The 57,671-nt window shown below is 39.4% G+C and carries 35 protein-coding genes and 1 tRNA gene (1 of these 36 running past the window's edge); 25 read left to right on the top strand and 11 right to left on the bottom strand.

Translation table 11 applies throughout. The features are described from left to right. The 5 genes from DUT70_RS18590 to DUT70_RS18570 all read left to right on the top strand — a co-directional run. On the top strand, positions 1-385 hold the final stretch of the coding sequence (locus DUT70_RS18590) for a LuxR C-terminal-related transcriptional regulator (protein ID WP_205529838.1). Its footprint begins 392 nt before the window's first position; 385 of the gene's 777 nt are visible here — the last part of the coding sequence; its start codon lies beyond the left edge, outside the window; its stop codon occupies positions 383-385. Between the two features lie 220 nt (positions 386-605). Beyond that, positions 606-1,331, top strand: coding sequence for a neutral zinc metallopeptidase (locus tag DUT70_RS18585; RefSeq protein WP_205529837.1), 726 nt, complete (start codon positions 606-608; stop codon positions 1,329-1,331). 86 nt (positions 1,332-1,417) lie between these two features. Then, complete coding sequence (locus DUT70_RS18580) at positions 1,418-2,221, top strand: N-acetylmuramoyl-L-alanine amidase (RefSeq protein ID WP_113648877.1); 804 nt, start codon at positions 1,418-1,420, stop codon at positions 2,219-2,221. 207 nt (positions 2,222-2,428) lie between these two features. Further along, positions 2,429-2,968, top strand: coding sequence for a phage tail protein (locus DUT70_RS18575; protein ID WP_113648876.1), 540 nt, complete (start codon positions 2,429-2,431; stop codon positions 2,966-2,968). A gap of 400 nt (positions 2,969-3,368) precedes the next feature. Then, positions 3,369-4,112: a hypothetical protein gene (locus DUT70_RS18570; RefSeq protein WP_113648875.1), complete on the top strand. Its 744-nt coding sequence runs from the start codon at positions 3,369-3,371 to the stop codon at positions 4,110-4,112. Between the two features lie 33 nt (positions 4,113-4,145). On the opposite strand, the gene DUT70_RS18565 is transcribed toward DUT70_RS18570, so the two are convergent. The 3 genes from DUT70_RS18565 to DUT70_RS18555 form a co-directional block, all read right to left on the bottom strand. Further along, positions 4,146-4,721, bottom strand: coding sequence for a ribosomal eL19 family protein (locus DUT70_RS18565; protein ID WP_113648874.1), 576 nt, complete (start codon positions 4,719-4,721; stop codon positions 4,146-4,148). A 340-nt stretch (positions 4,722-5,061) separates the two neighbouring features. Continuing rightward, positions 5,062-7,500, bottom strand: a complete 2,439-nt coding sequence (locus DUT70_RS18560) for an AsmA family protein (RefSeq protein WP_113648873.1) — start codon at positions 7,498-7,500, stop codon at positions 5,062-5,064. A gap of 482 nt (positions 7,501-7,982) precedes the next feature. Further along, positions 7,983-8,468 (bottom strand): ABC transporter ATPase, encoded by a 486-nt coding sequence (locus DUT70_RS18555; protein WP_113648872.1) that lies wholly within the window; start codon positions 8,466-8,468, stop codon positions 7,983-7,985. Between the two features lie 51 nt (positions 8,469-8,519). Between DUT70_RS18555 and DUT70_RS18550 the strand changes: the two genes are divergently transcribed. Continuing rightward, positions 8,520-9,002 carry a hypothetical protein gene (locus DUT70_RS18550; protein WP_113648871.1) on the top strand — a complete coding sequence of 161 codons (483 nt, stop codon included), beginning with the start codon at positions 8,520-8,522 and terminating at the stop codon, positions 9,000-9,002. Between the two features lie 316 nt (positions 9,003-9,318). On the opposite strand, the gene DUT70_RS18545 is transcribed toward DUT70_RS18550, so the two are convergent. Further along, entirely contained in the window at positions 9,319-10,107 is a 789-nt protein-coding gene (locus DUT70_RS18545) for a (Fe-S)-binding protein (protein ID WP_113648870.1), read from the bottom strand. Positions 10,108-10,241: 134 nt separating this feature from the next. Continuing rightward, positions 10,242-11,537 carry a 4Fe-4S dicluster domain-containing protein gene (locus DUT70_RS18540; RefSeq protein WP_113648869.1) on the bottom strand — a complete coding sequence of 432 codons (1,296 nt, stop codon included), beginning with the start codon at positions 11,535-11,537 and terminating at the stop codon, positions 10,242-10,244. Between the two features lie 232 nt (positions 11,538-11,769). Here DUT70_RS18540 and DUT70_RS18535 point away from each other — a divergent pair. The 3 genes from DUT70_RS18535 (at position 11,770) to DUT70_RS18525 (ending at position 17,690) form a co-directional block, all read left to right on the top strand. Continuing rightward, positions 11,770-11,842 (top strand) — tRNA-Phe (locus tag DUT70_RS18535). A 362-nt stretch (positions 11,843-12,204) separates the two neighbouring features. Further along, positions 12,205-15,336 carry a glycoside hydrolase family 2 TIM barrel-domain containing protein gene (locus tag DUT70_RS18530; protein WP_113648868.1) on the top strand — a complete coding sequence of 1,044 codons (3,132 nt, stop codon included), beginning with the start codon at positions 12,205-12,207 and terminating at the stop codon, positions 15,334-15,336. A 23-nt stretch (positions 15,337-15,359) separates the two neighbouring features. Next, positions 15,360-17,690: a beta-galactosidase gene (locus DUT70_RS18525; protein WP_113648867.1), complete on the top strand. Its 2,331-nt coding sequence runs from the start codon at positions 15,360-15,362 to the stop codon at positions 17,688-17,690. Between the two features lie 213 nt (positions 17,691-17,903). Here DUT70_RS18525 and DUT70_RS18520 read toward each other — a convergent pair whose 3' ends face one another. From DUT70_RS18520 to DUT70_RS18500, 5 genes are all read right to left on the bottom strand, one after another. Further along, a complete protein-coding gene (locus tag DUT70_RS18520) occupies positions 17,904-19,919 on the bottom strand; it encodes a DUF2264 domain-containing protein (protein WP_113648866.1) in 2,016 nt (671 codons plus the stop codon). A 61-nt stretch (positions 19,920-19,980) separates the two neighbouring features. After that, positions 19,981-21,681 carry a sodium:solute symporter family transporter gene (locus DUT70_RS18515; RefSeq protein WP_113648865.1) on the bottom strand — a complete coding sequence of 567 codons (1,701 nt, stop codon included), beginning with the start codon at positions 21,679-21,681 and terminating at the stop codon, positions 19,981-19,983. Positions 21,682-21,692: 11 nt separating this feature from the next. Further along, a complete protein-coding gene (gene araA / locus DUT70_RS18510; protein WP_113648864.1) occupies positions 21,693-23,195 on the bottom strand; it encodes an L-arabinose isomerase in 1,503 nt (500 codons plus the stop codon). 32 nt (positions 23,196-23,227) lie between these two features. After that, a complete protein-coding gene (locus DUT70_RS18505; protein WP_113648863.1) occupies positions 23,228-23,929 on the bottom strand; it encodes an L-ribulose-5-phosphate 4-epimerase in 702 nt (233 codons plus the stop codon). Beyond that, positions 23,907-25,610 carry a ribulokinase gene (locus DUT70_RS18500; protein WP_113648862.1) on the bottom strand — a complete coding sequence of 568 codons (1,704 nt, stop codon included), beginning with the start codon at positions 25,608-25,610 and terminating at the stop codon, positions 23,907-23,909. Before DUT70_RS18500 ends, DUT70_RS18505 begins: the two co-directional genes overlap by 23 nt. Positions 25,611-26,117: 507 nt before the next feature. On the opposite strand from DUT70_RS18500, the gene DUT70_RS18495 reads away from it, so the two are divergent. The 3 genes from DUT70_RS18495 (at position 26,118) to DUT70_RS18485 (ending at position 36,065) form a co-directional block, all read left to right on the top strand. Then, the gene (locus DUT70_RS18495) at positions 26,118-29,384 is read left to right on the top strand and encodes a SusC/RagA family TonB-linked outer membrane protein (RefSeq protein WP_113648861.1); all 3,267 of its coding nucleotides are present in this window, start codon (positions 26,118-26,120) and stop codon (positions 29,382-29,384) included. Positions 29,385-29,394: 10 nt separating this feature from the next. Beyond that, complete coding sequence (locus DUT70_RS18490; RefSeq protein ID WP_240432191.1) at positions 29,395-31,407, top strand: RagB/SusD family nutrient uptake outer membrane protein; 2,013 nt, start codon at positions 29,395-29,397, stop codon at positions 31,405-31,407. Positions 31,408-31,631: 224 nt separating this feature from the next. Next, positions 31,632-36,065, top strand: coding sequence for a glycosyl hydrolase (locus tag DUT70_RS18485; RefSeq protein ID WP_113648859.1), 4,434 nt, complete (start codon positions 31,632-31,634; stop codon positions 36,063-36,065). Positions 36,066-36,186: 121 nt separating this feature from the next. Here DUT70_RS18485 and DUT70_RS18480 read toward each other — a convergent pair whose 3' ends face one another. Continuing rightward, a complete protein-coding gene (locus DUT70_RS18480) occupies positions 36,187-36,903 on the bottom strand; it encodes an NUDIX hydrolase (protein WP_113648858.1) in 717 nt (238 codons plus the stop codon). Positions 36,904-37,085: 182 nt separating this feature from the next. On the opposite strand from DUT70_RS18480, the gene DUT70_RS18475 reads away from it, so the two are divergent. The 13 genes from DUT70_RS18475 to DUT70_RS18415 all read left to right on the top strand — a co-directional run bounded on the left by DUT70_RS18475 (position 37,086) and on the right by DUT70_RS18415 (position 57,524). After that, positions 37,086-38,255 carry an aldose epimerase family protein gene (locus tag DUT70_RS18475; RefSeq protein ID WP_113648857.1) on the top strand — a complete coding sequence of 390 codons (1,170 nt, stop codon included), beginning with the start codon at positions 37,086-37,088 and terminating at the stop codon, positions 38,253-38,255. A gap of 183 nt (positions 38,256-38,438) precedes the next feature. Then, positions 38,439-40,409, top strand: coding sequence for an alpha-L-arabinofuranosidase C-terminal domain-containing protein (locus DUT70_RS18470; protein ID WP_113649072.1), 1,971 nt, complete (start codon positions 38,439-38,441; stop codon positions 40,407-40,409). A 20-nt stretch (positions 40,410-40,429) separates the two neighbouring features. Then, on the top strand, positions 40,430-42,589 hold the full coding sequence (locus DUT70_RS18465) for a family 43 glycosylhydrolase (protein WP_113648856.1): 2,160 nt from the start codon (positions 40,430-40,432) through the stop codon (positions 42,587-42,589). A 29-nt stretch (positions 42,590-42,618) separates the two neighbouring features. Beyond that, positions 42,619-43,743 carry a glycoside hydrolase family 88/105 protein gene (locus tag DUT70_RS18460; RefSeq protein WP_113648855.1) on the top strand — a complete coding sequence of 375 codons (1,125 nt, stop codon included), beginning with the start codon at positions 42,619-42,621 and terminating at the stop codon, positions 43,741-43,743. Positions 43,744-43,752: 9 nt separating this feature from the next. Then, complete coding sequence (locus DUT70_RS18455) at positions 43,753-45,003, top strand: DUF2264 domain-containing protein (RefSeq protein ID WP_205529836.1); 1,251 nt, start codon at positions 43,753-43,755, stop codon at positions 45,001-45,003. A gap of 20 nt (positions 45,004-45,023) precedes the next feature. After that, a complete protein-coding gene (locus tag DUT70_RS18450; protein WP_113649070.1) occupies positions 45,024-46,568 on the top strand; it encodes an alpha-N-arabinofuranosidase in 1,545 nt (514 codons plus the stop codon). A 1-nt stretch (position 46,569) separates the two neighbouring features. After that, positions 46,570-47,877: a BNR repeat-containing protein gene (locus DUT70_RS18445; RefSeq protein WP_113648854.1), complete on the top strand. Its 1,308-nt coding sequence runs from the start codon at positions 46,570-46,572 to the stop codon at positions 47,875-47,877. 163 nt (positions 47,878-48,040) lie between these two features. Continuing rightward, a complete protein-coding gene (locus DUT70_RS18440; RefSeq protein ID WP_113648853.1) occupies positions 48,041-49,246 on the top strand; it encodes a DUF4861 family protein in 1,206 nt (401 codons plus the stop codon). Between the two features lie 22 nt (positions 49,247-49,268). Continuing rightward, on the top strand, positions 49,269-50,120 hold the full coding sequence (locus DUT70_RS18435) for a glycoside hydrolase family 16 protein (protein WP_113648852.1): 852 nt from the start codon (positions 49,269-49,271) through the stop codon (positions 50,118-50,120). A 15-nt stretch (positions 50,121-50,135) separates the two neighbouring features. After that, complete coding sequence (locus DUT70_RS18430) at positions 50,136-52,151, top strand: glycoside hydrolase family 127 protein (RefSeq protein WP_113648851.1); 2,016 nt, start codon at positions 50,136-50,138, stop codon at positions 52,149-52,151. 24 nt (positions 52,152-52,175) lie between these two features. Next, on the top strand, positions 52,176-54,140 hold the full coding sequence (locus tag DUT70_RS18425) for a glycoside hydrolase family 97 protein (RefSeq protein WP_113648850.1): 1,965 nt from the start codon (positions 52,176-52,178) through the stop codon (positions 54,138-54,140). A gap of 48 nt (positions 54,141-54,188) precedes the next feature. Further along, positions 54,189-55,319 (top strand): glycoside hydrolase family 43 protein, encoded by a 1,131-nt coding sequence (locus tag DUT70_RS18420; protein WP_113648849.1) that lies wholly within the window; start codon positions 54,189-54,191, stop codon positions 55,317-55,319. A gap of 264 nt (positions 55,320-55,583) precedes the next feature. Further along, positions 55,584-57,524 (top strand): family 43 glycosylhydrolase, encoded by a 1,941-nt coding sequence (locus DUT70_RS18415; RefSeq protein WP_113648848.1) that lies wholly within the window; start codon positions 55,584-55,586, stop codon positions 57,522-57,524. Positions 57,525-57,671 lie beyond the last annotated feature (147 nt).

Genomic DNA, 57,671 nt, shown 5'->3' with positions numbered 1-57,671 from the left:
CGAAGAATATGCACGTATACTCATCCAGTATGTGCTTCTAAATGATGCAGATAACCTTTGTCACAGTTTCCATATCCATACCGATATTACCCATCTAAAGCCAGACGGCATACCCACTTTTTCCATTATCGGTATTGATGGTGAGCCTTCCTATTGCAACATTCAACAAGTACAGGTTTTTACAAAATCTAACGACCTTTTCACCAAAAGAGAATGGGATATACTCAAGTGCATTACCGAAGGCAAAAGCAGTAAACAAATTGCCGATCAACTTTTCATCAGCATCCATACCGTAAACTGCCACCGAAAAAACATATTGGCAAAGGCTAAGGTAAAAACACCAATGGAACTGTTAAACAAAACCATCAGAGAAGGTTGGATGTAGCTGTAAAATACCTAGTACTAGGTATTCTTTCTTGTTAGTGAGCTGTTTACATTTGGTGTATACGATCAAATAGAGAAACGCTTCTGTTCCCCCAATTATAATAGAGTAAGCTGATTTATTCAATAAAGAAGCATAGTACCTACAAGCATTCTAGCTCGTTCCCGAAGAATACTCGATTCGCCTTTGCAATAACTGAATATTAACAATAATTGATTTAAAAATGGAAAATAAACTACGTATGAGAAAAATGGACATATTTTTTGCCTGCATAGCTGTAGTGCTATTATTGGGATGTAAAAAGGAAAAGAATGTAGTGCAAGAAACTGGGGGCTATTGTTTTGCCTCTAATTTTGGAGGTTTGGGTCAATTATTTAAATCGTCAGGTAACCAACAGCTTGATTATTGGCACTACGGAGAGTACAACAATTTAGTCCAACGATTTGGAGTAATACCCGATATATATTTTTATGACGATGGCAATTCACCAAATGCATACTTTACGCCTCAAATTTCTAACAATCAATATCCAGATGGTCAAGTCGCAATAGGTCTTAATTGGATTAAAAAAGAATTTGCCAACTCGCCCACAAATAGTGGAGTTAGTATAGCCATAATTATGGCACACGAATTTGCGCATTGTGTTGATGCTAAATATAAAGTATATAACACGCATTCGTACCGAAACGAGCTATTTGCTGATTTTTTAGCTGGATGCTACTTACATCTGAAAAGTATGATAATTGGCGAACAGTATGTAAACGAGGTAGCGAATTCATTTTATGCTATAGGAGATTACGCTTTTAATGACCCAAGACATCATGGGACACCAGCACAAAGAGTAAGTTGTCTTATGGAAGGCTATAAATTTTCTAAAAGCAAAGTAGGGGTTGGTTACCAACTACCAGAAGCAATTTCAAATGCTAGAAATTATGTTGCAAGATTTTAGAGTTATAGAAAAACTGGCGTACTCAAATATACTATTAACACTTTGTATAATTATTCTTATTAGTTAACCAAATAAATAAAAGTACCATGAAAATCGAAACATTAGTAAAAAAAGCCCAAGCGTCCATGAACCAAAAAGGAGCTACGCTTACCGTAGATGGTAAATGGGGCCCAAAATCAGAAGCTGCCGCAGAAAATTTCGAGTTTAAGGTTGAAGCAATTCCAGACAATCTTATCATTCCAAAAGAAATTTCTAAAACAGAAGAATCACTTTCAGGCATTACCGAACCCATCTTTGTCACCGTTAAAGGCAGTAAATTTAAAGATCGAGGTAGTTACAAAACACCATCTGGAAAATTCAAGGGCTTAACCGTACACTACACAGTGAGCAACCGATCAGCTGCCACAGCCAAAAGTATGATCCAATATCTAGAAAGCCAAGGCTTCGGTTGTATGGTAATGGACGAAAATGGTGTCATTTACATCCCCGAAAATTTTGATGTATTTAAAACTTGGGGCTACCATTCAGGCGTAAGCGAGTGGAAAGGCATCACCAATGTATCAGACCATTTTGCGGGCATGGAAATTTGCTGCTGGGGCAAAGGTTCAAGTGTTGGGCCATTTCGCGACGTAACCACCGCACAAGGCTACATTGTAGCGGGCAAGTATCAACAATATACCGAAGCACAAGAAAAAGCCCTCATCAACTTCATTTTATGGGCCAAAACTAAAAACCCCGAATTTGATCTGGACTACGTGGCAGGGCATGATGAATTGAGAAAAGAAGCAGGAAAACTTGGTGACAAACAAGACCCAGGAGGCAGTTTAAGTACTACAATGCCATCATTCAGACAGCTGCTTAAAGCCAAAGCAACAGCTTTAGGAATTTAGAAAATTAACGAATGCAGACTTACGAAGTTTTCAAACGGCGAAGCCCTCAACCTCACCACTAAAAGCAATAAATCATTAAAGTTAAACTTCGTAAGTCTGATAGTTGTGTACAATTATGGACGACCGCAACTGAAATAACAAACAAGGTTCATACGGGAAAGCCGAAAACCGCATTTTGAAAGAGTAGGCAAAATAAATTTAAATATCATGGCAAAAGACAATCTACCAATTGGCACTATTATGCCCTATGCTGGTGAAACAGTATCATTAAATAATAATAATTGGAAAATTTGTGATGGGGATAGTGTTTACAAATCTCAATATCCAATTCTATGGGGTGTGTTGGGGAATAGATGGGGCAAACATGAAATTATAGGAACTGATGTCAAATTTTCACTACCTGATTTGAGAGGTGTTTTTCTACGTGGTGTTAATGCGGACAGAGTAGATGGTTTTAAAGATCCCGATGTTTCATTGAGAATAGCAGTAACTGATGACAAGAAAAATGAAACGGGAAGTTTTCAAACTTCGGATGTAGGACACCACCAACATTACATTAATCAAGGTTTAGAAGCAAATCATGACGACGGAAGGCATTATGACAATGTTGGACCTATAACTCATGATCCTGCTGCACCATACAAAAGCATTTCTGGTTTAGTTATTTCTACTGCCCAAAACCCTCACAATGAAACGAGACCTTCAAATGCTTATGTTCACTACATAATTAAAGTAAAAGACGAATAACTGCACACAACAAGGGTTTAGCGAAAGTGGGGCAACAGTACTAAATTGAATATTTGTGCTTCTTAAACCCCCACCTTCGCCAAGCCCCAAACCGTTACACCACCGTTCCATTTCGTCATCTCGACTGTAATGGAGAGATCTTTGGACTTTGCAATATATGCCTAAAATATATCTTAGCTGCTTTGCAGTCTCGGCTGTGCTCTAAATGATGAACAGAAATCAATAATACTTCAACCATAAGCTACCTCAATTTAAACCTGTAGCTTGTGCAATTATCCTAATCATAAAAATAACTACTACTAGTTATTTTTTCCGCTCCATAACCCATGTAAATTTATCTCGATAGTTAAAGGCGGTCAAACCTCAGCTACCGCTAATCTTTTACCTAAAAACAAAAAAAATGGCATCTAATTCTGACAAAGGACACGCCAAGAACGTGGCGAACTTTGAAAACCTAATCGAATTCTGTACTCGTTATGGTCAAGCTTACAATCCATCAAGAGAAGAACTTAAATTAACCAATCTACAAACACTATTGGCCGAAGCAAGAATAGAAATAAGCAATTGTAGTCAACAAAAAATCAGTAATGATAACGCCACAGATGCCCGTGCGCAAGTGTTTGCTGGACTTAAATCTTTGGGCACAAGAATTGTAAATGCGTTGGCTGCTTCTGGTGTAGATATTAATGTCATTGAAAATGCCAGATCGATCAATCGTAAATTGCAAGGAATTAGAGCAAGTCGGAAGAAAGCAAATGACAATACTTCTAAAGATGGAGATGTTGTACCTGCTAAAACCATTTCTAGCTCCCAACAAAGTGCAGATAATCAAATAGAACACTTTAGGACGCTCGTTAACTTAGTGGCTTCTCATCAACTGTTCCAACCAAATGAACCAGAACTAAAATTAACAGCTTTAGAAGCAACTCTTCAACGATTAACAGTAGCCAATTCGGCGGTCATAGGTACTTACAGCCTTTGGAGCACAGCAAGGTTAAAAAGAGATCATTTGCTGTATAATGATAACAATGGTTTGACTGTGATTGCACAGGCAGTTAAAACCTATGTTAAATCCATATTCGGTGCCACTTCTCCAGAATTTAGGCAAATTAGCAGCATAGAATTTAAAAAGGTTGAGTATTAATCGTTGTTGGTTTTCTTTTTAACTAAAAATTGGCTACTGCCATAGTGAAATAGCTAACTGCGTAGGTACCATTGGCACCTGCGTTGATAAAATAAGTAACTGCGCCGGTAAAATAGCTAACTGCATCGGTACCATTGGCACCTGCTTTGGTAAAATAAGTAACTGCACCGGTACAATAGCTAACTGCATCGGTACCATTGGCACCTGCGTTGGTAAAATAAGTAACTGCGCCGGTACAATAGCTAACTGCGCCGGTACCATTGGCACCTGCGTTGATAAAATAGGTAACTGCGCCGGTACAATAGCTAACTGCGTCGGTACCATTGGCACCCGCTTTGGTAAAATAGGTAACTGCGCCGGTACAATAGCTAACTGCGTCGGTACCATTGGCACCCGCTTTGGTAAAATAGGTAACTGCGCCGGTACAATAGCTAACTGCGTCGGTACCATTGGCACCTGCGTTGGTAAAATAGGTAACTGCGCCGGTATAATAGCTAACTGCGTCGGTACAATTAACACCTGCGGTGGTAATACGAGTAACTGCGTGCTAATATGAAAACAAAACAGACTTACGAAGTTTTTAAACGTCGAAGCCCTCAACTTTACCATTTAAAACAACAATTAATCGAAGTTAAACTTCGTAAGTCTGCTATTAGCATTACCGTTCCTCTCTGTCATCTCGACTGTAATGGAGAGATCTTTGGATCAATGCTTTCAATAGATAATTTCAACTTATGATTAGTGTTATCACCATCAGTTAACCTTCATAAATGTCATGAAATTGTGTTACCCTTCTACTTTAAAAGATTTCTCCACAAGGTCGAAATGACGAACCGACATTAACCCATGGTTGATGTAATCACCATATCACACGTCAGGCCTTTTAAGAAGGCTCATGAAGTTTCAAAAAACAACAATAAGTAAACTTCGTAAGTCTTCCACAAACCCACTACTTTTCCCTATCCTTTTTCTTATTCCATCTAATTTTAATTTCGCCACCCTCATCAACCGCTTTCAAATGCAGTACAATACCCTTCATGCGGGCAAGCTCACGCTCCTCCTTGTCCACAATATCAGCGCTCTTTTTAGGGTCCCTCAACGGAATATCCAACGCAATGTTAGTGCCGCTGTTGAAACCATAAACCCCTTTCACATCAAAATTAAGTGCGGTAGAGTTTACCTTCATAGGGCTAATATCTACTTTATCGCCACGCAAGGTAAGCGTACCGTTCAATTTCTCCAGTTGCACATTGGAGAGGTTTCGGCTCCTGAAAATAAATCTGCCAACATTTTCCAAAGGCTCAAAGCCTACTAGCGCCGCTTTATCCAAAGTAAAATTAACCTTGCCAAACATCGATTTAGGAACCATATTACCTTTAGCAGTTACCGTACCCGAAGCATTTACATTAGCAGAAAGAAAGCCTTTTAAATTTTTGTTGGTTACCGACTGCTGCCCAAAATTATCAAAAGCATAAAAAAACTCTTTTACGCTGACCTTTGCAATATTGGCATTAAACTTTACTTTGTTTACCGCACCCATTTGTTCTATCTTCCCGTTTACGTTCACCTGTCCGCCAGCATGCTGTATGCCAATTTTGTTGAAATAGATCCCATTGCCAATTAAAGAAATATCAGCATTAACCTGATTGGCCACAAACTTTTGGTACACCGCACGATTTACTTTCAGTTTAAGATGCATTTTCGACATCTCCAAGGCGGTACTTAATTGCTCCGAAGCCTCTTTAATCGCATTTTTAGCTGATGCTTTCCTTTTCTTCGCTTTGCGGGGCCCTAACAAAGGCATAAACTCGGTAAGGTACAAATGAGGACTACTTAAGTTGACATTGACCTCTATCTTTTCAGGATCCGTATAATAAAAATTGAGAAAATTTTCGATAGAACAATTCATGTTCAAAATACTGCGCCCCAATTGAAACCTACTATTGGTGATGTTTAAATCCTTTTGGTTGAAATTAAGATCAAGCGAACTATTTATCAACTTTAGGTTACGTGGCAAATACGTAATATCTGCATTTTTAATTTGTACCTTCCCATGTATTACAGGTTTGGTAAATAGGAAATTGTCAATATCTGCTTGGCAAAACAATCGCAAATCAGCAGTACCCTTTTCAAACTTAAAACTTTCTTCCTCAAAAGAGCTGTTCAACTTTTGTAGCTCAAACGATGAAGTCACTAAACCTTGCGCCAAAGGCTTTTCCAAATTAGAAACCGTAAAAGTATCTATCTTAATAGGAGCGTTGTAATAATTGGCCTTCAATTCATAAAAGCGGATAATAGAATTCGCATCGCCAATAGGTCTGTTAGTCGTATCTCGGTTAGAGAAAAAACCAATAAAAGAACAATCCGTTAAATCGCCTGAGGGAATAGAAACCTTATTATTCTTCACCGTCATCTTCACATTAATTAAGGGATCTTTATGTGATTTATCCCCATCATCAATAATACTTCCCGTAACATCTATCGGTTTTTCTATCCCAAACTTTAAAAGCTTCGAAGAAATATTGGGCGCCAACAAATTGGCAATATTAGGAAACAAGATGTTATCGGCCTTAATGGCAATAGAAAAAGCAGATTTGTTTTCGGCAATGTTAATATTAGCCCCAATATGGAAAATATCCTCACCAATTTTGAGCGGCTTCTGATCAATAATAATCACCTCGCCCTCATCATCATAGTGCGCACGCATATTTCCCGAAAGACTTTTGTTTTTCAAAAAACTGCCCTTTCTGGTATTAAAAGCAAAACTTCTTACTTGGGTTTTCAGCTTAAAGTCTCCATCCCAACGGTTAGCAGGATATTTGATTTTACCTTTAAGTTCATCCACAAAAAAGCTAAAAAGCTTAAAACGCTTTTGGTTGTCTATCACCAAATCAACCTTGTTTAAGTCGATGATTCGTATTTGCAAAGAACTAGAGCCATCATCATTCTCTGCTGCTTTTTTCTGATCCTTCGTACGAAACATACTCGTATTGCTGTACCCATTCGAGTCTGTATAAAGATAGATGTTGGCATTGTTGATGGCCACTTTGCGGATATTGATGGTACCAACCAGTAAAGACAGGGCATTAAGTGTCACATCGATATCCTTGGCTTTTAAAAGATCGTGCTTATGTACATGCCAAAGACTATCTTGCAATGAAACATTTTTTAGCGATACAGAAATACCTGGAAAACCTTTTAATAGCGTGGTTTCCATGTGCGACACCTGTACCTTTCCATTTACTTTAGTATTAACTTGGTCAAGTATTTTGGCAAGAATAGCTTTATTGTTTTTATTGATATAGTAGGCAGCACCCACCCAAATCAAAACGAGTAAGAGCAACAGGCCACCTATTACTTTCAGGGATATTTTGAGCCAACGCTTCATAAATAGTATTTGTTACAAGATAACAAATATTTATGGCAGTTGTTTTTTGATTAGTCGCTAGTGATTAGTGGTTAGGAGCTAGTAAGCAATTAGCACAGGCACTACTCCTCTGTCATTTCGGCTGTAGTGGAGACCGCGAAGTAGCTACGAAGTAAATCTCTAAAAATAACATAATCTAGTTATATATGCTTTAAAAGTAGGTAGTTAGAGAGGTTTTTATTAAAATTACCCTCTCTGCCTGTGGGCATCTCTCCCTAAAAGGGAGAGAGAAGGGGTTGGGAAGGTTTGTACAAACTTTGAATTTTTGCAGTAATGATGATTAAGCACTGCCAATCCTCTCTTCTTTTCAAGGAGAGAGTTAGAGAGAGGTTTGGAACTGTTTAATGGCTTTTAAGATTTAAAGATCTCTCCGCTGCGGCCGAGATGACGAAATCGCAATGTCTCTGCTCATATTCTACTAGCTCCTAACCCCTAGTTCCTAACTAACCATTCAACTGCTCCGCAAAAATATTTTTGTGCCAACTATCTTGCAAAGGCACTTCCCATTTCTGCTCAAAATCTTCCAAGGTTTGCACCAAGTTATTAAACACAATCGTCTCCAAACCAATCTTTTTAATGCTAATTAAGGTTTCAAAATCCTCTTTGGTCGCCACATGAACATCGTCGCCTATCTTATAGGCCATATTAAAACGGTCGAAAAGATCTAGCCCAAACTTGCTTTCAATCTCTTTAATTACCCGCACCGAAGAATCAATAGAACAACCCGTAGCATTGGCTACCTCCTGATCCACCGTAAGTACAATAAAATAATGGTGAAATACTTCGGCCCTTGCCTTTAGCTGATGACCGTGTGCTGTCCATTGCTCAACAAAATCATTTAAAATATTTTGTATTTCCGCTGTTTCCTGATCGGTAAATCTTCGGTTGCTTTGGTAGATCCAAACTTTAGATTGTGGAGAAAAAATCATAACTCAAAAATATCAAAATAATTAACTTACCTACTTTAAAACGGAACTCTCATGCAAAAGTTTACATTGGACTTAAAAAAGTCCGTTTTCTTTTTGTTTGGCCTCGCTTTTTTGTTGTTCTCTGGCTTTTCGGCTGCAGAGGATACCCGTGCGTATATCCACCAGTGGTTAAATAAATATTATAATAAAGATGGACAACCAGAAGCGCTAAAACGCTATGAATTGAACGTTACTAACACTGGTTTTTGCAGATATAGGAAGGTTTATGTAAGTGGCAAGGAAGAGTTTTTTGCCTTTAACCTATCCAGGTTCAAATCTATGGATTACTATGGCAACACCACTAGCGGCGAGCTTTGGTTGCGCACCAAAAATGATGACGTAATTGTGCAGACACGCAATGATAGGCAAGGGGCAGTCGACTCCATGTCTACCTATTTGATTATTCCCATAAAAAATATTGACGAAGAGCAACTGAACGAACTAGCGAGTAGGTTAAGGCAGTTGGTTCAAAAAGACTTAGTGGCGAATAAGTAGCATTGAATGTTGTGAGTTGCGTTATTGGTAATCGTAAAACTCCGTAAGTCTGAAAACCTGGGTTTGATTTATGCTGCTAGTTTATAATTGTTAAACTGTTTTGATGTATGCTGACCCTGAAATAAATTTACTGCGTAGCTTTCCGTCTTGCTACAGGTCATGGTGACGCTAAATCAACGCTCCGTCATACTGAATTTATTTCAGTATCAGAGTTTTACAGATTGCCAATAAATAACAATTGAATTTAGGTCGTGAGTCTTATAAAGCTGGTTAAAATATTAAAGATCTTTTTTCAAGAGTTCTAGAAAAAAACAGTCTACAATCCGTTAGCTCTAGCCGTAATCTCGGCAATATCCAATACCTTTACCTCTTGCTCTTTGTCTTTCAATTTCACACCATCGTTCAACATGGTCATACAAAAAGGGCAGCCAGCGGCAATAAATTGTGGTTCGGTAGCTAAAGCTTCCTCAATACGCTCAATGTTCACATCTTTATTTCCCTTTTCAGGTTCCTTAAACATTTGAGCACCGCCAGCACCACAACAAAGACCATTGGCCTTGCAGCGTTTCATTTCTACCAATTGGGCATCCAAAACCTCTAGCGCTTTTCGTGGAGCCTCGTAAACACCGTTTCCACGCCCTAAATAGCAGGGGTCATGATAAGTTATTTTCTTTCCTTTGAAACTTTCGCCACCTTCGGCCTTCAACTTACCTTCGTTAATAAGGTCTTGTATCAGTTGCGAGTGGTGAATCACTTCATAAGTGCCGCCCAACCCTGGATATTCGTTTTTAATGGTGTTAAAACAATGTGGACAGCCAGTTACAATTTTTTTAATGTTATAAGCATTAAGCACCTCAATATTGGTCATGGCCTGCATTTGGAACAAAAACTCGTTTCCAGCCCTTTTAGCAGGATCGCCAGTACAACTTTCTTCGGTTCCTAAAACTGCATATTTTAGTCCAACATGATGTAGGATTTTACAGATATCGCGGGTAATTTTCTGTGCCCTTTCGTCGTAACTGCCAGCACATCCTACCCAAAACAATATTTCTGGTTCTTCTCCTGCAGCCATTAACTCGGCCATGGTTGGTACTTTGAATTCCATTTTTTTAGTATTTCGTAGTTAGTAATTAGTATTTAGACAACCGTCGACTTACCATTTACCATACTTAGTCTTCATTTAATTTAAGTCTTTTCGGACTTCTTCGTCCTTAATCCTAGTTCCTAGTTCCTTGCTCCTTAATCCCCTTCGGCCCAATTAAACCTGTCGGCAGGTGAGTATTTCCAAGGAGCGCCATTGTTTTCTACGTTGCCCAACATGGCATTAATACTTGCTGGTGCAACAGACTCTTCCATCACGGCATAACGTCTTAATTCTACAATAATGCCTAGCGGGTCAATATTTACTGGACAAGCTTCTGTACAGGCATTACAGCTGGTGCAGGCCCAAATTTCTTCTCTGGAAATATAATCATCCAACAATGATTTGCCATCTTGATGATCTGCCCCATGTTTGTCGATGTTTTTACCTACTTCCTCCATGCGGTCGCGGGTGTCCATCATAATTTTACGTGGCGAAAGCAGTTTGCCAGTCATATTTGCTGGACATACCGAAGTGCATCGACCACACTCGGTACAAGTATAAGCGTTGAGTAAATTTACCCAAGTAAGATCTTGAATGTCTTTAGCACCAAATTTTCCTGGAGCAGTTTCGGCAGGCACAAACGAAGGATCAAGCATCGCCTTCACCTCGTTAGTAACACTATCCATATTGGTAAATTCCCCCTTCGGATTCAAGTTTGAAAAATAGGTGTTTGGGAAGGCCAACATGATGTGGAAGTGTTTTGAGTAGGGTAGGTAGTTTAAAAAACCGAAAATACCTACAATATGGAACCACCAGCAAAAACGTTCAATAAAAATTAAAGTGTTGATGTTGTTAGGTAACAAGCCTAGCAACCACGTACTTACTGGAAAAGCACCTGCTTGTTGGTAATGCGCTACACCTAAAGCCTGTAGTTTGGCATCGGCAGCGTTCATCAGCAAAAAAGCGGACATCAATAAAATCTCGGTAATTAAAATATAATTAGCATCTGATTTTGGCCAGCTTTTCATTTCTACGCCCGAAAAGCGCTTTAGCTTCACCACATTTCTTCGGATAAGAAAAATGGCACAAGCCAACCAAACGCCAGCAGCCAAAAGTTCAAAACTTCCAATTAAAAAGTTATAAAGGCCGCCCAAGCCCGCAAATACGCGGTGGGTGCCAAATATACCGTCAATTACGATTTCTAAAACTTCAAGGTTGATGATGACAAAACCCAAGTATACCACCAAGTGCAAAAGAAATGGTACAGGTCTAACAGCCATTTTGGTTTGACCAAAGGCTACTTTTAACATGGTCATTAAACGTTCTTGAGGTTTATCACTGCGGTTTGCAGCCTTGCCTAGTTTAATGTTCCTGATCACCTTGCGAGCATTAAATGCAAAAAGAGCAGTGCCCGCAACAACCAATAAGACGAATATTATTTGTACAACCATAGTTTAATAGGGTAATGGTACAACGAAGTTAAAAGATTTCGATTTAAAACATATTATTATGCATGCATAATTTTTTAAATTTAGAATGGTTATGAATTATGAGGATCTTTAATTAGAAATTAATTGGTTGGTTTTTAGATGAAAAGGCTGTTTGAATAAAATTAATTAATATTTTTTTACGAAATAATTTTGCCTTTCAAAAAAAGAAACTACATTTGCATTCCCAAACGGAGGTGCCTTAGCTCAGTTGGTAGAGCAAAGGACTGAAAATCCTTGTGTCGCTGGTTCGATCCCAGCAGGCACCACTTCCCAAACCCCGCAAATGCGGGGTTTTTGTTTTTTATAGCATTTCCATTAAACCGTACCCATCTGTCATGTTCATTTTTTGTAGCGGTAATCTATTGAAAATAGGTCTTCTTCCTTTTTGTGATAATTAAGCTGTTGTCGCTTAACTTTCTTTTTGCCGCTGAATTTACAATGTCTTCACTTTTACTACTGGGCGCAAATAGCTTTTTTCGTGTTTTTTTTGCTTTGAATTGATAGTATTGCTTTCGGCTTGCCAATCAATGTTTTAATGTCATTGTTCAACAATTTTGATAGGGATTACCAAATTCAAATAATAAATGTATTTTTAACGTTTATTAATCAGGTATAAACATTTTGTTAAATGAAAAGAACGATATCACTAGTATTGGCTTGTTTAAGTCTTACTAATGCTTATTCTCAATCAAAGCCAGACTGGGAAAATCCCGAAGTATTCGCTATTAATAAAGAGAAAACGCGATCAAGCTTGTTGCCTTACGCCTCAGAAGCATTGGCTATCAAAAATGAATACAAAAGCTCTCCATATTATCAATCTCTAAATGGTAAATGGCAATTTCATTGGTTCGGTAAAATAGCTGATGTTCCCGATGAGTTTTTCAAAGAGGAATTTAATGCAAGTTCATGGACTACCATGCCAGTGCCAGGAAATTGGGAATTTAATGGCTTTGGTATTCCCATATATGTGAATACTGGTTTCGGATTTTCTTCCAGTCCGCCATTTATTAATAGAGAAGATTCGCCTACAGGTGCTTACCGTAAACAGTTTAATATTCCTGAAAATTGGAATGGTAGAAAAGTATTCCTGCATTTTGAAGGCGGTACAAATTCGATGTACGTTTGGATCAATGGAAAGAAAGTAGGTTATACCGAAAATTCTAAAAGCCCAGCAGAATTTGACATCACTCCTTATCTTAAAAAGGGAAGTAATCTGTTGGCCTGTGAAGTACATAAATTTAGTGATGGCAGTTATCTGGAAGATCAGGATATGTGGAGATTAGGTGGTATCAATCGCAGTGTATATTTATATGCTACGGACCAGACCCGCATCCTCGATTTTTTTGCGCACCCAGACTTAGATGCTCAGTACAAAAATGGTTTATTTAGTAGCTCGGTAAAAATCCAAAATTATGGTAATGCAGCTACTGCTCAAATGGTAGAAGTAAGCATTTTGGATAAGCAGGGGAAAAAAGTTTTTAGTCAACAAAAGCCAATCAATTTAGCTGCTCAAGCCGTTGATTCATTAGTATTTGAAGGTACGGTTAAAACCCCACTAAAATGGACTGCCGAAACACCTAACCTTTATACGATGTTGGTGACTTTAAAGGATGGCCAAAAGAAAGTAATAGAAAGCACTTCGCATCGTATAGGTTTCCGAAAAGTAGAAATTAAAGATGGGCAAGTACTCATTAATGGCAAGCGTGTGCTGTTTAAGGGGGTAAACTTGCATGAATTTAATACGCAAACGGGCCAAGTGGTCGATTCTGTGGTTATGCTTCGTAATATCCAGTTGTTCAAGGAACTGAATATAAATGCTGTGCGGACCTCTCACTATCCACAACAGCCCTTATGGTATAGGTTATGCGACGAGTACGGGATTTATCTGGTAGATGAAGCCAATCTTGAATCGCACGGATTGGGCTACGGACCAAACAACGTTTCTAACTTTCCTGAGTGGAAAGCGGCGCACATGGATAGAATTATGAGGTTGATTGAAAGAGACAAAAATCATGCTTCGGTGATATTTTGGTCTTTAGGTAATGAAGCCAGTAACGGAAAAGCTTTTTTTGACATGTACGATTGGGCAAAAGCGAGAGATAAAAGCAGGCCAGTACAATATGAGCAAGCCTATCAGCGAGATAGAAATACCGACATTATTTGTCACATGTATCCTTCTTGGGGTAGCATGGTACGCGATGCTGCCAAAGATTTAGGCAAGCCTTATATCATGTGTGAGTATGCTCATGCAATGGGGAACAGTATGGGCAATTTCCAAGACTATTGGGATTTGATGCGCACCAGTAAAAATATGCAAGGTGGCTTCATTTGGGAGTGGTACAATCACGGGTTTAAAACCAAGGATGAGCAAGGTCGTGAATATTGGGCCTACGGTGGTGACTTAAATGGGTTTAATAAGCCAAATGATGGTAATTTCTGTATGGACGGTATTGTTACTCCAGATCAGCAGTATATGCCACACACCCATATTGTTAAAAAGGTTTATCAAAATATATTATTTGAAGCCAAAGACCTTGCCAATGGTGTGGTTACCGTGATCAATGATTTTAAGTTTACCCCAATTAGCACCCAAGAATATGGTTTTAAATGGGTGTTGTTAAAAAATGGGACTAACGTTGCTGAGGGTAATTTTGAGGTCGCTATTGCCGCCGACTCAAGAAAAGAGGTAACCTTGAAACTTCCTAAGCTAGCTTTTGAGGCAGGAGTAGAATACTACTTGCAGGTTTATGCCCATAGAAGAACGGCCACTAAATTTCTTCCTGTAGGATTTGAAGTTGCCAAAGGAGAATTTGCATTTACAAACAATAATTATTTTGCTGAGGTAGCCAAAAATGCTAATCAGACAAAAATTGAGAAAAAAGAAACGCAGCAAAAATACAGTTTCACAGCAAATGGCATCACTTACGAGTTTGGAAAAGATAATAGAGCTTTGACAGACATTAAAGGTGCTTCTAAACAATTAATTGCAAAAATGCCAAAACTAAATTTTTGGAGAGCACCTACTGATAACGACTTTGGTTCGCAGGCGCAGTACAATTTAAGAGTTTGGGAAACGGCTTCGATATCGCAAAAAGTTAGCTTTAAAAGTATTGATGAAAAAGCGGATGCGATTACGCTAAATTATGAATTTCAACCGCAGGGAGTAGCGGCAAAGGTAGAAGTGGCCTACACCATTAATAGTGATGGTTCATTGACGGTAAACACCCACTACAAAGCATTAACTGATGACTTGCCTGAAATGATGCGCTTGGGTATGAATATGGAGTTGCCTAAAGAGTATAATAATTTTACTTGGTACGGTCGTGGACCTTGGGAAAACTATGTAGATCGCCACCAAGATGCCTTTATCTCGGTATGGAGTGGAAAGGTAGGAGAACAAGTTTTTCCATATTACAGGCCACAAGAAGCGGGTAATAAAACAGATGTACGCTGGTTTACCCTTACTGATAGTGAAGGCAATGGCCTGCAAATTAAAGGTGCACAGCCTTTATCGGTAAGTGCCACTAACTATAGAATTGAAGACTGGGATCCAGGAACTACCAAGAAACAACAACACCCCTCAGACATCATTCCATCAGATAGGGTCATCTTAAACGTGGACTTGTTTCAAAGGGGAGTAGGAGGATTGGATTCGTGGGGCTCTAAACCGTTGGATAAATATCTTTTCCGTGGTAAAGAGTATCAATATTCCTACACGATGAGCGTAATCCGCAAAGGATCAAATCAAAATTCTAAATAAATATATTTCTAAAAGCGCAATATATGAGGTTGAATAAAAAAAACTTTCTAGTACCAGTAGCTATCTTATTACTTTTTGGGTGTTTTTCTGTCAAAGCACAAATTGATAAGCAGCATACTTTTAAAATAAGCGGAAATCAATTTCTTCTGGATGGTAAGAACTTTCAAATCATCAGCGGCGAAATGCACTACGCTCGGATACCGAAGCCTTATTGGCGTCATCGGTTAAAAATGGCGAAGGCAATGGGTTTAAATGCCATTTGTACTTATATGTTCTGGAATGCCCATGAGCCGCAACCAGGTAAATACAACTTTAGTGATAATTTAGATATTTCTGAATTCTGCAGAATTGCGCAAGAGGAAGGGCTTTGGGTAATTATCAGGCCAGGGCCTTATACTTGTGCCGAATGGGACTTGGGAGGCTTGCCAGCTTGGTTATTGAAAACCAAAGGCGTGGTATTAAGAAGCTCTGATCCTAATTATATGCCGCAAACGCTTACCTTCTTGAAAAGAGCTGTGGAGGAATTCCGTCCAAACCTGATAACAAAAGGTGGAAATGTGTTGATGGTACAGGTAGAAAATGAATATGGCGTTTATGCAGGAGATAAAAAATATGTAGCTGCCATTAGAGATGCGCTTTTGGAAGCTAAAGTAGATGTCCCACTTTTTCATTGCGATTGGGCAGGCAAAAACTATTACGATAATGCGCATGTTGAAGGAGTAATGCCTTCTATTAATTTTGGTGGAGAGGCAGAAAAGAATTTTGCCATTTTTGAGAAATATGCACCTAATGTGCCCAAATTCAATTCAGAATTTTGGACAGGATGGTTTGATTATTGGGGTGGTAAACATGAGGTTCATTCTGTGGAAGAAAAACTGTCAGATTTTAAATGGATGGTAAATAATGGTATTTCTGTGAATCTATACATGTTCCATGGTGGTACTACCAATGGCTTTTTCCCAGGAGCTAACGGTAGTAATACTTATTATACGCCGTATACCACTAGTTATGATTATGATGCGCCTTTAAGTGAAGATGGTGTGCCAAATGACAAATTTTTTGCTTTTCAAAAGGTAATTAAGGATAAGTTTCCTGAACTTAAATTGCCGCCACTTCCAGAGCCATTACCTAAAATAACGATTCCAGAGTTTGAGCTAAAACCTGTTGCTTCGTTAGTGGCCAATTTGCCAAAGCCTCAAGTTTTTGAGAAGCCACAAACAATGGAAAGCTTGGGTCAAAATTCTGGATATATTCTGTATAGCAGTCAAATAGAAGGGCGTTTGCAAGGAAATTTGACCATAAAAAGAGTAATGGATAGGGCCACGATTTATATTGATAAGAAGAAGGTGGGCTTACTAGATAGAAGATTGAATCAGTTTTCTATTCCCATTAATGTGAAGGAAGAAGGTAAGCATACTTTGGAAATTTTAGTGGAGCATCAAGCTCGTGTTAATTTTGGCAATGCGATAGATCACGAACGTAAAGGAATTACTGAAGGCGTATGGTTAAACGGTAAGGAAATTTTGGGCTGGTCTCATTATTCATTGCCGTTAAATAATATTGATGGTTTCAAATCTTCTTCTCGCCAAGCTGGATACCCGCACCTTTATCGAGCAACTTTTAAATTAGATCAAGTAGGCGATACTTATTTGGACACTAGAAAAGTAGGTAAGGGCTTGTTGTGGGTTAATGGCAGGCACATTGGCCGTTATTGGTTTATAGGGCCACAACAAACTATTTTTGTACCAGGTTGCTGGTTGAAGAAAGGTGAAAACGAGATCAAGGTTTTAGAAATGGAAGACTTCCCAACACTTAAATTGAAAGGTATTAAAAATCACATCTGGGAAACGAAGATAGATTCTACCTTGTTGCACAGCAAACCAGGCAATAAACTACAATTAGTTACAAAAAATAAAGTACTTACAGGTACCTTGAACAACACCGAAGGATGGCAGGAAGTTAACTTTGAAAAAACTCACCAAGGTCGCTACATCTGTTTAGAAAGTCTTTCGGCCTATGGTGATGTGCCATTTACCACCATTGCAGAACTGAGGATTAAAAATAGCGAAGGAAAAGAAATTCCAAGAGAAGAGTACTCTATCTTTTTTGCCGATAGTGAAGAGCTGGGAGAAGGAAATGGTTTGGCAACCTTAATGGTAGATAATCAACCAACTACTTTTTGGCAAACAGCTTGGAGTAGAAACGCTAAAGCTCAACCTCACCAAGTAGTTATCGATTTAGGAAAAGAACAGGTGATCTCGGGGTTTAAGTACTTGCCCCGTATGAGGGAAAGTAAAGGGAGAGTGAAGGATTTTAATTTCTATATTTCCAAACAGCCGTTTATGATTAAGTAATTGGAATAATGCATTTAATTGGCGTCACCACGAATACGTAGACGGTAGCTACGAACCAATTTATTTCAGGTTTGTTAAGCAATTACCGAACATGTCGCGTTAACTCAGTTAAATAATGATAATGGATTTCGATTTGGTATGTTTACAAAGAAAAACGTCAAGTACTATAAATACTTGACGTTTTTTATGGCTATTGATTTTAAAATTAAGTGGCTAATTAAAATTAATGGTTTTGGTGGTTCCATCTTGAAACATCACTTCAACATTGTTTTTATCGTCTGTTATTTTTACGCTTTTTACTGGTTGAAGCTCTTTGTTGGTGAAGTCTTTTTTGCCTTTCTTCCACAATTGCAGAGTGACGAAGATTTCTTCCTCAGAAACATTGCTTTTTGCACTAATAAGGCTACTTTTTTCACTAACAGGATGCAAATTTTCAGTGTCTACGAAATCCATTTTATCCCAGCCATTTAGCGAAATCATGGCCAAATGATATTCGCCATTACTAATGAGATAAGCGTTTCCTCCTTTTGTTTTTTTAACCTTCTTTACGATTTTCTGATCTAAAAGGGGCAAAGCGTAATGTCCTAAGGTCAAATCTGTTCTTACAGGAGAAACTACTTTGTCTACTCTTAAAATACCGTTGGGCAAAGGGATATCTGCCAACTTTAATTTAATGTCACTGTTTGTTTCTAGTTCGGCATTTCTTCTGTAAATTCCATTTTCAAAACCTATAAAAGTATATAGGCGCAGCACTTCCCATTCTTTCTTTCCATTAAAAACACCATAATTCATGGAGATTTCTCCATTTTTGCCATCTGCCATCCAAGGTAAATTGGTATTGTAGGCAAGTTTGTTATAATTCTCTGTGCTGCGGAATTTCTGCCAATCTTTGGCCATGGTTTCGTGGCACCACGAGCGTATTTCGGAAGCACCGCTGTTGGGATAATTGGTGATCAACAGATTTGAGCCAGGTTGGAATTTGTTATAAACATGGTCTTTTTTGAGTTCATTGTCCCAAGCACCGTTATTTTCTTTAGCGGTCCAAAATATGTTGTCTGCGGGTAACTGTAACGCCAAAAAAGCTTTTCCTAGCCAATATACACTTCCCCTGCAGCTGTAAACTTGTACTGCGGGTTCAAACGCTCCATAGAAACCCAAGGTAGGCACATGGTCTTCCATAAACGATGGATTTTCGAGAAATTGTAACATACTGCTAGAGGCAATTCTTCTCATCCATCCATAATTTACCTTGTTGGGGTCATTCAGGTAGCCAGTTAATGCTAGGGGAGCTACCGCACCAAAGCGATAGGCAATACTACGTCCCCACATGTTCATTTGACCTTGCTCATTAAAGGTGTAAGGATAATTTTGGGCCATTTCAGACAAATTATCCATGAATTTTTTAGCGTAGGTAGGATAGTATTTGTTGCCGTAAAGCTGCGACCATAGTGGCCCGTACATTTGGAAGGCCCACATGCTGTAATAATCGTAGGCTGGAGAGTCATTGTACCAGCCATATCCACGATAGGCTTCTATGATTTTATCCAAGTAACCAAGCATCAGCTGCTCATTAACCTTGTAGCCTTTTTCTTTGAAGAAACTCAAGACAAACACATTGAAAAATCTCCAATTGGAGCCTATAGTTGGCCCATCGCCGTAGCTGAGCATGGTTGCTGCCAACGCATCTTTCTGTTCTTCAGTTAACGGATCCCAAAGTATTTCTGGTGCAACAGATAAGGATATGGCCAATGCGCCAAACTCCACTAAAATTTGACTTGGTCCGCCGTTGCCACGAGGTTTGATATAACTTGGACTGTTGGGATTAATTAGGTTTAAAAGATTGTGCCGGTAATAATCTGCTACTTTAATATGGTTGAGCACCAAATTAGGTTTTTCACGTAGTAAAGGAGCTGCTACAAATAAGGTGCGGCAAAATCCTTCTAGCTTTTCAGTGGGAAGCTGATCTTCTTTTTTAGGATAGGTTTTCTCATGTTGTTTCGGAAACTTCATGGCATCATCCATCGTATGGATATAACTAAAAGCTCCGTTAAGCAGGTACTCAGCCGCATCTACCCAATGCTGGCGTGTAACGCCCGTTAATGGGCTAACCTGATAGTTAGGTTTTTTAATTTTGAAGATGCTATCTGTTTTTTCCGATGCCCTTAAGATAGCGGACGAGAAAATGACTAGCCATAGCATATAAAGTGCTTTCAAGTTTATTCTTTTCATCTTTTTCGATTTTACTAGTCAAGCATCATGATCTAACTATCAGGTTACTAAAATGAGATGTTTACCAGAATTTAACGTATAGCATGGTAATTAATAAAAGCGTGATCACGATTAAGCTCATGGTCACTTTATCCACCTTAAACATCGACCTTTCTAATACAAATGCTTTAGGATTAATTTTTGGGCCAAATAAACTGATAGAAATCATGGTTAACATGGTGAAGCCAAAAGAAAGTCCCATACAAATCAAGAAAGGAATTTCGTAACCACCTTTACCGTTAGGGAAAGCAGTATAAAGTAAGGTTTCATTACCAAACCAAGCTGGTGCATAGTTGTTAAATACTACGGATAATACAAAACCTGTAATTAAACCAGCGATAGCTGCGGGACCAGTCGTTCTTTTCCAGAACATCCCTAAAATAAACATGGCAAAAACTCCAGGGCTAATAAAGCCTGTGTATTTTTGGATAAAAGTAAAGCCACCCTCGCCACCAATGCCAAGTAAGTCTTCCCACGTCAATAAAATAGAAAATACAATAGCCGCTAAAATGGTGAGTTTTCCTGTGAGTACCAGTTTTTTCTCTCCAGCTGATTTATTGATGTACTTTTTGTAGATATCAAGGGTGAAAATGGTAGAAATACTATTTGCTTTTCCGGCTAATGACGCCACAATAGCTGCCGTTAATGCTGCTAGTGAAAGTCCTTTTAAACCCGTTGGAAGAAAGCCTAATACCGCTGAATAAGCATTGTCCGCATTGAAATTTCCCCCTGGAGCCATTTCTTGCTGTAACGAACCATTCTTATGCAATACGTATGCTGCAATACCTGGTAACATCACAATGATTGGCATTCCTAATTTTAAGATGCCTGCAAATAAGATCCCCTTACGAGCGGTTTTCAAATCTGCACCTAAAGCTCGTTGAGTGATGTATTGATTACAACCCCAATAGTTAAGGTTAACGATCCATTGTCCAGCAAAATACATGGCAATTCCAGGCAGCATCAAATATTTGTTGATATCCGCTTGCGAGGCATTTGGGCCAGGTTTATCGAGGATCATTTTAAAGTGGTCTGGCGCATCTGTCATCATCATTTTAAAGCCCGCTAAAACATCTTTTCCTAAGCCAAATTTTTCACTTACCATGGTTAGTGCAATGTAAGTAGTGGCAAGTCCACCAATAATTAATACCAGCACTTGGATCACGTCGGTAAAGCCAATTACTTTCATCCCTCCTAAGGTGATTAAGAGTGCAAATACCGCAAGGGCAATCATAATCAGGTGAAAATTCCCACCTCCAGCAAGGTTGCTGATGGCTAAAGCGCCTAAGTAAAGGATAGAAGTGAGGTTGACAAAAATGTATAGAAACAACCAAAAGATGGCCATAATTAAACTTACCGTTTCGTTATAACGGGTTTGCAAAAACTGTGGCATCGTAAAGATTTTGTTTTTCAGGTAAACTGGAATGAACCAGACGGCCACAATAATAAGTGCAATGGCAGCTACCCATTCGTATGCTGCTACTGCAATGCCCACTACAAAACCATTACCGCTCATGCCAATAAATTGTTCGGCAGAGATGTTTGATGCAATGAGCGAGGCACCTATTGCCCACCATGTCAAAGACCCTTCGGCAAGAAAGAAATCATGACTTCCAGAAGCACCTTTGTTTTTTTTACGGCTATAAATCCAATAGCCATAGCCCGATACCAAAATGAAGTAGACGATAAATACAATGATATCTGTTGTTGAGAAATTTCCCATAGTTTGTTGGTTTATCTGGTTTGTAGTTGATAAAAAGTGTCGTTCCAATGCAGTTCATTTCTAAACTGTTCTAATTTCGTTTCGGCACCAATGTTTATATATTCTATTCCTGCAATATTAGCAAAATCTAGAAAATGTGCAGTAGTAAGACATTGACTATATACCGTATGGTGTGCGCCACCAGCATAAATCCATGCAGCACAGCCTGTTTTCATATCGGGCAAAGGTTTCCATAGTACTCTAGCTACAGGCAATTTTGGAAGATCATGTGGTGCTTCAACTGCTTCAACTTCGTTCACAATTAGCCTAAAGCGATTGCCCATATCAATTACGGATGCATTTAGAGCCGCACCACCATTCACATTAAATACTAAACGAGCTGGGTCAGCCTTTCCACCAATACCTAAAGGATGTACTTCTAATTTTGGTTTTTCATTGGCTAAAGCGGCATCAACTTCAAGCATGTGCGAGCCCAATACCATTGAATTTGCGGGGTCAAAGTGATAGGTATAATCTTCCATAAATGCACTCGTGCCCTCGAGACCAACGCCCATTACCTTGCTTGCACGTACTAGTGCGGCAGTTTTCCAATCGCCTTCGCCTGCAAAGCCGTAGCCATCCGCCATTAGTCGTTGAACGGCTAAACCTGGTAGTTGAACCATTCCATGTAGGTCTTCGAAAGTATCGGAGAAACCTTTAAAGCCACCATCTTCCAGAAACTTACGAAGGCCCAATTCAATTTTAGCCGCTTCAAATACCGATAGATGCTTTTTACCGCCAGCTTTTAAACTGGCATCCATCTCGTAAGTTTCTTCGTAGATTTTTACCAATTCATTAACGGTTTGATCTGGGATAGCATTAATCACTGTTACTAAATCTCCTATGGCATAAGTGTTTACTGAGAAACCGAATTGCTTTTCGGCTTCTACTTTATCACCATCGGTTACGGCAACAAAGCGCATATTGTCTCCAAATCTTACGAATTTAGCACCTTGCCAATCATGCCAACCAGCTGCGGCACGGGCCCAAACATCTATTTGGTTAAGAGCCTCCTCATCTTGCCAGTGACCAACCACCACTTTACGGTTTTTACGCAATCTGCTTACCATGAAACCAAATTCGCGATCACCATGTGCGCTTTGGTTTAAATTCATAAAATCCATATCAATGGTATCCCAAGGAAGATCACGATTAAACTGGGTGTGTAAGTGTAATAGCGGTTTTTGTAGGATACTTAATCCTCTAATCCACATTTTAGCAGGAGAAAAGGTGTGCATCCAAGTGATGATACCGATACAGTTTGGTGCTACATTGGCCTGTTGTAGCGTTTCGAAAATTTCGTCAGTGGTTTTTACAATTGGTTTATACACTACTGTAACAGAAACTTGTTTGGCATTATTGATGCCATCGGCTACAATTTGAGCATGCTTACTCACTTGCTTAAGCGTTTCCTCGCCATATAGATTTTGACTTCCGGTGATAAACCAGACTTCAAGATTTTTTAAGTTGATCATTAGTTTATATTGGTTAATTATTTATTTAGATTTTAAGATTGGCCGTAGTAGGAATCGGGGCCGTGTTTGCGTTCGAAATGTTTTTGGATCAAGGCTTGCTTTAAGCGAGGTGTCATTGGATTAATTTGTCTGGTGAGCAATGCCATTTCCGCCACTGATTCCAGCACTGCACTATTGTAAACCGCTTTGGCGGCAGTTTTTCCCCAAGTAAATGGAGCGTGGTTTCCCACTAATATCATTTCCACTTCCTTATAGCTTAATTTTAGCGAGTTGAAATGATCAATGATTTGAAAGCCAGTTTCATACTCGTAGTTTCCTTTAATCATTTTATCATCCATTGGTGGCGCACACGGAATGTCAACGGTTAGATGATCTGCGTGGGTGGTGCCAAAAATAGGAACAGCGCATTGTGCCTGGGCCCAAGCAGTGGCATGGGTAGAATGGGTATGTACAATTCCGCCAATATCTTCCCAATTTTTGTATAAAACAGCATGTGTTTTCGTGTCGGAAGATGGTCTTAAACTCCCCTCCACAGTATTGCCGTCAAAATCTACAATCACCATGGCATCAGGGCTAAGTTCTGGATAAGGAACACCACTTGGCTTAATGGCAAAAACACCTTCTTTTCTATCAACGGCACTTACATTACCAAAGGTGAATAGTACTAAATTCAGCTCAGGAAGCTGCATATTTGCCTGATAAGCTTCCTCTTTAATATGTTGATACTTGCTCATATTCGTTGACTTTAAGTGAGTGTTCTGTAAATCGGCCTAATGCTTTATATCTTAAATATTGCTTACGATAGAGGTTTTGCTTATCGATATTTGACGTGTAAATTTTTTCAAAACCAGTTCCCATGGCTTTTACAGCATCTTCTACAGAGGCATAAATACCCGCTGCAACTGCAGCAAACATGGCAGCTCCTAAAGCGCAGGTTTGTTCCGATCTTTGTATCCTGATGGGCATTTCTAAAACATCAGCCATCATTTGCATGATGTAAGGAGATTTTTTGGCTACGCCGCCAATGCCAATAATACCTTTTACGGGCACACCTTCCTCTTCAAAACGTTCTACAATACTTTTAGCACCAAAACACGTTGCCTCTGCCAGAGCTCTAAAAATACGAGGCGCATCAGAAGCTAAGCTGAGTCCCGCAATGCTTGCCTTCAATTCTTGATTGGCATCTGGAGTACGTCGACCATTTAGCCAATCCACGGCAATTTCTATACTTTCTGAATCTGATAATTGACTTGCTTGGGTACTTAACTCCTTGATAAGATGGTCTTCTATTTCATGTTTAAGTGCAATAGCCGTTTCCGTATTGATCAATGTAGAATTTTGTAATTGCTGTAGCGGCCAGCTTAACAAGCTTTTAAACCAAGCGTATACATCTCCAAAGGCCGATTGGCCAGCTTCAAGACCTAACATTCCTGGGATGACGGACCCATTAACTTGACCGCAAATTCCTTTGATGGTTCTATTGTTGATATCCTCTGTGGGAGCAATTAAAATATCGCAAGTGCTGGTTCCCATAATTTTGCAGAGATGATAAGGCTCAATTTGGCCTCCTACTGCGCCCATGTGTGCATCAAATGCACCTACGCCTATCACTACGTCTTTGGGCAGGCCTAATCGCTCTGCCCACGCTGTACTAATTTGCCCAGCAGCTTTATCAGAGGTATAAGTTTCGTGAAATAAGTTGTTGGTAAAGCCGCTTAATAGCGGGTCTATTCCTGAAAAGAAATCATTGGGAGGCAAGCCGCCAAATTCTTCTGACCATAAGGCCTTATGCCCAGCTGCACATCTGCTTCTCTTGATTTTTTTTGCATCAGATCCACCAGTTAACAGAAAAGGAATCCAGTCGCAATGCTCTACCCATGAAAAACAAGCGCTTTTCACTTTTTCATCGTTTCTAAGAATGTGTAGTAATTTGGCCCAAAACCATTCAGAAGAATAGATTCCACCTACGTTTTGCAAATAGTTCACCTCAGCATTTGCTGCATGAGCATTAATTTCTGCAGCCTCTTTTACAGCCGTATGATCTTTCCACAATACAAACATGGCATTGGGATTGTCTTCAAAATCTGTGGTCAGCGCTAGTGGTGTGCCATTCTTGTCAACTGCCACAGGGGTAGAACCTGTGGTGTCTATAGAAATTCCTTTGATGTCTTTTGCAATAGCTAAGTGATCAACTTTAGCGAGACACGCTTTAATAGATTCTTCTAGCCCTTCTATATAATCCAGTGGGTGTTGTCTGAATTGATTTAATGAAGGGTTGCAGAATAAACCTTGTTTCCATCTTTTGTAATAATGCACTGCCGACGAAATTTCTTTTCCGTTAGCTGCATCTACGATGATGGAACGCACTGAGTCTGAACCGTAGTCGATACCGATTACATATTTGGTTATGTTCATATAATTTTAAATGTCTAAATAACGTTTATTTTTTTTCAAAATGAAAAGTTTTTATAAAAAACTAAAAAAGTTGAAGTTTTGGAATGTCAAAAGTAGCCGATAGGGGAGAGCGATAATTAGTTAATAACGAAGAGTAGAACTAAAGATCTCTTTCTATACTGTGTTAAAGAATAAAGTGCTTGATCGCCTTGTCTTTATGTCATTTAGTTGTGTCAATATAGTGTTATGTTAACTTTAAGTGAAAGTTTTATAAAAAATTAATTATCTGATAATTAGTTGTTTATTGATTATAAACGTTAAAAGGACGTTTATAATTTGGTGTTAATTTATCTTTTTCTAACTTAGTACTAACAATGCCTTAGTGGCGATGTAATAACCGAGTATTTATCTGAATCTTTCGTGAATGAACAATTAACCTTTTCAATAAAAGGGAAGATCTAGTCGGCTCGGACTTATAAACGTCAAACAAACATTTATTGATTAACCATTTATAAACCAATTCAAATTATGAACAGAAATTTTACGCAAGTACGATTAGTGTTCTTGATCTTTCTTCTGCTAGTAGGGATAGGACTAGAGGAAGGGATGGCTCAAGATGCCACTCGTGTAATTAGTGGTACCGTTAAAGATGCATCAACAGGTGCAACTTTGCCTGGTGTCGCGGTAAAACTGAAAAACTCTACTAATGGCATCAGTACAGATGCGGAAGGTAAATTTGCCTTGAAAGTACCCGCTACTGGTATTTTGGAGATTTCCTCTATCGGTTACGAAAAGCAGGAAGTTACCCTGACCTCAGCAACAGTATATAATGTATCACTTAAAGAGAGCGCACAAAACCTTAACGATGTGGTGGTGGTAGGTTATGGTAGTATGAGGAAAAAAGATCTTACGGGCTCTATTGTGCAAATTATACCAGATAAAATAGCTAACGAAAATCCAAAAACAGTACAAGACATTTTACGTGGTACTCCTGGTTTAAGCGTAGGTTATGATCCTTCAGCAAAAGGAGGAGGTTCTATGCAATTGCGTGGACAGCGTTCTGTATATACAGGTGGAGGGCATAATGATCCTTTAATTGTATTGGATGGCATGATCTTTTATGGGGAACTTTCTGAGGTTAATCCTGATGATATCGGACAAATTGATGTATTGAAAGATGCTTCTGCGGCTGCGATATATGGTTCTAGAGCTGCAAGTGGCGTAATTATCATCACTACCAAAAAAGGTAAACAAGGTAAGCCTGTAGTTAATATTAGTTCAAACATAGGAACTACGGTAAAGAGCGAATATAGAGAAGTTTTTGGACCAGACGAGTATATGAAATATCGTGAAGACTGGTATAAAAAAGATACTTATGGTATTAACCCTGCTACAGGTAATTATGAAGCATATAGGTCGGCTGCTACGGTAGCTAAGCCTGGTTTATACGACAATCCAGCCAATATTGGGAAGTACGGAATTACGTTAGCGCAATGGAGAGCCTATACCACTAATGTCGCTGGCGAATCTGATGCTAGTATTTATGCGAAACGTTTAACCTTAAATGAAGGCGGTATTTTAAATGATTATTTAGCTGGAAGAACTTTTGACTGGTATGACCATACTTTCCGTACTGGTCTTAATAGAGATTATAATGCTAGCGTTTCGGGAGCGAGTGATAATATGAATTATTATATGTCTATGGGCTACCTTGAGAATGAAGGAGCGGTAAACTATAATAATTATAAAGCCATTCGTTCTAATTTAAAATTAGAAGGAAAAGTAAATAAATGGCTGGAAATAGGTGCAAATGTGAATTTTCAAAACCGCAGCGACGGCGATTTAACACCTGGTTTGGGTTTAAACTATTGGGATGCTAACCAAATCCGTAACTCGCCCTTTAGTCGTTATAAAGATGATAATGGTAATTTAGTGCAATTCCCAATGAGTGACGGTAGTATCAAAAGAGGGGTAAATTACGATTTTGATAGACAGTATTTAGAGTTGGAGAGAGGTTATAATGTGTTAAATACGATCTTCAATGCGAAAGTGAAGTTACCTTTCAATATCACTTATTCATTTAATGCTTCTCCTCGTTTCCAATGGTTCTACAATCGTTATTTTATGTCTGCTGCTTTGCCAGAATCTTTGCCAGTTAACCGTGGGGTTGATCGTGAGACTTCCAAAAGTTTAGATTGGAACTTAAATAATACTTTGAACTGGGAGCATACTTTCGGCACCAAGCACCGCTTAAATGTAACTTTGGTTCAAGAGGCAGAAGAACGTAGATATTGGCAAGAAAGAATAGAAGCAAGAAACATTTTGCCTTCTGACGCCTTGGGTTTCCATAATGTTGCCAACGGAACAAGAGCAAATAATAACATTTCTAGTTACGATAGTCGCCAAACTGCTAATGGTTTGTTAGCAAGGGTTTTCTATTCTTACGATGATCGCTATATGATCACGGCTTCTATGCGTCGTGATGGTTATTCTGCATTTGGTCAAAACAATCCTTACGCAAATTTCCCAGCGGTAGCCTTAGCTTGGAATTTTACCAATGAAAAATTCTTTAACTGGAAGCCAATGTCTTTTGGTAAGTTACGTGTTTCTTATGGCGAAAATGGTAACAGGTCTTTATCAGATCCCTATGTGATGTTGTCTAATTTAGGCTCTGGTTTAGGGCAAACCATGGGTTATATTGTAGGTAGTGGTATGGAGGAAGTGAAGTACTTGTTGGTAGATAGATTAGCCAATCCTAACTTAGAATGGGAGAAAACAGCTTCGTTAAATTTAGGCCTTGATTTTGGTTTCTTTAACGATCGCATTACTGGTACTTTTGAGTATTATTCGATGAAGACACATGACATGATCATGTTTCAACGTCTTCCAGGATTTACTGGATTTGGTAATATCATCACTAATCTTGGAGAAGTACAAAATAGAGGGTTTGATTTTTCAATCAGTACCTTGAATATGAAGAAAAATAACTTCGAATGGAGAACAAGTTTGACCTTTTCTTATAACCAAAACAAAATCTTACATATTTACAACGAATACGAAAATGTGTTAGATGCAGCTGGAAATGTAATAGGACGTAAAGAGGTAAATGATCCTGTTAATAACTGGTTTATTGGCAAACCGATTAGTCAAATATGGAGCCACCGTGTAACTGGAATTTGGCAAGCTAATGAAGCTACCGAAGCTGCAAGATACAATCAACGTCCTGGTGATCCTAAAGTTCAAAACAGTTACACTGCTAACGATATCAAAAATGCAGATGGTAGCACAACACCCGTTTACGATGATAATGATAAACAATTCTTAGGACAAACAGCGCCACCAATCAATTGGCAGTTAAGAAATGATTTTACGTTTTTCAAAAACTTCAGCCTAGGCATCAACATCTACTCCTACATGGGTCACAAAAGTTTAGATGGCAATTACCTTAACCAAGATAACGGAGGTTCTCTAATTACCTATGCCTATAACACCTTTGCAAAGGAATATTGGACTCCAGAAAACCCAACCAATAAATATGCAAGATTGGATGCTAGGGCTCCTGCCAACGCAAGTGCAAGCAAGTTATATAACCGCTCATTTATACGTTTAGAGAATATCTCTTTTGGTTACACCATGCCAGCTAAACTCACTAATAAATGGGATATCCAAAAAGTGAAAGTCTTTGGCTCTGTGCGTAATGTAGCTACATGGCAAAAAGACTGGGAATATGGTGATCCAGAAACAGGAGGTTTAGCGACCCGTTTATTCTCACTTGGTTTAAATGTAACCCTATAAAAAAATGGCTATGAACTTACTTAAATATAAAAGCAAAAAAACTTTATCAATACTTACGCTATCAGTTTCTATAGGTAGTTTAATGTTTATGGGAGGGTGCAAGAAAGCTTTCCTTAAACCAGATCCACTTTCCATATTTGAACCAGAAGCTACATTTAGCACTGAATCTGGTTTAAAGGCCGCTTTGGCTATTAGCGATAGGCATTTACGCTCTTACTGGACCAATACTTCTTCTAACACCAACTCGGTAGTTATAGGAACAGAATATATGTTTTCTGACCTGGCAGTTTATGGGAAATCTGACGTGGATGGTAATAGTGTGAATTTTAATTTCGCCGACGGTTTGCAGCCTAATGGTGGTGCAGGAGGTCCAGGTGGTAATGATGGTAACTATATCAATCATTACTGGGACGAAACTTACAGTGGTATCAAATATGCCAATACAATTATTTCTTACGTAGATAAGGTAACTACATTAAGCGATGCGGTTAAAAATGCCTATAAAGGCAGGGCTTATTTCCATAGGGCTTTCCGTTATTTTGGACTAGTTTTTCAATATGGAGATGTGCCATTGGTGACCAAATTACTGGAAGTGCCTAAGCAAAACTATAAAAGCACTAAAAAGGCAGCCATCTTAGAAATGATTACCAAAGATATGGAATTTGCTGTACAATGGGTGCCCGAGCAAAAAGACATGACCAGTATTGGTATGGTAAACAAGGGAGCCTGTAGAATGTTATTGATCAAATGCTATTTGGCAACTGGTCAGTATCAAAAAGCAAAAGACCAAGCAGATATCTTGATTAATCAATCTGGTTACGCTTTGATGAAAAATAACTTCGGAACTTTTTATCCTGGAGCTCAACCTTCAACTTGGACCATTACCAGAAATGTCATTTGGGATTTACATCGTCCAGAGAATAAGTTGATTTCTGCGAACACAGAAGTTATCATGGGGATGCCTAACCGTGGTGTTGAGTCTAATATTGCCTTTGCTACCATGCGTATTTTTAGTCCTCTTTATAATTCAGGTAATTTAAAAACTCCGTCTGGCGGAAATGCGATGGATCTTTATGCTCGTAACAATGCCAACTATCGTGCTGACTTAGATTATGGTAGAGCCTTAGGACGTGGTATTGGTACTATTCGTCCGACAGGTTTTGCTCAAAATGAATTATGGGTAGTAAATGGCGTGCAAGATGCTACGGATCTTAGACATAGCACAAGCTCAGGTAACTGGGTGAAAATGGAAAACCTGAAATATTCAACCGCAGGATCTCCTAATCGCGGACAGAATGTTACTTTATACCATCCAACTACCAATGCGATTTTATGTACAGATACAATTCGTAGTTATTATCAATGGCCTCATTACAAGCTTTACATTACCGATGTAGAGCAGGAAGCTAACTTAGGTAGCAATGCGTACCAAGGAGCAAGTAAGGGAAGTATTGGAGATTGGTATTTATATCGCTTGGCCGAAGCCTATTTGTTAAGAGCAGAAGCTAAATTTTATTTAGGCGAAACAAGTGCAGCTGCAGATGATGTAAATGAAGTAAGAAAGAGAGCAAATTGTACTCGCTTATATACCAATGTAACTATCGGTGATATTATGGACGAGCGTGCTAGGGAGCTGTATTTAGAGGAATGGCGTCATATGGAATTAAGTAGGGTTTCTTATTGTTTAGCATTAAGTGGTAAACCAGATGAGTGGGGAAATATCTACAACGTAAATACTTACGACAAATCTCAAGGTACTGATTTAGGTGGCGGTAGTTACTGGTATAAACGTGTGGTAAATTTAGGTAAGATGTATAACAGAGGTGGCGTAATTTCAAATGCCAGAACCCTAAATTATAAAATAGATAAGAGAAACTTATATTGGCCAATTCCCAATTCAGCTATTACGGCAAATAAAAAAGGTCAGCTTTCTCAAAATTTTGGCTACACAGGTTATAACGCTGGTGTTTCCGTATGGTCTACTTGGCAAGAAGCTGTTGCCGATGAAGACAAAACAGAATAACAATACTTTAGCGCACTCATTTGTATAAAAGTTACATTCAAATTTTAACCAGTTTCCGTTTGGTAGCGGAAACTGGTTTATCTCAACACCTGTCTTATGAACCAAGGATATGTAACTAAAAATCTAAACCCAATTAAATAAGCAATAGCGTATGAAGTTGGTATCAACCAAGTAAACCTAAGTACACACTGTACTGATTTATTAACCTTTTAATCTCAAAACTAATGAAAAGAAATTTACTCTTCTTTTTACTGGCTTTGCTATGCCTTGTGCATTTGAATTTGGTGGCGCAGGTACCTAACCTGCCAGTCAAAGCAACGCTCAGTACACAGTTGAATGGGCAAAAAACATTCAGTAATCCCTCTCAAAGGGATATTTTAGCACTTCCTTTTAGTCCCGTTGGCGATTATTCGTTGGAAGTAAAGGCTAAAGTAAATACGCTAATAGGTCGAGGATTGGATGTCGATACTCGATCATCTGGCGGGATGGGCTTCAGGACGTCGTTGGATGCTAGCGGCCTAAATTTTACGTCACCTCTTAGTACGCCCTTGAGTTTAAGCACTTCGAATAATGCCGAAGAGCAAACATTGAGGTATGCAGTAAAAGGAAACACTGTACATATTTATCAAAACGGAGCTCACATTGCTTCAAAAGCATTAGTTACCTCCAAAGATATCAATGACAGTAATATAGAAGTAGATGCACCAGTTTCAAAAGGCCCTAACTTGATCACCAACTGGTCTAATACCACAGGTTTACCTACAGCCATAGGTTGGGGAGGCGTAGGGGGAACGGTTCCCTGGAATACTACCAATAGCGGAAGCGGCGTGCGGTTTTTAGATGTAAATGCTACTGTAAATAGACATACTTACAACGGTGCTACCTATAATGGAAGGATATTATTTATACGTTGGGATGGTAATGGCTATAATAACGCTGTTTATTCATATCCAGTAACACTTGAAGCAAATAAAACCTATGATTTCTCCTTGCTATTTGCTTTTTGGGCTAATTCGCAAAACAACGTTAGGAATATCACTATTGGAGTGAGCAAGAAAAATGATGGGACAGATATCATCAGCTCAAAAACTTTATATCCAACGGCTACCCAAGGCGAATTGAATAAAGGGAACCTCTCTTTTACGGCGGCAGAAGCAGGACAATATTATTTAACTTTCAAAGGTGCATGGGGACTATACTCTGTTGCTGATTTTTCTTTGAACACGGTGACCATCACTCCACAATTGCTGATAGGTAAAAATTACCTAAATGGTGCCGTAGATATGGAAATAACCTCTGTGTTTTATGAAGATGGCGCATATGCTCCTTCAGCTTACACTCCAAATACCAGAAAAACCGTGCAGCTTACAGGTAATGTAGTGAATTTGCCAGTAAGTTTCGATACTGATTTTGTGGTGCCTGGAAAGACAGATGTTCATTTTACAGGAGACCCAACACCAATGCTCAATTCATCCATTGCATTAAATTCAAACGATGCTTGGTTGTTTCTAGATCATGTTAAGCCTTCTGTGGTAATAAGCGATTGGTTGGGTAAAATCACCATCAATGGGGCACCCATAATAAATAATGTAAATGCAAGAATTTCTATTTATAAGGATGGCTCTGTAATTATTCCAAACGGCAATTTAACCGACCAGTCAGCACTTCAAGTATTCTCTGACGCCAGTTTAGGAGGAACTTCCAAAACATTGGCTGTACAAACTTATCATAATAATTTGGCCGAGTTTGATAATACCATTAAATCATTCAAACTCAAAAGAGGCTATATGGCTACGGTAGCAAACAACCCTGATGGCACAGGATATAGCCGAGTATTTATTGCCAATGACGAAGACCTAGTGGTGAATACATTACCTGCCGAGCTTAACGCCAAGATTTCTTTTATCAGGGTGTTTAGATGGGATTGGGTAAGTAAAAAAGGAAAAGCAGGGTGGTCGCCAGCTAAGTTAAATGCCACTTGGTACTACGACTGGAACATTGCAGGTGCTTCGGCTAGTGATTATAAATATGAGGCCATTAGGCAAAATGCGGGTTGGCCTTCCTGGGAGAGTATCAATACTAAAAGTGATGTTACCCATCTATTAGGTTTTAATGAACCTGATCAGGCAGACCAATCAAATATGACAGTTGAGGAGGCCATTCGCCAGTGGCCAGATATGATGAAATCTGGCTTACGTATTGGTTCGCCAGCACCAGCGGCACATACTAGAGATTGGTTGCCAAACTTTATGAAAAAGGCCGACTCGTTAAACTATCGTGTAGACTTTATCGCCATTCATGCCTATTGGGGCGGTAAATCTCCTGCTTCTTGGTATAGTGACCTTAAAGCAATTTATGATAAATATAAAAGGCCAATTTGGATTACCGAATGGAACAATGGTGCCAATTGGACTACAGAGACTTGGCCAACAGATCAGGCTGCTCAATTTCAAAAGCAGTATGAAGATATTAAGGGGATATTGAATGTATTGGATACTGCTTCCTTTGTAGAACGATATGCCATTTATGATTGGGTGCAAGACAAGAGGGCTATGGTGTTGGCAGATACACTTACGCTGGCTGGTAAATATTATGCCGCCAACAAATCTGATATTGCTTTTAACCCACAAAAGGCATTTTTACATACTTGGAAGTTATCTGCGCCTTATATCTACAGTGCCATTAAGGCCGATAATTTTGCGAAGGTAGTGTTGAAGTGGAATGATATCAATGGGGAACTAGGGAGTAAGTATGTTTTGGAACGGAAGATAGACGGCATGGACGCTAACTTTATCCCTATACAGGAATTTACGAGTTATGCGGCCAGTGGGCAGATGACCTACGAAGATGATGTTTTCAATAAGGCATCCTACCGATTGGCGGCCTATGATAAAGACGGACTGAACCTAGTATACTCTGTAGTACACGACGTGATAAGAGATGTGGTTCCTCAAGCACCAACGCCATTCAGTGGAGAGATCATTTCTTCTTCAAAATTGAAATTGACATGGACAGCCAGTACAGTAGCAAGATCGTATAACTTAAAACGTTCGCTAAATGCCGCGGGACCATTTACTGCTATTGCCCCAAATACTACGTTGCTTACCTATCTAGATGAAAATTTAGATCCTAATACAGACTATTACTACATAGTCACTTCGTTAAACTCTGCAGGAGAAAGTACGCCATCCGTTACTGTACATTTAAAAACACCGGCATTAGTAGTGCCAACAGGCGTTGAAAATTTGCGCATCGCTTCAGGGGATACCAAGGCTACGTTAACCTGGGATTTTCAGTATGATACCAAATACGATATTTTGCGCTCTTCAACGGTTAATGGAACTTATACCACTATAGCCACTGACGTAGATGCCGTGAGATATGAAGATACAGGTAGAGCTAACGGAACGACTTACTATTACAAAGTAGTAGCGCATAACAGTGCGGGAAGAAGTCCTGAATCTGCAGTGCTAAATGCTGAGCCAGTTTTAGGTCAACATTTACATATTGCTTTTGACGAAAATACTGGAATCAAAACCTATGATATTTGGGGTGGCTATCATGGAACGTTAAGCAATTCACCTACTTGGACAGCAGGTAAAGATGGTGGTTCTTCAGCCATTGCGCTGGTAAAATCAGCAAGTTCTTATGTGCAGTTGCCTCAAGGGATAGTGAGTACTTTAAACGATTTCACTATTGCTACATGGGTAAAACTTCCAGCCAACCAAGGCACCAATACACGTATTTTTGATTTTGGATCAGGTACTGGCACTTTCATGGTACTGATTCCAAGGCAAAGTGCAACGACAATGAGGTATAAGATTACTTGCCCCGCAGGAACCTACCAGCAAGATATTTCCTATGTATTGCCGTTAGATCAATGGTTGCACGTCGCAGTTTCACAACAAGGTACGCAGTTGAAGGTTTACGTAAACGGGCAGCTGATATTTACAGAGAATAGCGCTACCGTAAAACCTTCGGATATGGGCTTTACCACCCAAAATTATTTGGGTAGGTCACAATGGCCGTCTGACCCTTACAGTGACCATATGTATGATGATTTTAGGATTTATAACAATGCACTTTCTTTGCAGGATATACAGACCTTAGCAAATGCCACAGTGTTACCCGTTGAGCTGAATAGCTTCAAGGCCAAAAAGCAAAGCAGTACAGAAGTGCTTTTACAATGGGAAACCTTATCTGAAAAAAATAGCCGTAGTTTCGTGGTAGAAAGAAGTGCAGATGGTACTCATTTCCTTGCTATCGGAGAAGTATTGGCCAAAGGTAATGCCAGTACATTGAATAGCTACTCATTTGTAGATAAGCGACCTCTAAGCGGATATAACTATTACCGTTTAAAACAAGTAGATTTAAATAATGATTTTGACCACTCGAAAATTGAAGTCGTGAAAAATGATCTTAACGAGCTCAACATCTCAATTTTCCCTAACCCAGCCTCTAGCTATGTACAAGTATCTGGATTGGAAGCCAACAAAACTCATTCTTATATTCTGTTGAATGTATTGGGACAAAAGATGGCGAGCGGTAAAATATCGAATGGAAAAATTGATTTGCCAACTTTGCCAAAAGCAGTTTATACCTTACAAGTTTTAGAAGAAAGTAGGAATATGATTAACCATAAGTTAATCATAAGATGATAAAATGAAACCAGCCTTTTACATAAGTAGAAGGTTGATTTTATACTTTTAATTTCTCAAAGAGCAAAGGCCCATTTCAAAAGAATGGGCCTTTGCTCTTTGCTTTAAAAGCCAAATTGACTTATAGGATGAAATTCTCAGGGTTTGGAATGAAATTGATAAACGACTGGAATTTGGCTCTGTACTTATTCATATCAAGCTCATAGTAAAACGCACCTCTTTTCGAACTTGATTTGTCTTTTTCTGCCAGTTTAATTAATAGCCCAGTTGAATTTACCTTTCTGATGAAGTTTCTGTTGTCGATTTTGGCATTATAAACCTGCTCGTACAAATTTTGTAACTGAGGAATGGTAAACTTTTTAGGCAGTAGTTCAAATAATATGGGATGAAAAGCGGCTTTATACCGGATACGTCTTTTGGCCTTTTCTACCATTTCGTCGTGATCGAAAATCAACTTGGGAGCCTCCTGTACCAAAAACCACTCGGCGTGGTGGGTGTCACTGATCTGTTCCCTATATTTATTGATGTCTATCAGTGCAAAATAAGCAACGGATATAGTTCGTTCCATAGGGTCCCTTTGCGGATCACCAAAAGATTTCAGTTGCTCAAGGTATACTTTCTTTAAACCAGTACTGTTAAATAAGATTCTTTCGGCGGCACCATACAAATTTTCATTGGGTTCAATAAATCCTCCCATTAAACTCCATTGATCTTTTTGTGGCTCCATTGCCCTTTTAATCAAGAGAATTTTTAATTGCTCGCCATCATAACCAAAAATAATACAGTCTACAGCTACAAGAATGCGTTTCTGGTTTTGATATTTATTGAGTGCTGTCATAAAAGTTAGATAAGGTAAGCTAGTTGGTGTTACATGCTATATATAAAACCAAATTTGAAGATAATACTTTAAAAATTAATAAAAATCTAAATTGAGCAAAATGTTGCTAAAAAAAATGTTGATTTGACGTTTAATTTTTTTTTCTTAGTTTAGTTCTAACGGAAATCAACCAAATACATCAAATGATCAAACCAACCTTAAACTATTTGGCAGCGCTATGTCTGCTTTTTTCTTGTACAGCTAATCAAAAAGAAGAGAAAACCGATTTAGAAAATAAATCGCAAGAAGTACAGCTTGATACTTCGGCATATTTGGCAAAGGTACAAGGAAAAGAAACGAAGTTATTTCAGCTCACTAATAAAAATGGTGCAAAATTATATGTGACCAATTATGGAGCTAGGGTAGTGGCACTAATCGTACCCAATAGAGCTGGTGAGTTTACCGATGTCGTTTTGGGTTATGACAGTCTTAAATCATTCCAGAAGAAGGGCGAGCCATTTTTTGGAGCAATTATTGGGAGGTATGGCAATCGCATTGCGAAAGGCAAATTTAGTCTCGCTGGAAAAAGTTATCAGTTACAATTAAACGATGGCGTAAACACGTTGCATGGCGGAACAGATGGTTTTTATGCCAAAGTTTGGGAAGCTAAGCAATTGGATCAACAGCAAATCGAAATGAGCTATCTTTCTAAAGACGGAGAAGCGGGATATCCAGGCAATGTGAACGTTAAGGTTGTATATACTTTAGCAGATGACAATAGTTTGAAGATAGATTACTCGGCAACAACAGATAAAGAAACCATCTTAAACCTAACCAACCATGCTTATTTCAATCTTAATGGCGAGGGTAATGGAACCATTCTTGATCACGAACTGACCATAGCAGCAGACGGATATACGCCAGTAGATAAAACCTTAATCCCAACAGGTAAAATTGAGCCTGTTAAAGGAACGCCTTTTGATTTTACTACGGCAAAAGTGATCGGCAAAGATATTGAAGCTGCAAATGAGCAGTTAAAAAGTGGAAAGGGATACGACCACAATTTTGTATTGAACAAAAATGATGGTAGCAGCCCTGTGGCCATCGTTAAAAGTCCTAAAACTGGTATTGTGATGGAAGTTTATACCACTGAACCAGGCCTCCAATTTTATAGTGGGAACTTCCTGACAGGTGTCGATAAAGATGGAAAAGGTGGAAAATCTTACCCTTTTAGATCTGCTTTTTGCTTGGAAACCCAACATTTTCCCGATTCTCCAAATCAGCCTAATTTTCCGTCAACGGTTTTAAAACCTGGGCAAACTTACAGTACAAGTACTACCTATAAATTCGAGGTGGACAAAACTAAGGACTAAAATACCCCATCATGATAGGCAATAGCTTTTTCCAGTAGCAACTTTAATGCGCTGGTAAAGCTATTTGTTTTTTGCAACATTCCTATGGCATAAATTAATCATTATTAATAATTGTTGATTTGACGTTTATTTTTTCTTACTTTGGCTAAACCAAATAGGTTAGACCAAATTGTAACGTACCAAATGAACAAAAGGATACTAGCAGCTTTGCTGTTCTCAATCATTTCTCTTAACGTATTGTCCCAGCAGGACAAATCCATTTACATCCATACAGATCAATCTATTGCTCCAATCCAAACCACCATGTGGGGTGTTTTTTTTGAAGATATCAATTTTGGAGCAGATGGCGGTATTTATGCCGAATTGATCAAAAACAGGTCCTTTGAATTTGCCAAACCTTTAATGGGTTGGAGTATCAAAGGGAAAAAAATAAAAGAAGGCGACCTCTTGATTTTGAATAGGCAAGGGAGCCCCTTTAATCCAAGGTTTTTAAGATTGAATGTGCAAGAAGCTGCAAAGGGAGATGTGGGCATTCTCAACGAAGGTTTTAGAGGGATTGGTGTGAAAAAAGGCTTAAAGTATGATTTTTCGTTAATGTACAGGCAACATCGTGGCAATGTGTTACTGCATGTTGAATTTGTTGATGAAAAAAATGCCGTCATTGGTTCTACTTTATTAAAGTTGGCCAGTACAGATGCGAATTGGCACCAACAGGAAGTTAGTTTGGTGTCGACAGCCACTGCGGAAAAAGCAAAACTAAATATCTGGTTCGAAGGAAATAGTCTGGTTGATGTCGATATGATTTCCTTATTCCCTAGCGATACGTGGAAAGGCAGAAAGGGTGGCTTAAGAGGCGATATGGTGCAAATGCTGGCAGACATGAAACCTGGATTCATTCGTTTCCCTGGGGGATGTATTGTAGAAGGCATGGATTTGGCCAACCGCTACCAATGGAAAAAAACGATAGGTCCCATTGAAAATAGACAACTCATCATGAACCGCTGGAACGTTGAATTTGGACATAGACCAGCGCCTGATTATTTTCAAACGTTTGGGCTCGGTTTTTTCGAATATTTCCAGCTAGCGGAAGATTTAGGCGCACAAGCTTTACCCATCTTGAATTGTGGAATGGCCTGCCAATACAATACGGCCGAACTGATTCCATTGGAAGATTTAGGACCTTATATTCAAGATGCATTAGACTTAATTGAATTTGCCAATGGCGATGAAAATAGCAAATGGGGAAAAATGAGGGCCAGCATGGGTCATCCCAAACCTTTCCATTTAAAATATTTGGGCGTGGGAAATGAAAATTGGGGACCGCAGTATATTGAGCGTGCCAAGCTTTTTCAACAAAAAATCAAAGAGAAGTATCCAGAAATTAAGCTCATTTTCAGCTCGGGAACAGATCCAGACAGTGAAAGATTCCACTATTTAAATAATGAACTGCGTGCCATGAAAGCCGATATCATTGATGAACATTATTACCGTTCACCAGATTGGTTCCTGAAAAATGCCTCACGTTACGATAGTTATGATAGAAAAGGAGCCAAGGTTTTTGCAGGTGAATTTGCAGCACATAACCATAATAAAATTACTGGAAGCGATAAAAATACTTGGCAAGCGGCCATAGCCGAAGCCGCTTTTATGACGGGCTTAGAAAGAAATGCGGAGGTGGTGAATATGGCTTCTTATGCACCGCTGTTTGCACATAGTGAAGGTTGGCAATGGGCACCTGATTTGATTTGGGTAAACAATCTTAATGTCTACGGTACACCAAATTACTATGTGCAGAAACTCTTTTCGACCAACAAAGGAACTCATGTGCTAGGAATGACTAAGGAAGCCAAAGCAATTAGTGGCGTAGATGGTTTGTATGCCTCTTCAGTAATTGATACCGTCAAAAAAGAGATCATCATCAAAATTGTAAATACGGAGAAAACAACACTCAACCAAACCATTGTTCTTGATGGGAAAAAGAAAATTTCTGTAGGAACCATCACCATTATCGATGGCGACCCTGAGGGGAAAAACTCTTTTGAACAGGCTAAAAATTTCAGTCCTAAGGAGCAAAATATCTCAGTAAAAAAGCAGCAGTTGGTTTTGAATTTATCTCCAAATTCATTAAATGTGCTTAAGTTAAAATATAGATAAATAAAGATTTTAAAAGGAATATGAATCACAAAGGTGTAATTAAAGGTTTTCTTTTCGTGCTTGCTGTTTGCGGTATTTGCAGTTCAACGGGCTTTGCCCAGAAAAAGAAAAGCGGCGGAAATTCAGCCTACTTGTTTACTTATTTTACAGGCAACACAGCGAATGAGGAAGCCATTAGATTTGCGATAAGCAAAGACGGTTATACCTACACCGCATTAAATGGAAATGAACCCGTAATCACTTCTGCTAAAATCAGTTCTACGGGAGGGGTAAGAGACCCGCATATTTTACGTGGTGCTGATGGAAAAACCTTTTACCTGGTGGTAACGGACATGGTTTCGGCCAAAGGTTGGAGTTCCAATAGGGCCATGGTTTTGTTAAAATCAACAGACTTGATCAATTGGAGTTCTAGCGTTGTAAATATCCAGAAACGTTTTGCCAACCAAGAAAACCTATTACGAGTTTGGGCACCGCAAACCATTTACGATCCACAAGCAGGTAAGTACATGATTTACTGGTCGATGAAACATGGTGATGATCCTGATAAGATTTATTATGCTTATGCCAATAAGGATTTTACGGATCTAGAAAGTGAGCCCAAGCAATTGTTTTTCAGCCCAAGCAACGGTGCCTGTATCGATGGTGATATTATCTATCATAAAGGGAAATATCATCTTTTCTTTAAGACTGAAGGACAAGGAAATGGCATTAAGCAAGCAGTTTCCGACCGTTTAACCGAGGGATACGTGCAACAAGACAAATACTTGCAACAAACCACTGACGCTGTGGAAGGAGCAGCGGTTTTTAAGCTCAACAATAGTGATGATTACATCCTGATGTACGATGTGTACATGAAAGGAAAATACCAATTTACCAAAAGCAGCGATCTGGAAAATTTTAAAGTGGTAGATGAAGCTGTTTCCATGGATTTTCATCCTAGGCATGGTACGGTTTTGCCGATCAATGAAAAGGAACTACAGCGTTTGTTAGCCAAGTGGTACCATCCAATTCAAGTATTAAGCACGGCAAAAGCGGAGATAATTAAGACACGCAATATCTTGGTAGATACCCTTAAAAAGACCGTTTTTTTACCTTTAAAAAATGGAGCTAACCTTAAGGCTATAGATCCTCTTTTTCAGCAAATTCCTTATGTCAACATTGCTCCAAAGGCACCTTATGATTTTAGTAAAGGTTCGGTGAAAGTAACCATCAACATTACTGGTCAAAAACCACAAATTTATACCATTAGTGCTAGTGTAAACCACAATCCAGTACTGAACGGTTATTTTGCTGATCCAGAAATATTGTATTCCAATAAAACTAAAAAATATCATTTATACCCAACAAGTGATGGTTATATCAGTTGGAGCGGCACCAGTTTCAAGAGTTTTTCTTCTACTGATTTAGTGAACTGGAAAGATGAAGGAATCTTGCTAGACTTGCCCAAAGACGTGAGCTGGGCCAAACGAAATGCTTGGGCACCAACCATGGCAGAACGTAAAATCAATGGTGAGTATAAATACTTCTATTATTTTACTGCTGCGCAAAAAATAGGAGTAGCCGTTTCCGATAGTCCTACGGGGCCGTTTAAAGACAGTGGTAAAGCCCTAATTACAAAGAAGCCTGCTGGTATTAGAGGTGGACAAGAAATAGACCCCGATGTATTTGTAGATCCTCAAACACAAAAAGCCTATTTGTATTGGGGGAATGGTTACATGGCTGGATCAGTTTTAAATGACGACATGATTTCAATCGATACCAACTCTATCAAAGTAATGACACCCGATGCCACCTTCAGAGAAGGTACGGAAGTCTTTTATAGAAATGGTAAATATTACTTTCTATGGTCTGAAGACGATACCCGTAGTGAAAACTACCGAGTAAGGTATGGTTATTCCGATTCGCCAACGGGTAAAATAACGGTACCTGAAAATAACCTGATTTTAGCTAAAGATGCAGCAAATGGCATATTCGGGACTGGGCACAACAGCGTGATCCAAGTTCCAGGTAAAGACGAGTGGTACATTGTTTATCATCGTTTTACAAGGCCTAAAGGGATCACTATGGGGAATGCTGCTGGATACAATCGTGAGGTATGTATTGATAAAATGGAATTTAATAGTGATGGCAGTATTAAGAAAGTGGTACCAACGGTAGCAGGTATTCAAAAGTTGAAGTAAAACTAAACACACCAATAATTGATATAGAGATGAAGAAATATGCTTTTATAACCTTAAGCCTTTTGATATTGACCATCGGTATGCATGCACAGTTGCCTAAAAAGGATGAGGTATTGGCCATTATTAACAAGGCGAATAATTACTGGCAAACTAACAATAAAGCCGAAGTAAGGTCTTTTTGGGACCATGCCGTTTATCATACGGGTAACATGGAAGCTTATAGCATTACAAAAAATGAAGCCTTCCGCCAATATTCAGAAAAGTGGGCCATTCACAACAAATGGATGGGGGCCAAATCGTTTGACAAAAGCAAATGGAAATACAGCTATGGCGAAAGTGATGACTATGTATTGTTTGGCGATTATCAAATCTGCTTCCAAACCTATATCGATTTGTACCATCTCCAACCTGATGAACAAAAAATAGCAAGGGCAAAGGAAGTGATGGAGTACCAAATGAGTACGCCAAATAAAGACTACTGGTGGTGGGTAGATGGTTTGTACATGGTGATGCCTGTAATGACCAAAATGTATAAACTTACAGGCAATCAACAATATTTAGATAAGTTGTATGAGTATTTTGCCTATGCCAACAGCATCATGTACGATAAAGAAACAGGACTGTATTATCGTGATGCTAAATACATTTACCCTAAGCATAAATCTACAAATGGTGGAAAAGATTTTTGGGCTCGTGGCGATGGATGGGTTTTCGCAGGGTTGGCGAAAGTATTGAAGGACTTGCCCCAAAAAGATGCCCATAGAAGAGAGTATATCGATAAATATAAAAAAATGGCTAAAGCAATTGTCAAATGTCAGCAAGAAGAAGGTTATTGGACCCGAAGTATGCTAGATCCGCAACATGCACCAGGCAAAGAAACCAGCGGTACCGCCTTTTTTACCTACGGTTTATTGTGGGGTATTAACAATGGCTATCTTAAAGAAAAAACTTATTTCCCTGCGGCTTTAAAAGCTTGGAATTATTTAGCCAAAACGGCTTTGCAGGAAAACGGACAGGTGGGTTATGTACAGCCCATTGGCGAGAAAGCCATTCCAGGCCAGGTGGTGAATGCCAACTCCACCGCAAACTTTGGGGTGGGTGCCTTCTTACTAGCTAACAGTGAAATGTTCAGGTATTTGGAGAAACAAAAATAATCATCAGCAATGAAGCAACTTTTTAAATTTAGCTTAATGTTTTCACTCTTAATGGTGATAAGTATCAACCTGTCAGCGCAAAAGAAAAAACGTACAGAAAAGTCAAAAGCCCTTACAGAGCGTGAGTTATGGCTAAAGGAAATGGACAAAATGGTAAGGCCAATGATGTACAGTTTAGCCAAAGACAGCTTGACGGTGTTGATGCCCCAAGAAACTTCCATCAGGGTAGATAACAAAGCGAATAGGGTAAAAGTACAGTATTTGGAAGTTTTAGGTCGTGTATTAAGCGGCATAGCGCCTTGGTTACAGTTAGAAGGGGGGTCGGCAGAGGAAGTTGCTTTGCGTAATCAGTACCGCCAATGGGCTTTGCAGGGAATCAAAAACTCCCTAGATTCTAATGCGAGAGATTTTATGAGGTACGATATTGGCGGACAGCAATTGGTAGACGCCTCATTTGTGGCTTATGCTTTTATACGTGCGCCATGGCTATGGGAAAATCTGGACCAAAAGAGTCAAACATTATTGGTTAAATCAATCCAAACTACACGTCGATTTAAGCCTGTATTTTCAAACTGGCTATTATTTTCGGCCATGAATGAAGCCTTTTTGGCCAAGTTTGGTTACGAATGGGATGTGATGCGGGTAGACTACGCTTTACAACAATTGGAGCAATGGTATGTGGGTGATGGGATGTATAAAGACGGGACTACCTATGCTTTTGATTACTATAACAGTTATGTAATTCATCCTTATTTGGCTACCATTATGAACATAGTTAAAACGAAGACCAATTCCTATAATCAAATGGCGGAGAAGATAAAGAAACGAAATGAGCGTTATGCGGTTATCCAAGAACGCCTGATCAATGCCGATGGAACTTTTCCAGCGACTGGTCGTTCTTTGATTTACCGTGGAGCAGCGTTTCATCATTTGGCCGATATGGCTTGGCGAAAAGCTTTGCCTAAGGAGTTAAGTCCAGAGCAGGTTCGTGGCGCACTTACTGCGGTCATTAAAAAAACAGTCGAAAGCCCAACCACCTATAAAAACAACTGGCTCACACTTGGGTTATACGGCTCGCAACCTAACATAGCCGATTTTTATAACAACCAAGGAAGTCCGTACTTGGCTACAGCCATATTCCTGCCTTTAGGATTACCAGAAACAGATGCTTTTTGGGCTAATGCACCAGCCAAATGGAGTGCACAAAAAGTATGGTCGGGCGAAGATTTTCCTAATGATCACGGTGCAGATTTAAGATAGCCACATCAATGATGAAAAGTATGAATAAGGTAATTACTTGCGTTGTAATTGTTTTCACCATGTATGGCAAAGTGAATGCACAAAATGAAGCTACGTTGTATGTGGATGGGAAAAAATCGAATATTACCATCAGTCGCCATATTTACGGACAATTTGCCGAACATTTGGGCAGAAGTATTTATGATGGATTTTGGGTGGATAAAAATCTGAATGTGCAAAAGCAGGGCAGGATCAGAATGGATATTGTAGAAGCGCTAAAGAAGATTAAAATCCCAAACTTACGCTGGCCAGGCGGTTGTTTTGCCGACGAATATCATTGGAGAGACGGTATTGGCCCTGCTAAGGACCGACCTAAAATGGTCAATACCAATTGGGGCGGAGTAGTGGAAGATAATAGTTTTGGCACGCATGAATTTTTAGAACTCTGCAAGTTGCTCAACTGTGAACCCTATATCTCTGCAAATGTAGGTAGCGGTACGCCCGACGAGATGAGTAAATGGGTGGAATATCTCAATTTCGATGGCTTAAGTCCAATGACTGAACTGCGTAAAAGAAATGGCAATGCCAAACCCTATCATGTGAGCTTTTGGGGTGTAGGTAACGAGAGTTGGGGTTGTGGCGGTAACATGACTGCCGAATATTATAGCAACGAATATCGCCGATACGCCACTTTTGCCAAAGACTATGGAAATGCAAAGTTGAAGAAAATTGCGGCAGGGGCTTCAGATTTTGACTATAACTGGACCGAAACAATGATGAAAAACGTTGGCCACCGTATGTGGGGACTATCATTACATTATTATACCATTCCCACAGGAAATTGGGGTAAAAAAGGATCTGCAACTGGTTTTAGCGAGCAAGAATATTTTAATACCATGGAACGTGCCTTGCGTATGGATGAGCTGTTAACTAAACACATTGCCGTGATGGATAAATACGATCCCAAAAGGAATGTGGCTTTAGTGGTTGATGAATGGGGAATTTGGACAGATGTAGAAGCAGGTACAAATCCAGGCTTTTTATACCAACAAAATAGCTTAAGAGATGCCTTAATTGCCGCTAGTACACTTAACATTTTCCATAAACATGCTGAGCGAGTGAAGATGGCTAATTTGGCACAAACGGTGAATGTACTACAGGCTTTGATATTAACAGAGAAAGAAAAAATGCTGCTGACCCCAACTTATCACGTTTTTGATCTGTACAAAGTACATCAGGATGCTGAATTGCTAGATATCAAATTTGTTTCGCCAGATTATTCGTTGAATGGTAAGAAAATTCCTGCCTTGAACTTTTCTGCTTCTAAAGATATCAACGGGGTAGTAAATATTTCGATTGTAAATCTAGATGCTACTAAGGAAATCTCATTAACTACTGATTTGGGAGATTTAAAATGGAATGATGTAAGCGGAGAGCTACTGACTTCTGCTAATTTAAGCGACATTAATACATTCGAAAAGCCAGACTTAGTCAAGCTGCAGAAATTTAGTAAAGCAACGAAAAACGGCAGTCAGTTGCTCGTTAAAATACCTCCACATGCCATAGTCAACTTATCACTCAAATAACATGCGATTTAAAAGCCTAACCTCATTTTTAATACTGTTTTTGTTTTCCTGGGAAGTTGATGCGCAAAAAATAGAACAACAAACCATTGCAGGAAATGGTTGGGCCAATAACTCCGTAAACACGGTGATTTTCAGGAAAAATGCGTTAACTACCTTTAAAGATTATCAATACACGGCCTATTACGATCATGAACAATATGTGGTTTTGGCAAAGAGAAAACTTAACAGTTGGCAATGGGAAGTCTCGAGGACGGCTTTCAAAGGAGATGCCAATGACGCACACAAATCCATCAGTATCATGGTTGATGGGAAGGGCTTTTTACACTTGGCTTGGGGTCAGCACAACAACAACCTCAACTATGCTAAATCAGTTGCACCACAAGTCTTAGCAATGGGCAATAAGGAGAAAATGATTGGCAAAGAGGAAAATAAGGTAAGCTATCCAGAGTTTTATAAATTGGCCAACGGTAAGCTATTGTTTTTTTATAGAGATGGTGGATCTGGCAATGGAAGCCTGATGATTAACCTTTACGACTCCAAAGCCAAAGCTTGGAAAAGAATACAAAATAATTTGATCAGTGGAGAGGGAAAGCGCAATGCCTATACCCAAACCACGGTTGATGCAAAAGGCGTCATCCATATATCGTGGGTGTGGCGAGAAAGTCCAAACGTGGCGAGTAACCATGATTTATGTTATGCAAAATCTAGCGATGGCGGCATTACTTGGCATAAATCCACGGGAGAGAAGTATACACTGCCAATTACCCTCGAAAATGCCGAGTATGCCCTTAAAATTCCCCAAGAAAGCGAGTTGATCAATCAAACTGCCATGGCTACGGATGCGGATGGAAATCCTTTTATTGCTACCTATTGGCGTCCACAAGGCACGCTTGTTCCACAATATCATGTGGTTTATCATTTAGATGGTAAGTGGCAGGTAAGTAGCCTAAACTTTAGAACCAATGGATTTACATTAAGTGGTGGTGGCACTAAAAAAATCCCAATTTCAAGGCCACAATTGGTGGTTTGGCAAAAGGATAAAACTTTCAATGCCGCTTTGCTTTTTAGGGATGTAGAACGAGGTAATAAAGTTTCTATGGCATTAAGTCAGGGAAAGGATTTGAATAAATGGGAAGTTTTTGACTTATCCAAAGAAAGTGTTGGAGAGTGGGAACCATCATATGATACTGAGCTATGGCTGGCTAAAAAGCAATTAAGCATTTTTGTTCAGGAGGTAGAGCAGGTGGATGGTGAAGGCAATGCCGAAAAGAAACCTACTGCCTTAAAAGTGCTCAATTGGAAGCCTTAGCTACGTTTTGAAGCTAAGCTGTCTTGAATAAATTACAGGTTTATTTTAAAAATTATTTGCATAAACGATAAAACCCTACTACTTTTAAAATAAACGTCATTTTTACAATTAATAATTGTTGCAATTTGAACGCTATGTTAAGCAAATATTCCTATTTTGAATAATGAAAATCAAAGTATACTATTTTTCCAAATTTTTAAGTGTCATTGCGTTTTGGCTGGCATTGAGTTCGTTTATCAATCCTGTGATTACCAAGGCACAGTTAACGTTCACCGTAAAAAATACCCTAGATTTTGAAAGAAGCGAAGTCGTTAACATCAGTGCTAAAAAGCTTGTAAAGCTATTGAAAACTGCTTCTCCTGATCATATTCGAGTTAGGGAGCTGGGTAAAACCTTAAATTTGGTATTACAATGGGTAGATGAAAATGGTGATGGGAAACCAGAGACACTGCTTTTTAAACCAACAGTTAAAGCAAAAGAAACTGCTAAATATGTGGTTTTGCTAGACAGTACCACGTTAGTTACCCAAACTGAACTTACCACTTATTCGCGTTTTGTGCCCGAGCGAACCGATGATTATGCTTGGGAAAACGATAAGGTGGCTTTTCGTACCTATGGCCCAGATGCACAAATGAGGGCCGAAAAGAAAATGCCAAACGGCACCTTGAGTAGTGGGATTGATCTTTGGTTAAAAAGAACCTCATTACCTGTCATTAACGAATGGTACAAAGGTTATTTGACCGATCCGAATTATTACCATAAAGACAGTGGTAAGGGTTACGATCCCTATCACGTAGGGGCCAGTCGTGGTACTGGCGGTACGGGTGTTTGGGAAGGAGATACCCTATTGGTGTCTAAAAACTTTATCCATTATAAAACCATTGCCACCGGCCCATTGCGAACTATTTTTGAGTTATATTATGCACCTTATGGCCGCTACAATGTCAAAGAAACAAAGCGCATTTCTCTCGACATAGGCTCTAATTTTTCTAAGTTCGAAGTGTTTTATACCTCTTCCCAAAAACTTCCTAATTATACCATGGGCATTACCCTTCACGATAAAAAAGGAGAGATAAATGTGTTAAAGAATTTGGGCATATTCATTCATCACGAAAAAATAGACAACAGCTATATCGGCGAAGCCATCATTGTAGACCCCAAGATCGTGAAAAGTGCCTTTGCAAACAAAAGCCAAGTGAAAGATCAGAGTAACCTTTTGGTGTTAACCAAACCACAGAAAAGCACCACTTTTTATGCTGGTTTTGCTTGGGAGAAAAGTGGTCAAGTGAAAGATAGTAACGACTGGGAAAACTTTGTAAAAAAGCAAAGAACTATTATCGATAACCCTTTGCAAGTGCTAGTAAAATAAAAATAGCTAAACCTCAATAGATATGAGAAAAATCAATTTTTTAATATGGCTAGGTATGGGCGTCAGCATTTCATCCTTTGCTCAGAAGGAATTTGTAAAAGAAGGTTACAAACTGGTTTGGGCAGATGAGTTTAACCAGAATGGCAAACTGGATACTACCAAATGGAAATATGAAAATGGATTCGTTCGTAACCAAGAGCTGCAATGGTACCAGTCAGATAATGCTTGGTGCGAAAAAGGGGTTTTGGTAATCGAAGCCCGTAAAGTTCAGCAAGCTAATCCAACCTACAAAGAAGGCAGTAAACATTGGGGAGCGGCACGTAAAACCATCGAATACACTTCGGCCAGTGTAAATACAGCGGGTAAGCACAGTTGGCAATACGGTCGTTTTATAATGCGAGCCAAAATTGATGTGAGCAGCGGCATGTGGCCAGCTTGGTGGACTTTGGGTGTGGCGGGCGAATGGCCTTCCAATGGCGAGATCGACATTATGGAGTATTATCGTAACATGTTGCTGGCTAATATTGCCATAGGTACCGATCAACGTTATAAAGCGCATTGGTTCAGTAAAACAAAAGATATTAAAGCATTGGGAGGTAAAAAATGGGCAAGTAAGTTTCACACCTGGAGAATGGATTGGGACGAAAATTCGATTGCTTTATATGTAGATGATATGTTGTTGAACAAAGTGGAGATGAAGGATTTGCACAACAAAGATAAAGTAGGATTAAATCCGTTTAAGCAGCCGCATTATATGTTGTTGGATTTGGCCATCGGCGGAATGAATGGAGGAGAAGTAGGAGACACTGTTTTCCCAAATCGTTTTGAGATCGATTATGTAAGGGTCTATCAAAAGGAAAATCAAATTAAGTAAGAGAGCGTTTTAAAAATGAAGAAAACCTTTATCATAGCCATTCTAGCCCTTGTTGTTGGAGAAGTAAGTGCCCAAAAAAATAAAAGTAACCATTCTGGATATCCAATTACGCCCGTGCCTTTCACCTCGGTGAAAGTAACCGATAGTTTTTGGGGGCAAAGATTGAAAGCGAGCAGAGAAGTAACCATACCACTTGCCTTTCGTAAAAGCGAAGAAACGGGAAGATATGAGAACTTCATCAAAGCGGCCCATCCTTCAGTAGCCTATAAAGTAGAAGGCTTTTCGTTTGATGATACGGATGTATATAAAACCATTGAAGGTGCCAGTTATTCGCTGCAAACCTACCCGAACAAAAAACTGGAAAAGTACATTGATAGTGTGCTGAAAATTGTTGCAGCAGCGCAAGAACCCGACGGCTATCTGTATACTTCGAGAACCATGAATCCAACACATCCCCATGCTTGGTCGGGCACTAAAAGATGGGAAAAAGAAGAAGACTTAAGCCACGAACTGTATAACCTGGGGCACATGATCGAAGGCGCGGTAGCCCATTATCAGGCTACTGGTAAACGTAATTTCTTGGATATTGCTATTAAATACGCCGATTGTGCGGAAAGAGCAATAGGCAATGCCCCAGGCAAATTAACCATTGTTCCAGGACATCAGATTGCCGAAATGGCCTTGGCAAAACTGTATATCGTTACGGGGCAGCAAAAATATTTGGATTTGGCCAAGTTTTTCTTGGATAAAAGAGGCTACACCACTATTAAACAAGCCTACAGCCAGTCGCATCAACCTGTACTCAAGCAAGACGAGGCCGTGGGCCACGCAGTTCGTGCGGCTTATATGTATTCGGGCATGGCCGATGTGGCGGCACTAACGGGTGATACGGCCTACATTCATGCCATTGACAAGATTTGGGATAACGTAGTTGCTAAAAAATTGTATATCACTGGAGGCATTGGCGCAACTCATCAAGGAGAGGCTTTTGGTAAAGCTTATGAATTACCTAACCTAACCGCTTATAATGAAACCTGTGCGGCCATTGCCAATGTGTATTGGAACCATCGTTTGTTTTTATTGCACGGCGATGCCAAATATTACGATGTGTTAGAACGTACTTTATACAACGGCTTAATTTCTGGCGTGTCTTTAGATGGAGGTGAGTTTTTCTATCCTAACCCTTTAGAATCAGATGGGAAATATAAATTTAACCAGCAAGCCTGTACCCGCCAATCATGGTTTGGTTGTGCTTGTTGCCCTTCTAATTTAAGCCGCTTTATTCCTTCCTTGCCAGGTTACGTTTATGCCGTAAAAGCGCAACAGGTTTTTGTAAATCTGTTTATGGGCAGTTCTTCCGAACTTTCTGTAAATGGAAAAAAAGTTCAAATCAAACAAACAACGGCCTATCCTTGGGACGGAGCAGTAAGGATGGAAATCAATCCACAAGGCAAACAAACTATCGCTTTAAAAATAAGGATTCCGGGATGGGTGCAGGGCAAGGTGTTGCCAAGTGATTTATATCATTTCTCAGATCAGCAACAGTTAGGATTTAAGATCAAATTGAATGGGAGGCCCGTAGAAAGTAGGATCGAAAATGGCTATTTCACCATAGAACGAGCTTGGACAAAAGGAGATGTAGTAGAAGTAAGTTTCGACATGCAACCACGCGTGGTAAAAGCCAATGCGAATGTGAAAGATGATTTGGGAAAAATCGCTTTTGAAAGAGGTCCCATTGTATATTGTGCCGAGTGGCCCGATAACAATTTTTCTATTCCAAGTGTTTTGTTGCCCGCTCAACCCCAAATACAAGTGCTTGATCAACCTGGTATGCTTCATGGCATTAAACAGTTAAAAGTGCAAGCACAGTCGCTTTTAGTGAATGAAAAAGGTTGGTTAGCACCTCAACAAGTTTCCTTTACCCTTATTCCTTACTATTCGTGGTTACACCGTGGGAGCGGAGAAATGGCGGTATGGTTACCTCAAGAAGTAAGTGCTGTAAAGATGGTCTCAAAAACCGATGGTAAATGATCAACATCAAAAGCGCTACAAAAGATGAATAAAAAAATAATTTTACTATCGGCAGTTTTAGGGATATATTTTTCTGTAAAAGCCCAAATTCAACCTACCATTGCAATCAGTAGTCCCGATAAATATTTGGTACTTGCCATTTCTCAAAATGAGATGGGGAGCGTTTATTACAGTGCTTCCTATAAAGGGAAAAAAATCCTTGAAAATTCACCATTAGGCTTAATTTCCAACGTGAGCGATTTTAGTAAGCAACTTAAATTAGTAGGCCAAAAAGATTCTGTTATCAAAGAAACCTACCAACAAAGCCGAATCAAAAAGTCTGAAGTTACGGTTAATGCCATAGAAAAGATTTTATCGTACGAAACCCCAAAAAAGGAACGTATCGATATGGTGTTTAGGGTAAGCAATAACGATTTTGCTTTAAAATATATCCTATTAAAGAAAGGCGAAACGTTACGCTGTATCATCGAAAAAGAGCTAACAGGTTTTAAATTTCCTTCATCAACCACCACATTTTTAACACCGCAAGCTAGCCCAATGATTGGCTGGAAAAAAACAAAGCCTAGTTACGAAGAGGAATATGTGGCCGACGAACCTATAGGAACACCCTCCAAATATGGTATGGGTTATACTTTTCCAGGGCTGTTTCATGTGGGCAATAATGGTTGGGCACTGGTTTCAGAAACTGGGGTAAGCAGTTTGTATTGTGCTGCTAAGCTTAGCGAGGGAACTAAAGACGGGCTCTACACCATCGCTTTTCCCGAGTCTGGTGAAAATAACGGCATTGGTAGCGCTAAGCCAGCCGTCACCTTGCCTGGCGAAACACCTTGGCGCACCATTACCATTGGTGACCAGTTAAAGCCTATCGTGGAGACCACCATTCCTTTTGATGTGATAAAACCATTGTATCAGCCATCTACCGATTATCAATTTGGTCGTGCTACTTGGAGCTGGCTTGAATGGCAGGATAACAGTATGAATTATAACGATCAAATCATTTTTATTGATTTGGCAGCGCAAATGGGTTATGAATTTATTTTGATTGATGCTTTGTGGGACACACAGGTGGGCTATAAAAAAACAGAGGAGCTCATTAAGTATGCACAAAGTAAAAAGGTAAACGCCTATTTATGGTATAACTCCAATGGCTTTTGGAATGATGCCCCACAAGGTCCCAGAAATAGGATGAACACTTCTACGGTCCGCAAAAAAGAAATGGCTTGGATGAAAAGCTTGGGAGTTAAAGGCATAAAAGTAGATTTTTTTGGAGGCGATAAACAGGAAACCATCCAGCTGTATGAGGACATTCTTTCGGATGCAAATGATTACGGCTTAGGCGTTATTTTTCATGGCTGCACTTTACCTAGAGGTTGGGAGCGCATGTATCCTAATTTTGTAAGTGCCGAAGCGGTGCTTGCTTCTGAAAACTTGGTTTTTACCCAGCATGCTAATGATTACGAAGCCTATAATGCCACCTTGCACCCATTTATACGTAACAGTGTGGCCAGTATGGATTTTGGTCCAGTTTTACTGAATACGCGTCATAACCGAGGCAATAATGGAGGCACCATTCGTAAAACCACCGATATTTTTCAGTTGGCTACTTCGGTAGTGTTCCAGTCTTCGGTACAAAATTTTGGGATCACGCCCAACAACCTTACCGACCGTGAAAGTTTTGTGATCGATTTTATGAAGAATGTGCCTACTACATGGGATGAAACAGTATTTATCGACGGTTATCCTGGCAAGTATTGTGTTTTGGCAAGAAGAAGTAAAGATAAATGGTATATCGCGGGCATCAACGCAGAAAAAACAGCTAAAAAGATAGACGTTACCCTACCCATGCTAGCGGGAGCGAATGTTTTGTTGTATTCAGATCAACAGGATCGTAGCCCAGCGTTGAAGCCAATTCAGATGAATAAAAATGGAAAAATAGTATTCACCATCCAGCCAGAAGGTGGGGTAATGTTGATTAGCGACGGAAAGTAAAATGGCTAATCCTTACCTACAGCATGTTAAAATAATTAAACGATTAAAATGTTAAAACAAATACTGATCGCGGTTTTTCTATTGCTTGCGGGGAAAAGTTTCGCCCAACAAAAACAAAGCACCATTAGGCCAGGTGAGCTTTGGAAAGACGACCAAGGGAAGCATATTAATGCGCATGGCGGTGGAATGCTGTATCATAAAGGAACTTATTATTGGTTTGGTGAGCACAAAGGCGAAAAATCTAATAATGCTTACGTTGGCGTAACCTGTTATTCATCAAAGGCCCTCTATCATTGGAAGAATGAAAGTGTTGCCCTTTCTGTTGACGACAGTCCTGAAAGTTTGATTTACAAGGGATGTACCATCGAAAGGCCCAAGGTGATATATAATGAGCTGACCAAAAAATTTGTGATGTATTTCCATTTGGAGCTTTTTAGAAGGGGATACGAAGCTGCTTACACGGGTATCGCAGTTAGCGACAAAGTGACTGGACCTTATCAATTTCTACATGCCTCAAGGGTAAATGCGGGTTACTGGCCCATAAACCTATCTCAAGAAAACAGAAAAATAAAGCTAAAAGCAGATGACTACGGTAAATGGTGGACTCCAAAATGGAGGGAGGGAGTAGAACAAGGTTTGTTTGTTCGTGAGTATTTCTATGGAGGACAAATGTCGAGAGACATGACCTTGTTTGTAGATGATAATGGAAAAGCTTACCATATTTATTCGTCGGAAGAAAACTTAACCCTGCAAATTGCCGAATTAACAGACGATTATACGAGGCATACAGGAAAATATATTAGGGTGGAGCCAGGAGGGCATAACGAAGCACCAGCGATCTTTAAAAGAAACGGTAAATATTTCATGATTACTTCTGGCTGTACAGGTTGGGATCCTAATGCCGCCCGGTTGTTGGTTGCTGACAATATTTTGGGCGAGTGGAAACTATATCCTAATCCGTGTGTAGGCACTGGAGCAGAACTGACATTTCAGTCTCAAGGCACTTATATCTTTCCAGTACAAGGTAAAAAAGATGCCTTTGTTTTTATGGCTGATAGGTGGCGACCGTCAAACCCAATAGATGGACGCTACGTATGGTTGCCAATCAAGTTTGAAAATGATTTGCCCGTACTCAGGTGGATGGACCAGTGGGATTTATCGGTTTTTAATGAAAACTAACGTTGATAGATTTAGATTAGAATTAGCGGTGCTTTGTTATGGGATGATGTTAGCCTTAGCACCAATATTTCGTTTACCTAAATCGGCATTGGCCTGTTCGGTTAAGTAGTGATTAGCCTACCGATAACTTTGATGGAACAGGGCACAGCCGTGGCTTTTTTTCTGCTTTTTCAGCTCTAGGAGCCTGAGCTTGCTAAAGCAATAAGACAAATAAAACACTAGATAAATATTGTTAAATGGCAGCTATTTAATAGACTAAAAATTATGAATAGATTTTCAATTGTTGTTTTATTGTTGCTGATCTTCAAAAGTGGCTTTGCCCAAATGAAAGCCAATGAAAAAGATTTTGTAGGTTATCTTTTTGCCTATTTCGAAGGCTCCAGTGATAAATTTAAACAAGAGCAATTGCGATTTGGGGTAAGTGCGAATGCGGTAAATTGGTTTGCTTTAAACCTTAATCAACCCGTGATATCTTCTGCCGATATTTCCCAAACAGGCGGCATACGCGATCCGCATATCCTTAGGGCCGAAGATGGAGGTTTTCTCATCACGGCTACAGACATGTTTACCGTCAAAAATGGTTGGAACAGTAATCCAGGCATTGTGCTGTTGAAATCAAAAGACTTGATTGACTGGAAGCATCATATCATAGACTTGGCCAAAGCTTATCCCCAAAAATTTGCGAAGGTAAAATGGGTATGGGCACCTCAAACGATTTACGATGTAAAAGCAAAGAAATACCTTGTTTACTTTACCGTTCGTTTTCATAACAGTAACGAATTGAATTTTTACAGCGCTTATGCCAATAAGGACTTTAATGGGTTTGACGCCGAACCGAAATTGATGTTCAAACCAAAGTATGGTGCTATTGATGGCGACATCATTTACAAAGACGGCATTTATCACCTGTTTTATAAAGGCAATACTAAAGATGCTGCGGGAAAGGAAATTAAAAATGGCATACAAAAAGCCACTAGTAAATCTTTAAAGGGCCCTTGGGTAGAAGATTTTAAGTATTTAGATGCCTACGCAGATACTACCATTGCAGTAGAAGGTTCTAGTGTATTCAAGCTAAACCATACTGATGAATATATTTTGATGTATGACCTATATACCAACTTGCGTTATGAATTTCAGCGCAGTAAAGACTTGAATAGTTTCACCGCAAAGCCAGAGCAGTTTACGAAAAACTTTAATCCGAGGCACGGTAGTATCATTGGGATTACCAAAGAAGAAGTACGCCGTTTACAAAATAAATGGGGCGGAGTACCAGAGGTTTTGCTACAACCTGCTGCCCCAAATGATCGTTACCATTTTCAGTCGAAGGGTAACCCTATCATTACGCATGAATACACTGCAGATCCAGCGGCTATGGTGAAAGGCGACACCCTTTGGCTTTATGCTGGACATGATTTTGCGGGTGGTCAAAAGAATTACAAGATGAAAGACTGGTTGGTATATTCGACCACTGATTTGAAAAACTGGACCGAATATCCTGTGCCCTTAAAAATAGGTGATTTTGCATGGGCTAAAAGTGGCGATGCCTTTGCCGCACAGGTGATAGCGCGTAATGGAAAATACTATTGGTATGTTAGCACCAATTGGTCGGGCATAGGCGTAGCCGTTGCTGATAGACCTGAAGGACCTTTCAAAGATGCTTTGGGCAAACCCTTGTTAACCAATAAAGATTGTTTTGCTTCTACACACTCTTGGGCTTGTATAGATCCTGCTGTTTTTGTAGATGATGATGGCCAGGCTTGGATATTTTGGGGTAACCGCGAATGTTACTATGCCAAGCTCAAACCAAGCATGATAGAAATAGATGGCCCCGTGAAGAAAATAGATTTTAAGGATTTTAATTTTACGGAAGCCCCTTGGATGCACAAGTATAAGAATAAATATTACCTCAGTTATGCTACTGCTTTCCCCGAAAAAATTGCCTATGCCATGGCCGATCAAATAGAAGGGCCATATGAGTACAAAGGCATCTTAAATGAAATTGCAGGGAATAGTAACACCAACCACCAAGCAATTGTGGAATTTAAAGGCAAGTGGTACTTTATTTATCATAATGGCGCTATTGAAACCGAGGGAAGTAGCTTCAGTCGTTCGATTTGTATAGATGATTTAGAATATCATCCTGATGGAAACATCAAAAGAATTGTGATGACCACTGAAGGTGTAGAGGCTAGGGTAAAGCAGTAATAGGGTTTGAAAAATGTAGGCTTCTTTGGTTTTGAAGGTGCTTTCATTAAAATAACTCTCATAAAAAGGGTATTTTCATCTCACTTTTTAAAAAAGAACTACATTTGCATTCCCAAACGGAGGTGCCTTAGCTCAGTTGGTAGAGCA

Source organism: Pedobacter chitinilyticus (assembly GCF_003313385.1).
Lineage (GTDB): Bacteria > Bacteroidota > Bacteroidia > Sphingobacteriales > Sphingobacteriaceae > Pedobacter > Pedobacter chitinilyticus.
This window is presented reverse-complemented; position numbering and strand designations above follow the sequence as displayed.

Excerpts from the sequence above, each read along its gene's own strand:
- DUT70_RS18505 (WP_113648863.1), bottom strand. The coding sequence starts at position 23,929 with ATGAGCAAGTATCAACATATTAAAGAGGAAGCTTATCAGGCAAATATG.
- DUT70_RS18490 (WP_240432191.1), top strand. The coding sequence starts at position 29,395 with ATGAACTTACTTAAATATAAAAGCAAAAAAACTTTATCAATACTTACG.
- DUT70_RS18465 (WP_113648856.1), top strand. The coding sequence starts at position 40,430 with ATGAATCACAAAGGTGTAATTAAAGGTTTTCTTTTCGTGCTTGCTGTT.
- DUT70_RS18435 (WP_113648852.1), top strand. The coding sequence starts at position 49,269 with ATGAGAAAAATCAATTTTTTAATATGGCTAGGTATGGGCGTCAGCATT.
- DUT70_RS18500 (WP_113648862.1), bottom strand. The coding sequence starts at position 25,610 with ATGAACATAACCAAATATGTAATCGGTATCGACTACGGTTCAGACTCA.
- araA (WP_113648864.1), bottom strand. The coding sequence starts at position 23,195 with ATGATCAACTTAAAAAATCTTGAAGTCTGGTTTATCACCGGAAGTCAA.
- DUT70_RS18545 (WP_113648870.1), bottom strand. The coding sequence starts at position 10,107 with ATGGAATTCAAAGTACCAACCATGGCCGAGTTAATGGCTGCAGGAGAA.
- DUT70_RS18570 (WP_113648875.1), top strand. The coding sequence starts at position 3,369 with ATGGCATCTAATTCTGACAAAGGACACGCCAAGAACGTGGCGAACTTT.
- DUT70_RS18420 (WP_113648849.1), top strand. The coding sequence starts at position 54,189 with ATGTTAAAACAAATACTGATCGCGGTTTTTCTATTGCTTGCGGGGAAA.
- DUT70_RS18475 (WP_113648857.1), top strand. The coding sequence starts at position 37,086 with ATGATCAAACCAACCTTAAACTATTTGGCAGCGCTATGTCTGCTTTTT.
- DUT70_RS18495 (WP_113648861.1), top strand. The coding sequence starts at position 26,118 with ATGAACAGAAATTTTACGCAAGTACGATTAGTGTTCTTGATCTTTCTT.
- DUT70_RS18450 (WP_113649070.1), top strand. The coding sequence starts at position 45,024 with ATGAATAAGGTAATTACTTGCGTTGTAATTGTTTTCACCATGTATGGC.
- DUT70_RS18460 (WP_113648855.1), top strand. The coding sequence starts at position 42,619 with ATGAAGAAATATGCTTTTATAACCTTAAGCCTTTTGATATTGACCATC.
- DUT70_RS18425 (WP_113648850.1), top strand. The coding sequence starts at position 52,176 with ATGAATAAAAAAATAATTTTACTATCGGCAGTTTTAGGGATATATTTT.
- DUT70_RS18540 (WP_113648869.1), bottom strand. The coding sequence starts at position 11,537 with ATGGTTGTACAAATAATATTCGTCTTATTGGTTGTTGCGGGCACTGCT.
- DUT70_RS18520 (WP_113648866.1), bottom strand. The coding sequence starts at position 19,919 with ATGAAAAGAATAAACTTGAAAGCACTTTATATGCTATGGCTAGTCATT.
- DUT70_RS18445 (WP_113648854.1), top strand. The coding sequence starts at position 46,570 with ATGCGATTTAAAAGCCTAACCTCATTTTTAATACTGTTTTTGTTTTCC.
- DUT70_RS18525 (WP_113648867.1), top strand. The coding sequence starts at position 15,360 with ATGAGGTTGAATAAAAAAAACTTTCTAGTACCAGTAGCTATCTTATTA.
- DUT70_RS18515 (WP_113648865.1), bottom strand. The coding sequence starts at position 21,681 with ATGGGAAATTTCTCAACAACAGATATCATTGTATTTATCGTCTACTTC.
- DUT70_RS18565 (WP_113648874.1), bottom strand. The coding sequence starts at position 4,721 with ATGGTAAAGTTGAGGGCTTCGACGTTTAAAAACTTCGTAAGTCTGTTT.
- DUT70_RS18550 (WP_113648871.1), top strand. The coding sequence starts at position 8,520 with ATGCAAAAGTTTACATTGGACTTAAAAAAGTCCGTTTTCTTTTTGTTT.
- DUT70_RS18555 (WP_113648872.1), bottom strand. The coding sequence starts at position 8,468 with ATGATTTTTTCTCCACAATCTAAAGTTTGGATCTACCAAAGCAACCGA.
- DUT70_RS18470 (WP_113649072.1), top strand. The coding sequence starts at position 38,439 with ATGAACAAAAGGATACTAGCAGCTTTGCTGTTCTCAATCATTTCTCTT.
- DUT70_RS18580 (WP_113648877.1), top strand. The coding sequence starts at position 1,418 with ATGAAAATCGAAACATTAGTAAAAAAAGCCCAAGCGTCCATGAACCAA.
- DUT70_RS18575 (WP_113648876.1), top strand. The coding sequence starts at position 2,429 with ATGGCAAAAGACAATCTACCAATTGGCACTATTATGCCCTATGCTGGT.
- DUT70_RS18480 (WP_113648858.1), bottom strand. The coding sequence starts at position 36,903 with ATGACAGCACTCAATAAATATCAAAACCAGAAACGCATTCTTGTAGCT.
- DUT70_RS18415 (WP_113648848.1), top strand. The coding sequence starts at position 55,584 with ATGAATAGATTTTCAATTGTTGTTTTATTGTTGCTGATCTTCAAAAGT.
- DUT70_RS18560 (WP_113648873.1), bottom strand. The coding sequence starts at position 7,500 with ATGAAGCGTTGGCTCAAAATATCCCTGAAAGTAATAGGTGGCCTGTTG.
- DUT70_RS18455 (WP_205529836.1), top strand. The coding sequence starts at position 43,753 with ATGAAGCAACTTTTTAAATTTAGCTTAATGTTTTCACTCTTAATGGTG.
- DUT70_RS18430 (WP_113648851.1), top strand. The coding sequence starts at position 50,136 with ATGAAGAAAACCTTTATCATAGCCATTCTAGCCCTTGTTGTTGGAGAA.
- DUT70_RS18530 (WP_113648868.1), top strand. The coding sequence starts at position 12,205 with ATGAAAAGAACGATATCACTAGTATTGGCTTGTTTAAGTCTTACTAAT.
- DUT70_RS18440 (WP_113648853.1), top strand. The coding sequence starts at position 48,041 with ATGAAAATCAAAGTATACTATTTTTCCAAATTTTTAAGTGTCATTGCG.
- DUT70_RS18585 (WP_205529837.1), top strand. The coding sequence starts at position 606 with ATGGAAAATAAACTACGTATGAGAAAAATGGACATATTTTTTGCCTGC.
- DUT70_RS18485 (WP_113648859.1), top strand. The coding sequence starts at position 31,632 with ATGAAAAGAAATTTACTCTTCTTTTTACTGGCTTTGCTATGCCTTGTG.